Origin of the sequence: Streptomyces sp. NRRL S-244, from assembly GCF_000717915.1 — a bacterium.
GTDB lineage: Bacteria > Actinomycetota > Actinomycetes > Streptomycetales > Streptomycetaceae > Streptomyces.
The window spans coordinates 115344-171505 of sequence record NZ_JOCX01000006.1 but is presented as its reverse complement, the minus strand read 5'-3'; the positions used below and the strand labels follow the sequence as shown (position 1 = coordinate 171505).

Genomic DNA, 56162 nt, shown 5'->3' with positions numbered 1-56162 from the left:
GCCTGGCCGCCTGACCGCCTGACCCGCAGGAGAACTCGATGCCTCGTATGACAGCCGCCGCCGCTGCAGTGGAGATCCTCAAGCTCGAGGGTGTCGAACAAGCGTTCGGCGTCCCCGGTGCTGCGATCAACCCGTTCTACCGCGAGCTCAAGAACGTGGGCGGCATCAGCCACACGCTGGCCCGCCACGTCGAGGGCGCCTCGCACATGGCCGAGGGGTACACCCGTGCCAAGGCGGGCAACATCGGCGTCTGCATCGGCACCTCGGGTCCGGCCGGCACCGACATGATCACCGGTCTGTACTCGGCCATCGCGGACTCGATCCCGATCCTGTGCATCACCGGTCAGGCGCCGGTCTCGAAGCTCCACAAGGAGGACTTCCAGGCCGTCGACATCGCCTCGATCGCCAAGCCGGTCACCAAGGCCGCGACCACCGTCCTGGAGGCCGCGCAGGTCCCCGGCGTGTTCCAGCAGGCCTTCCACCTGATGCGCTCCGGCCGTCCGGGCCCGGTCCTGATCGACCTCCCGATCGACGTCCAGCTGACCGAGATCGAGTTCGACCCCGAGACCTACCAGCCCCTGCCGGTCTACAAGCCGCAGGCCTCCCGCGCCCAGGCCGTCAAGGCCCTGCAGTTCCTGCTGGAGTCCGAGCGTCCGCTGATCGTCGCCGGTGGCGGCATCATCAACGCCGACGCCACCGACCTGCTGGTCGAGTTCGCCGAGCTGACGGGCGTCCCGGTCATCTCCACCCTCATGGGCTGGGGCACCATCCCGGACGACCACGAGCTGGCCGCCGGCATGGTCGGCGTCCAGACCGCGCACCGCTACGGCAACGCGACGTTCCTGGAGTCGGACTTCGTCTTCGGCATCGGCAACCGCTGGGCCAACCGTCACACCGGTTACAACCTGGACGCCTACACCAAGGGCCGCAAGTTCGTCCACGTCGACATCGAGCCGACCCAGCTCGGCAAGATCTTCGCCCCGGACTTCGGCATCGCCTCGGACGCCAAGGCCGCGCTGGAGCTCTTCATCGAGGTCGCCAAGGAGCTCAAGGCCGAGGGCAAGCTGCCGGACTTCTCCGCCTGGGCCGCCTCCGCGCAGGAGCGCAAGGCCACCCTGCAGCGCCGCACGCACTTCGACAACATCCCCCTGAAGCCGCAGCGCGTCTACGAGGAGATGAACAAGGCCTTCGGCCCGGAGACGCGTTACGTCACCACCATCGGCCTCTCCCAGATCGCGGCCGCGCAGTTCCTGCACGTCTACCGCCCGCGCAACTGGATCAACTGCGGCCAGGCCGGCCCGCTCGGCTGGACCATCCCGGCCGCCATCGGTGCCGCCACCGCGGACCCGCAGACCCCGATCGTCGCGCTCTCGGGCGACTACGACTTCCAGTTCATGATCGAGGAGCTGGCGGTCGCCGCCCAGCACAAGGTCCCCTACGTCCACGTCCTCGTGAACAACGCCTACCTGGGCCTGATCCGCCAGGCGCAGGGCGGCCTGGGCATCAACTTCGAGGTCAACCTCGAGTTCGAGAACATCAACACCCCCGAGCTGGGCGTCTACGGCGTCGACCACGTCAAGGTCGCCGAGGGCCTGGGCGTCAAGGCCATCCGCGTCACCGACCCGGACAAGCTGGGCGATGCCTTCGAGGAGGCCAAGAAGCTGGCCCAGGAGTTCCAGGTCCCGGTCGTCGTCGAGGCCATCCTGGAGCGCGTCACCAACATCGCGATGAGCAAGACGGTCGACATGAGCGACGTCACCGAGTTCGAGGAGCTCGCGACCGAGCCGGGCCACGCCCCGACCGCGATCCGCCCGCTGTCCGTCTGACTGCCTGATCGCATGGTCGCCTGACGACTGCGGTACGAAGCGGCCCCCGTCCCTCCTCGTGGAGGAACGGGGGCCGCTTTGCGTTGTCTTGCGCCGGGGCCGGGGCCGGGGCCGGGCCGGGCCGGGCCTCGGAGCATCGGCATACTGCTCCGATGGACAGATCAACGGCCTCCTGGCGCAACACGACGCACGACTGGGCGCGCTCCGTGGACGCGGACCACCTCGACCGCATCCGTCAGGACCAGGCCGTGTTCGCCCCCGGCGGCCTTCCCCACCTGCTGCTCGAAGTCGTCGCGTACGCCGCCGACGAGGCGGAGTGCACCGGCGGAGGGCGGTGCACCGTCACCCTCCACGCCGACGGATCGGTGTCCGTGGCGGACGAGGGCCGGGGCACCGACACCCGCCTCGACGATCACGGCCGGCCGGTGAAGAAGCCGGTCATGGCGACGAAGGACCTCCGGTTCTTCGACCACCCCGGGGCGCAGATCCTTCCCGACGGCCACCCGCGGCGCGGCATGTCCGTCGTGGCGGCGCTGAGCGAGTGGCTCGTCCACACCAACCGCCGCGCGGGCGGAGCCTGGGTCCAGCGCTACGAACACGGCGTTCCCACCACCGACCTGACACCGATCGCCGACGCCGGTACGAGCGGCGCCACCGGTACGACCGGTACGACGGTCCACTTCCGCCCCGCCGAGTCCCTGCGCGCAGCGGGCGCCGCACCGACCCCCGTAGAGCCGGCCGTTCTCACGCACGCGTGGCCGTACCTCTCCGTGGAGATCGACGACCGCCGCACCACCTGAGCACCCCTGATCGCACACATGACAAAGCGCCGAGTCACGGGACCGTCCGTGACTCGGCGCTTTGAGTGTGACCGCCCGACGGTGCGAGGCTGGCGCGACAGGACTTTCGCGCCGCCGGGCGGAGCATGGCGGCTCCTATGCAGGGGGCTCTGTGCGTGGCCCCCTGTATATAAGGAGTAGGTGGGAGGAGAGTGGCTGGGACCGCGACGGGCGGTGACGAGAGCTCCGGCGTCGTCTCCCTCAGGTCAAGAGACGGGCCTCGGCACCCATTACCACCGCACTGGCTCACTCGCCCGTCGCGGCCCTCGTCCGGCCCTTACCGCGTACCACCCCTCATCCGGGTCCGCGGTTCGGGCTCGGCACCCGGGACCTGACCTCCCGCCAGGTCCCCGGTGCAGCTGTGAGGCTCAGGCGTCGCGCAGGGCGCGGACGGCCTCCTCGACGCGGCGGCCGTAGTCGGCGTCCGCGGCGTGGAAGTGAGCCAGGTTCTTCTCGATGACGTCCTCGAGGGTGACCTGAGACAGGCCGCCGGCGATGTTCGCCACCAGACGCTGCTTCTCGGCCTCCGACATCAGGCGGTAGAGCTCACCGGCCTGGAAGAAGTCGTCGTCCTTGGTGTGGGCCGGGGCCTCGTGGGTGCCCGTGTAGCCGGAGACGGCCTTCGGGGCGCCGAGCGCGAGACCGGTCTCGGCGGGGCCCTGGTACGAGTTGGGCTCGTAGTTCTTGTCGTGGCGCGAGCCGTTGCGCAGCGCCATGACGCCGTCGCGGCCGTAGTTCTCGGCCTTCGTCGCCTTCGGGGCGTTGACCGGCAGCACGGTGTGGTTCACACCGAGGCGGTAGCGCTGGGCGTCGGCGTACGCGAAGAGGCGGCCCTGGAGCATCTTGTCCGGCGAGGCGGTGATGCCCGGGACGAAGTTGTTCGGGGAGAAGGCGGACTGCTCGACCTCGGCGAAGACGTTGTCCGGGTTGCGGTCGAGGACCAGGCGGCCCACGCGCTGGAGCGGGTAGTCGCTGTGCGGCCACACCTTGGTGAGGTCGAACGGGTTGAAGCGGTAGTCCGCGGCCTCGGCGGCCGGCATGATCTGGACGTAGAGGGTCCAGCTCGGGTTCACACCGCGCTCGATCGCCTGGAGCAGGTCGGTCTGGTGCGAGTTGGCGTCCTTGCCGACGAGCTCGGCGGCCTGCTCGCCCGACAGGCAGCGTATGCCCTGGTTCGTCTTGAAGTGGTACTTGACGAAGAAGGCCTCGCCCTGCTCGTTCGTCCACTGGTAGGTGTGCGAGCCGTAGCCGTTCATGTGACGGTACGAGGCCGGGATGCCGCGGTCACCCATCAGCCAGGTGATCTGGTGCGTCGCCTCGGGGGCGTGCGCCCAGAAGTCCCAGACGTTGTCCGGCTCCTGCTTGCCCGTGAAGGGGTCGCGCTTCTGGGAGTGGATGAAGTCGGGGAACTTGATCGGGTCCTTGATGAAGAACACCGGGGTGTTGTTGCCGACGAGGTCGTAGTTGCCCTCTTCGGTGTAGAACTTCAGCGCGAAGCCGCGCGGGTCGCGGACCGCGTCCGCGCCACCAAGGGAGTCGGCGACGGTGGAGAAGCGCAGGAAGGTCTCGGTCTTCTTGCCGACCGTGTTCAGGAACGCGGCGCTGGTGTACGCGGTGACGTCGTCGGTCACCTCGAAGTGGCCGTACGCGGCCGAGCCGCGGGCGTGCACCACGCGCTCCGGGATGCGCTCGCGGTTGAAGCGGGCCAGCTTCTCCAGGAGCTGCTGGTCCTGGATCAGGAGCGGGCCACCGACGCCGGCGGTGGCGGAGTTCTGGTTGTCGGCGACCGGGGCGCCGGACTCGGTCGTCAGCGTGCGCTTCGACATGGTGACCTTCCGTACGGGAAACCTGCTGACGGAAAGCGTCTTCCGTCATGCGGAACAGCCTAATTTCAGGCCGAACGCAGCGTCAACAGTTTGTTGAACAAAGATGGAGAGAGGTGATCCGGACGGTGCCGGCGCCTGGGCGCGACAGGACAGGTGTCAGCGCCGGCACCATCCGAAACTCAGAGCCCCTGCGAGAGGGGAGGCGCTCAGATCTGGGCGCCGGAGAGGCGCTCGACCGCGCGGAGCAGCGCCGAGTGGTCCAGGCCGCCGTCACCCTGGGCGCGCAGCGAGGCGACCAGCTGGGCGACGACCGCGCCGACGGGGAGGGCCGCACCGACGTTGCGGGCGGCGTCGGTGACGATGCCCATGTCCTTGTGGTGCAGGTCGATCCGGAAGCCGGGCTTGAAGTCGCGGTTCAGGAAGTTGTCCTTCTTGCGGGTCAGGACCGTGGAGCCGGCCAGACCGCCGTTGAGGACGTCCAGGGCGGCGTTCAGGTTCACGCCGGACTTCTCCAGGAAGACCACGGCCTCGGCGCACGCCTGGATGTTCACCGCGACGATGAGCTGGTTGGCGGCCTTCACGGTCTGGCCGGAGCCGTGCGGACCGCAGAGCACGATGGTCTTGCCGAGGGCCTCGAGGATCGGCAGGGCCGCGTCGAAGTCGGCCTGCTCGCCACCCACCATGATCGACAGGACGGCCTCGATGGCGCCGGCCTCGCCGCCGGACACCGGGGCGTCGATGACGCGGATGCCCTTCTCGGCGGCGTTCTTGGCGAGGTCGATCGAGGTCTGCGGGGTGATCGACGACATGTCGATGATCAGCGCGCCGGACTTCGCGTTCTCCAGGATGCCGTTCTCGCCGTACGAGATGGCCTCGACCTGCGGGGAGGCGGGCACCATCGTGATGATGACGTCGGCGTCCTTGACGGCCTCGGTGATCGAGCCGGCGGCGGCGCCGCCCGCGGCGGCCAGGCGGTCGAGCTTGTCCTGCTCCAGCGTGAAGCCGGTGACCGAGTAGCCGGCCTTCAGGAGGTTCTCGGCCATGGGGGAGCCCATGATTCCGAGCCCGATCCAGGCGATCTTGGGGAGGTTGCTCATGATGAGGGTCCTTCTCTTAATACTTTGTACGAAAAGTTCGTGAGGTGCCTGGCTGATCGCCCGGACTTGGTCCGCCTACTTGGCGGCGCGGGCCTCGGCCGGCAGCCACGCGAAGGAGGCGGCGGCGTCGGCGGCCTTGTACTCCAGGCCTACGTAGCCCTCGTATCCGGCCTTCTTCAGCTGGTCGAGCAGCTCCGCGAGGGGCAGCTCGCCGGTGCCGGGGGCACCGCGCCCCGGCTTGTCCGCGATCTGGACGTGGCCGGTCTTGGCGGCGTACTTTTCGATGACCTCGGAGAGGTCCTCATCGTTCATCGCCAGGTGGTACAGGTCGAGCAGGAACTTGGCGTTCCCGAGGCCGGTGGCCTCGTTCACCTTGTCCACGACCTCGACGCCGGCCGGGGCGCTCACCAGCGGGTAGAGCGGCGACTCGGGCTTGTTGAGGGTCTCGATCAGCAGGATCGCGCCGACGCGGTCCGCGGCGCGGGCCGCCACGACCAGGTTCTCCAGGGCGAGCTCGTCCTGGACGGCCGGGTCCACACCCTCGACCCGGTTGCCGTAGAGGGCGTTGAGCGCCTTGCAGCCCACCGAGGCGGCGAAGTCCGCGGCCACGTTGATGTTGGCGTTGAAGCGGTCCGACTCCTCACCGGGTACCGAGACCGCACCGCGGTCCGGGCCCGGCAGCCGGCCGGCGTAGAAGTTCAGGCCCACCAGCTGAGTGCCGGCGTCCTCAAGGGCTTTCTTGAGGGCGTCGAGCTCCTCCTGAGCGGGGGTGGGGGTCTCGATCCAGGGCCACCACAGCTCGACCGCGGTGAAGCCCGCCGCGGCGGCGGCCGCGGGACGCTCCAGGAGCGGGAGTTCCGTGAAGAGGATCGAAAGGTTCACATCGAAGCGCTGGTCCGTGTATCCCATGAGGGGTGTGCGCTCCTTCCGTATTGCGGAAGTTAGTTTCTGCTTGATGGAAGACTGCATCGGGCTTGTCGTGGATGTCAAGCCCGGGCTGCCGAAAAAACGTGACCGGGAGGTAGCTTGACCACGTGCGATTGAGAGTGGAGTTCACGACCGAGCCCTTCGATCTCGAAGAGGCCCCCGCCCACGCCGTGGCCGCTCGCGAGGTCATCCAGAAGGCCCAGCTGGACGCCGTCGACGTGGGCCCGTTCGGCAATACCGCCGAGGGCGACGCCGACGCGGTGCTGACCGCGGTGGCCGCGCTGCTGCGCGACTCGCTGGAGTCCGGGGCCACCCGCGTCTCGCTCCAGGTCAACGTGATCGGGGAGGACACCCCATGACCGAGCCCCGCGACCACCCGTTCGTCACCGCGGTCAAGCCGCTGGTGGACGCGATGGGCGGCGAGCTGATGGATCCGGCCCTGGCGCAGCCCGACGACGTCGTGCTCAGCTGGGAGGGTCAGGACCTGCTGGCCGTACGGCTGCCCCAGCTGTCCGACTCGCTGGACCACATCCTGGCGGCGCTGGAGCGCCGGCACGGCGTACCGTTGTCACAGCTCGACCGGAAGACCAAGCAGGACGTCGTACGGATACTGGAGGCGCGCGGCGCCTTCTCCGTGCGGCACGGCGTGGAGACGGTCGCGGGCGCCCTGGGCGTAAGCCGTTTCACGGTCTACAACTACCTGAACAGGGAAAACGCCAACAAAGGCAACCAAACGTGAGACCAGCCTGACGCATGGTGACGAGCCGCCGCCCAATTCATCCGGGCGGCGGCTTTTGTGTACGGGAAGTTTCAACAAAGTGTTGACGCCGTGTTGTCGAGGGCGTTAGCTATGCGCAGCCCGTCAAAGCAACAACAGGCCACGGAGGCCTACCGTGACTTCGAGTCCGACCCCGGGTCTCACCCGGTTCAACGCCTTGGACGACAGTGCGGCCACGGCCGAGCTGCACGAGGTGTGCGCCAGTTCGGCATGGGGGAGCAAGCTGCTCGCCCAGCGCCCCTTCGCCGGCGCCGACTCCCTGTTCTCCGCGAACGAGGCCGCCATGGCGGAGCTCACCGCCGAGGACCTGGCCGAAGCGATGGCAGGCCACGCGCCGATCGGCCGGCCGAAGCCGGGAGACCCGACCTCCGCCCGCGAGCAGCGCGGGATGGCCGGTGCCTCGGAGGAGCTCAAGAACGAGCTCCTCGAACTGAACCTGGCGTACCAGGAGAAGTTCGGCCACGTCTTCCTCATCTGCGCCACCGGTGCGACCGGTGAGTTCATGCGGGACGCGGTCAAGGTCCGGATCGACCATTCGCCGGAGCAGGAGCGGGAGATCGCCCGCGGCGAGCTGGTGAAGATCAACCGGATCCGTCTGACCCGCCTCGTCGAACTCGCAGAAGAAGGAGCGTGAGCATGAGTACCGCCACCACCGCGTCGGTGTCCACGCACATCCTGGACACCAGCATCGGACGCCCCGCCGAGGGCGTCGCCATCTCCCTGTCGGCCCGTACGGGTCTGGACGGCGAGTGGGCGGCCCTGGGCGGCTCCGCCACCGATGCGGACGGGCGATGCAAGGACCTGCCGGCGCTGCCGGAGGGCACCACCCACGTACGTCTCGATTTCGAGACCGAGACGTACTTCTTGAAGAAGCAAGCCGAGGCGCAGCAGGACGCCCCCCGCGTAAGGGACAGCGGTGCGTTCTTCCCCGAGGTCACCATCACGTTTGCGGTGAACCCGGGCGAGCATTACCACGTACCGCTGCTGCTCAACCCGTTCGGCTACTCCGTTTACCGAGGGAGCTAGCATGGCCACGATTCTGGGCCAGAACCAGTACGGCAAAGCAGAGAACCGCGTCGTCAAGATCACGCGGGACGGCGACACCCACCACATCAAGGACCTGAACGTCTCGGTCGCCCTCTCCGGCGACATGGACGACGTCCACTACTCCGGCTCGAACGCCAACGTCCTGCCGACGGACACCACCAAGAACACGGTGTACGCGTTCGCCAAGGAGTACGGCATCGAGTCCGCCGAGCAGTTCGGCATCCACCTGGCCCGCTGGTTCGTGAACAGCCAGGAGCCGATCCAGCGTGCGCGCATCCGGATCGAGGAGTACGCCTGGGACCGGATCGCCACCTCGGACGCCAACTCCAAGTTCATCGGCTCCGACGAGGTCAACCACTCCTTCGTCCGCAAGGGCATGGAGACCCGCGTCACCCAGATCACGTACGACGGCCAGAACTGGGAGGTCATCTCCGGCCTCAAGGACCTGATCGTCATGAACTCCACGAACTCCGAGTTCTGGGGTTACGTGAAGGACAAGTACACGACCCTGCAGGAGGCGTACGACCGCATCCTGGCCACCCAGGTGTCGGGTCGCTGGCGCTTCAACTGGACCGACGACGAGCAGCGGATGCCCAACTGGGAGAAGTCCTACGCCGAGACCAAGAAGCACATGCTCCAGGCCTTCGCCGAGACCTACTCCCTCTCGCTGCAGCAGACCCTGTACCAGATGGGCTCGCGCATCATCAACCACCGTTCGGAGATCGACGAGGTCCGCTTCTCGCTCCCGAACAAGCACCACTTCCTCGTCGACCTGGAGCCCTTCGGCCTCAAGAACGACAACGAGGTCTACTTCGCCGCGGACCGTCCGTACGGTCTGATCGAGGCCACGGTCCTGCGGGACGGCGTTGACGCCCGCATCCCCGTGGACATGACCAACCTCTGAGCGCGGCACGCGCGTCCCGGGGCCCCGCAGTGGCCCCGGGACCGCACGACACGCCCCCCACTTCCTGAATCGGCACCCGGACGCAACTCACGGGGCGACAGTACTGTCAGCTGTCAGGCCCCCGGCTCCGGCACTCAAATCCCCTGGGTTTTGCCGTGCCCGCACCGCCACTGAAAGCACGAGGAAGTCCCATGGCAGCATCGGCAGCCCAGGACGGCGCAGTAGAGCGCATCGTCATCGAGAACTGCGCGATCGCAACCGTCGACGCGAACGACACCGAGTACGCCTCGGGCCACATCGTCATCGCCGGCAACAAGATCGAGTCCATCGGCGCGGGCAGGGCCCCCGAGAACCTCGACAACGTCGTCCGCCGCATCGACGGCACCGGGCACCTCGTGACCCCCGGTCTGGTCAACACGCACCACCACTTCTACCAGTGGATCACGCGCGGCCTGGCCACCGACCACAACCTCTTCAACTGGCTCGTCGCGCTGTACCCGACGTGGGCGCGCATCGACGAGCAGATGGCCTACACGGCCGCCCAGGGCTCCCTCGCCGCGATGGCCCGCGGCGGTGTCACCACCGCCATGGACCACCACTACGTGTACCCGAAGGGCGCCGGCGACCTCTCCGGCTCGATCATCCGCGCCGCGTCCGAGATGGGCGTCCGCTTCACCCTCGCCCGCGGTTCGATGGACCGCAGCGAGAAGGACGGCGGCCTGCCGCCGGACCACGCCGTCGAGACCCTCGAGGGTGCGCTCGCCGACACCGAGGCGACGGTGAAGAAGTACCACGACGCCTCCTTCGACGCGATGACCCAGGTCGCCGTCGCACCCTGCTCCCCCTTCTCGGTCTCCACCGAGCTGCTGAAGCAGGGCGCCGAGCTGGCCCGCCGCCTCGGTGTGCGCATGCACACGCACGGCAGCGAGACCGTCGAGGAAGAGAAGTTCTGCCACGAGCTCTTCGGCATGGGCCCGACCGACTACTTCGAGTCGACCGGCTGGCTCGGCGAGGACGTGTGGATGGCGCACAGCGTCCACATGAACGACTCCGACATCGCCGCGTTCGCCCGCACCAAGACCGGTGTCGCGCACTGCCCGTCCTCCAACGCCCGTCTGGCCGCCGGCATCGCCCGCGTCCCGGACATGCTGGCCGCGGGCGTCCCGGTCGGCCTCGGCGTGGACGGCACCGCCTCCAACGAGTCCGGTGAGCTGCACACCGAGCTGCGCAACGCGCTGCTGATCAACCGGCTGAACCCGGTCCACCGCGAGCGTGCCCTGAACGCGCGCCAGGCCCTGCGCCTCGGTACGTACGGCGGCGCGCAGGTCCTCGGCCGGGCCGACAACATCGGATCGCTGGAGGCCGGCAAGTGCGCCGACCTGGTGCTCTGGAACATCAGCACCTTCCTGCACTCCTCGATCGCCGATCCGGTCACCGCGCTGGTCTTCGGTGCGGCCGCCCCGGTGACCGCGTCGTTCGTCAACGGCAAGCAGATCGTCGAGAACAACCGACTCCTCTTCGCCGACGAGGACGCCATCGCGGTGTCCACCCGCGAAGAGGCCCAGCGCCTCGCGCGCATCACCGCGCAGGGCTGATCCCCTCGGAGTCCGGCCGGGGGGGACGGCCCCCGGCCGGCCGTCGCGGACCCGAGCGGGGTCCGCGGCAGCCGTTCCCGGGAAGCGCCCGAGGTTTTCCGAGGGCGTTCCCGGGGGCGGTGACTCGTGCCACTGCTTGGCTGGAACGGTTTGGGCGAATCGTTTCTGCACCTCTTGGGACAAGAACGAGCACCACCCGCATCACCCGCATCACCAACCCCCACCACCACCCCCACCACCCACAACTCCATACCGGCTCGACTTGCACAGCTTTCGCACCACCTCCAAGACACCCACGTCCCAGCCGACGTGTTACCCGACCGGAGGAAGCCGTGGCACACACGCCCAGGTTTCGCAAAGATGCAGTCGCAGTACCGGAGGAGAAGCACCCGGTCGACGAGACCCTGCCTCCTCTGAAGATGTTCACGAGCGGCCTCCAGCACGTGGCCGCCATGTACGCGGGTGTCGTCGCCCCGCCCATGATCGTCGGCCCTGCCGTCGGACTCTCCGCCACCGAGACCGCGTTCCTGATGGGCGCCTCGCTCTTCACCGCCGGCCTCGCCACCCTCCTCCAGACCCTCGGCTTCTGGAAGATCGGCGCCAAACTCCCCTTCGTCAACGGCGTTTCGTTCGCCGGTGTGACCCCGATGATCGCCATAGGCAAGGGCGAGGGCGCGGACGCCATCCCCGTCATCTTCGGCGCGATCATCGTCGCCGGGGTCGTCGGCTTCTTCGCCGCCCCGTACTTCGGGAAGCTCGTCCGCTTCTTCCCGCCGGTCGTCACCGGTACGGTCATCACCCTGATCGGCGTGTCCCTGCTGCCGGTCGCCTTCAACTGGTCGCAGGGCGGCAACCGCACCGCCACAGGCTACGGCTCGATGCAGAACATCGGCATGGCCGCCGTCACCCTCGTCATCGTGCTGCTGATGCGCAAGTTCCTGCGCGGCTTCCTCCAGCAGATCTCGATCCTGCTCGGCCTGGTGGCGGGCACGCTGATCGCGCTCCCGCTGGGGATGACCAGCTTCGACGCCGTCAAGAACGCCTCGCTGGTGGGCTTCCCGACCCCGTTCCACTTCGGCGCCCCGCAGTTCCAGGTCGCCGCCATCGTCTCCATGTGCATCGTGATGCTGGTGTGCATGACCGAGTCCACCGCCGACATCCTGGCGCTGGGCAAGATCGTCGGCCGCCCGGCGGACGAGAAGACCATCGAGGGCGGACTGCGCGCGGACACCCTCGGCAGCGCGCTCAGCCCGCTGTTCAACGGCTTCATGTGCAGTGCCTTCGCGCAGAACATCGGGCTCGTGGCGATGACCAAGGTGCGCAGCCGGTTCGTCGTCGCCGCGGGCGGCGGCATCCTGATCCTGCTGGGCCTGTGCCCGATGGCGGCCTCCGTCATCGGTGTGGTCCCGCTGCCGGTGCTCGGCGGCGCCGGCATCGTCCTGTTCGGCTCGGTCGCGGCCAGCGGGATCCAGACCCTGGCGGGCGCGGCCATGGAGAAGGGCGAGAACGCCCTGATCGTCGCCGCCTCGGTCGGCATCGGTCTGATCCCGATCGCGGCGCCGGAGTTCTACCACGCGTTCCCGAAGGACCTGCTGGTCGTCCTGGACTCCGGCATCAGCACCGGCTGCGTGGTGGCCATCGTGCTCAACCTGGCCTTCAACCACTTCGGCGCCCAGCGGGCCTCGGCGGCCGCCCCGGAACCGGTCCCCGTGCACTGACCCCGCTGCACCGGCCCGGCCCGTCCGGGCCGCCCACGGCGGTGCGTACGCCACCCACTGCGGGCGTGGCGTACGCACCGCCGTGCCGTTCCCGCCCGGGCGGGGGAGTCAGCCGGCGGTATCGGCGGCCGGGGGCGTCCAGAGCATGAGGTTGCTCATCAGCTCCGCCTGCTCGATGGCGTCGTCCAGTGCGTGGTGGGTGTGCGGGCGGGCGGAGAGCAGTGCGCGCGGCATCCGGCCCTTGACCGCCGCGCGCAGGGGGACCCGCGCCTTCGTCGCGTACAGGGTCTTCATGTCGAGGCAGCCGGAGTGCCCGAAGGGGCTCTCGCCGCCGAAGCTCATCAAGTACCAGTACAGGAAGGTCCAGTCGAAGGAGGCCGGGTAGCCGCACATCACGGGCTGCGCCCCGGCCTCGGCGGAGACCTCCCGTACCCACGTGCGGAACTCGGCCATCGCCGCCGCCGGTTCGGCGCCCTCGCGGAGCAGCCGGTCCCGGTCGAGCCCGCTGACGGCGAGCGCCTCGGGGACGTACTGGTCGCTGATCGGGCGCAGTTCGCGGTAGAAGGTGTGCCGCTCGGGGTCCGCGGCCGTATACGAAGCGCCGTCCTGCCGCCCCGCGACGGCGGCCCCGAAGCTGATCATCGAGTACGGGCCGGGGATCGGGCCGTCGGCCTCGATGTCGACGGAGATGTAGAGACTGGGGCGTGCGCTGCGGGCCGGCATGAGCGGGATCATGCCAGCCCGCTCCGCTGCGATCATCCGAATTCCCGGCGCCGAGAAGGCCCGGATGGGGCCGATACGTTTATGCGGGGGTCCGGGGGGAGGACATCCGGTCCACCATCCGTACGACCATGCGGCGGCTCGCGAGCCGTCCGCTGAAGGCCAGGACGCGGTTCATGGACCCCGAGATCACGCTCGGCGGCGGGTTCTTGCGGTCCAGTGCCTTCAGCGCGGTGCGCACGACCTCCTCGGAGGTCTGCATCTTGGTGCCGCCGGTGGGGTTCTCCGTGCCGACCACGTCGAAGAACTCCGTCTTCGTCGCGCCGGGCGACAGCGCCATGACGCGCAGCCCGGTGCCCTGGGACTCCTGCCAGAGGGCCTCGGTGAAACTGAGGACGAAGGCCTTGCTGGCGCCGTAGACGGCCATGTTCGGGACGGGCTGGTAGCCGGCCATGCTGGCGACGTTGACCAGGACGCCCTCGCCGCGGCCGCGCAGCGGGCCGATGAAGGCGCGGCTGATGTCGACGACGGCCATCACGTCGAGGCCCACTTCCTGGCGGAGCCGCTGCGGATCCTCGTCGTGGAAGTGCCCGTACGTGCCGAAGCCGGCGTTGTTGACGACGCTGGACACCGTGATCCCGCGCCGCTCGATCTCGGCGGCCAGCAGTTCACCGCACCCCTCGACGGCCAGGTCCATGGCGACCGGCTCGACGTTGACGCCGTGCGCCGCCGACAGCTGCCCGGCGAGCGCCTTCAGGCGGTCCTCCCGGCGCGCGACGAGCACGAGGTCGGATCCTCGCGCGGCGAGCTGGCGGGCGAACTCGGCGCCCAGGCCGGAGCTCGCGCCGGTGATCAGGGTGGTCCGGCCCCGGTAGTCGACCGCGTTCACAGTGGCTCTCCTGCCATGGGATGACATCGTCGGGCTCACTGTATGCCCGGTTGGCAGTGACTGCCAATCGGGCAGTTAAGGCAAGGTTGGCGGCCCGCCTATATGCTGGCCGGATGGGGACAACCGCAACGCAGCCGAGCCTGTGGGACCGCTCCCGGCAGGCCGTGGTCGCGAGCATCTTCGACACCGCCATGCGGCTCTTCGCCGAGCAGGGGTACGAGGCGACGACCATCGCGCAGATCGCCAAGGAGGCGGGCATCTCCCAGCGGTCGCTGTTCCGGTACTTCGGTACCAAGGAGGACATCGTCTGCGGTGAGCAGGAAGAGCTCGGCGAGCTGATGCGCGCGACGGTGGAGGCCCAGCCCGCCGCCGCCACCCCGTGGGAGGCCCTGCGCGCCGGTTTCGAGGTGCTCATGGAGGCGCACGGCGACCCCGGGCAGCTGCTGGAGATCACGGCGCTGATATTCGACACCCCGCCGCTGCGCGCCCGCTACACCCAGAAGCGGCTGCGCTGGCAGGAGATGGTCCTGCCCGCCGTCACGGCCCGCATGGCCGACGGGAAGGGCGCGGGCCCGGGCCTTGAGCTGCGCGCCGCCGCGGTCACCGCCACCGTCTTCGCCTGCGTGGACGCCGCGACCGAGGCCTGGGTGCGCAGCGGCGGCAGCGCCGACCTGGCGGCCCTCTACGACGAGGCGCTGGCCGCCATACGCGGCTGATCCGAAAGGGGCGCCAGCGGAAGGGCGCTTACGGAAGGGAGCCTGCGGAAGGGCGCCCGCGGAAGTCTCCGCAGGCGCCCCGGACCCGGAGCGTACGCATCAGGGGGCGGACGTCAGGAACATGCCCGTGTGGTCGGCTCCGGCGGTGTTCTTGCAGCTGGACGCGGAGTTCGCGGGCTGGGCGACGGCGAGGTTCAGGCAGCGCCCGGCCGCCAGCTGGCCGAAGTAGTTCGGGTGCATGGACTCCTGGACCGGCCCCTGCGTCTCGCTGCTGTCGATCCAGCGTGCCCACTCGCTCGTCTTCGCCGACGCGGGCGCCGAGCTGCTCACCAGCTTGCTGGCCTTCGCGCACACCTCACGGCCCTGCATCATGTCCCGCAGGTCCAGGAACTGCACGCCCTTGGCGGCGGCAACCCCCTTGAGGCGACCCGCGATCTGCGGCACGAGCGAGTCGCGCGCCCAGTCCGAGTCCCGGTTCCAGAACGGGCAGCCGCCGGTGTTGAGGCGGCTCCAGTCGCTCTGCGTATACCGGTTCTCGGCGCCGCGCGGGATCGGCGACGGGTAGGACTGGAGCACGATCCGGTACGAGGAGTCGGTGTATCCGGCGGCCCGCATCACGGCGCGGATCTCGTCCACCGACTTGCCCACGTTCGCCATGACCCCGTCCATCTTCTGGTCGACCCCGTACTGCTGGTCGTCGTAGCAGTACGAGCCCCACAGGACGAAGTCGAGGGCGCAGTCCTTGATGATGTCGGCGAAGCCGAGGTCGTTGCCGCCGATGGACAGGGCTATGACCTTGACGTTGTTGGCGGCGGCCACGGCGGCGAGCTGATCGGCCTGCGGGGCCTCGCCCTTGAAGGCCACGCCGCCGTTGGAGGCGCGGAAGACGTTCTCGGAAACGGCCCCGGAGCAGGCCAGGTTCACGGCCACGTCGGCGATCGCCCCGGCGCTCTTGACCTCGGCGGAGTCGGAGCGGTGGCACCCCCCGGCGGTGCTCCCGTACACCTTGGCGGGGTCGTAGGTGCTCCCGGAGACCCAGGCGCGGTCGGTCCCGGTGCGATTCCCGCTGTTGGTCAGGCTGTTGCCCTTCCAGCGGCCGGCCTCGCCGGAGATGTAGCTGTCGCCCATGGACACCACGGCGGTGGGCCCGGTCCCGGGGCTGGCCACGGAGGTCCCGGCGGAGCCGGCGACCAGAGCGCCGGCGGCGAGCGGCAGAACCATCCCGACCCCGGCGAGTCGTCGCACTCGACTACGGGCCCGGTCCTTGCTGGCGTTGCGGAATCCGATCACGGCGGAACTCCTGCGGTCGGCCATGCCCAATCCGAAGAGAACTCCGGTGCATGGCTGGGAAAGTGGGGGTACCGCCGGCCGGTGGCATCGGAAAGGTGACACGGCGCGCGTTGTTACCGCTAGGTACAGGAAAGTTACGATGGAGTAACAACCGACCGGTCGTTCGGGCCGTCAACGTTCCGTTTCCGCGGCCGAGTTCCGCAAAAACTCCTCCGCCCCCGAGGCCTGGGGCCTTGGGGGCGGAGGTGGGTTCGGCTGCTGTGCGGGTCAGCCGACCAGTTGGTCGTAGGCGGGGAGGGTGAGGAAGTCCGCGTAGTCCGCGTCCAGGGAGACCTGGAGGAGGAGGTCGTGGGCCTGCTGCCACTTTCCGGCCGCGAAGGCGTCCTTGCCGATCTCGGCGCGGATCGCGGCCAGTTCCCCGGCGGCGATCTCGCGGGTGAGGTCGGCGGTGGCCGTCACGGGCTCGCCGTCGTGCTCGAAGACGACACCGGCGTTGATCCACTGCCAGATCTGCGAGCGGGAGATCTCCGCGGTGGCCGCGTCCTCCATCAGGCCGAAGATGCCGACCGCGCCCAGGCCGCGCAGCCAGGCCTCGATGTAGCGGATGCCGACCTGGACGGCGTTGCGCAGGCCCTCGTACGTCGGCTTCGCGTCCAGCGAGTCGATCGCGATGAGCTCGCCCGGGGCCACCGAGACGTCCTCGCGCAGCCGGTCCTTCTGGTTCGGCTTGTCACCGAGGACCGCGTCGAAGGAGGCCATCGCGATCGGCACCAGGTCGGGGTGGGCGACCCACGAGCCGTCGAAGCCGTCGCCCGCCTCGCGGTCCTTGTCGGCCTTGACCTTCTCGAACGCGATCCGGTTGGCCTCGGCGTCCTTGCGGGACGGGATGAAGGCCGCCATGCCGCCGATGGCGTGCGCGCCGCGCTTGTGGCAGGTGCGGACCAGGAGTTCGGTGTACGCCCGCATGAACGGGGCGGTCATCGTCACCGCGTTGCGGTCCGGCAGGACGAACTTCTCGCCGCCGTCGCGGAAGTTCTTCACGATCGAGAACAGGTAGTCCCAGCGGCCCGCGTTCAGGCCCGCCGCGTGGTCGCGCAGCTCGTAGAGGATCTCCTCCATCTCGTACGCGGCCGTGATGGTCTCGATCAGGACGGTCGCGCGGACCGTGCCCTGCGGGATGCCGACGTAGTCCTGCGAGAAGACGAAGATCTCGTTCCAGAGGCGCGCCTCCAGGTGCGACTCCGTCTTCGGCAGGTAGAAGTACGGGCCCTTGCCGAGCTCGATGAGGCGCTTGGCGTTGTGGAAGAAGTACAGGCCGAAGTCGACCAGCGCGCCGGGGACCGGGCGGCCCTCGACCTGGAGGTGGCGCTCCTCCAGGTGCCAGCCGCGCGGGCGCATCACGACGGTCGCCAGCTGCCCGGCCGGCTTCAGGGCGTACGACTTGCCCGTGCGCGGGTCCGTGAAGTCGATGCGGCGCTCGTAGGCGTCGATGAGGTTGAGCTGGCCGAGGACGACGTTCTCCCAGGTGGGGGCGGAGGCGTCCTCGAAGTCGGCGAGCCAGACCTTGGCGCCCGAGTTCAGGGCGTTGACGGTCATCTTGCGGTCGGTCGGACCGGTGATCTCCACACGGCGGTCGTTCAGCGCGGCCGGCGCCGGCGCGACCTTCCACTCGCCCTCGCGGACCTGTGCGGTGTCCGGGAGGAAGTCGAGGTGGGAGGTGCGGGCGATTTCGGCGCGGCGCTCACCGCGGCGGGCGAGGAGCTCGTCGCGGCGGGGCGTGAACCGCCGGTGGAGCTCGGCCACGAACGCGAGGGCCGCCTCGGTCAGGACTTCGTCCTGCCGGGGCAGGGGCTCGGCGTCGACGATGGCCAGCGATGACGGCGCTGGTGCGGACATATCTGTCACTCCTTCAGCGGCGGTGCCTGGCGGCCGCGGGGAATGCTCGCGCAGGACGGCACGCAGTGCCGTCGGGTGTGGAGAGTTCCGGGATACGGTCGCGGGCGCCGTCTGGGGGTTCAGGGCGCTTCTGACCAGTGGATAGTAATTTCCTTATGGTGGAAGTTCAATGGTTTGTTGATGTCGAGATTCTCTGAGTCGACAGACTCCTGCGCCCGGTGGCCCTCAGTGCCACCTTCGTCACTGCCCGCTCAACTGCGCCTGGGCCGCCGCTCAAGCGAGTCGTGCCAGGTCGGGCGGGGTGTCGATGTCGAAGGCCTCGGCGACGTCCCCGCACTCCACCAGCGTGAGCTCGTCCGCGTGATCTGTCAGATGCACCCGTGCGCCCTTGTCCCCCGTCGCCGTCGCCGCGATGTCCGCCCAGCGGTCCGCGCCGAAGAGCACCGGATGCCCGCGCTCCCCGCCGTACGCCGCCGCCACCAGGCTCGCGGGGGAGCGGTACGCCTCCCGGACCCGGGCCACGGCCGCCGGTCCGATACCCGGCTGGTCCACCAGCGAGACGAGGGCCGCGCGGGCGCCCGTACCGGCGAGCGAGGCGAGGCCGACGCGCAGGGACGAGCCCATGCCCTCGGCCCAGTCGGGGTTGTCCACGACCACGCAGCCGGTCAGGTCCGCCCGCTCGCGGACCTCGGCAGCGGAGGCGCCGAGCACCACGTGGAGCGGACCGCAGCCCGCCTCGCGCAGTACCCGTACCGCGTTCTCGACCAGCGGGCGGCCGCGGTACGGGAGCAGGGCCTTGGGGCGGCCGCCCAGACGGCGGCCGCCGCCGGCGGCGAGGAGCAGGCCCGCGATCACCGGGCTTGCGGTTGAGTGTGTGGTGGGTGGCATGTCAGTGATTCTCGCCCCTGGGGTGCGGTGCGCGGGCGGCGCGCCAGGAGGCGTCGTACGGCGGCCAGGGCGGGCCCGAGCCGCAGCGGCTCGCAGATCCGGTTCTCGGTGGCCGCCACCAGGGCGCGTTCGTCGCGGTCGGTCAGCTGGGTCGGCGCAGTCAGCGCGGTCAGCGCGGTCAGCGCGGTCAGCGGGGTCGCCATGGAGGGCTCCTTGCCAATCGGGGGCCAATACCGCGAGTCTGGACCTCGATTGGTCTGGTCGGCAGAGCCAATCAGGGGAGGTTGGCATGGCAAACGGGCGAGTCGTCCAGACGGCGGACAGGACCCTCGGCAGCCGCCAGCTCGCGGCGCTGCTGCCCTCCGAGGTGCTGGCCCGCCCCGGCTACCGGTCCCTCGCCGACGCCGTGCGCACGCTGATCCTCGACGGCCGGATCGCCCTGCACGTACGGCTGCCCGCCGAACGCGAGCTCGCCGAGGCGCTCGGCGCCAGCCGGGCCACCGTCACCGGGGCCTACGACCTGCTGCGCGAGAGCGGCTACGTCCGCAGCCGGCGCGGCTCCGGCACCTGGACCGAGCTCCCCGAGGGCCACGGCCCGGTCGGCGCGCACCTGCTGGCCGGCTCCGGCGGGTACCTGTCCGACGGCGAACCCGGGATCGACCTGGCCATCGCCGCCCTCGGCGCCCCGGAAGACAGCCTCACCGAGGCCCTCGCCTGGGCCGCGCCCCGGCTGCCGGGCCTCGCCCGGACCCCCGGCTACCACCCCTTCGGCCTGCCCGACCTGCGCGCTGCCGTAGCCGAGCGGTTCACCCGGCGCGGGCTGGCGACCCGCCCCGAGCAGATCCTGGTCACGGCCGGCGCCCAGCAGGCGTTCTCGCTCGTCGTGAGCCTGCTGTGCGGGCCCGGGGACCGGGTGGTGACCGAGAACCCCACGTACGCGAACGCCCTCGACGCGCTGCGGCAGGCGCGGCTGCGCACCGGGTCGATCGCCGTCTCCGACGCCGGTTGGGACATGGAGATCGCCGAGTCCACGCTGCGGCAGACCGTGCCGAGGCTGGCGTACGTGATCCCGGACTTCCACAATCCGACGGGGCTGCTGATGCCGCAGGAGCAGCGGCTGCGGCTGCTGGCCGCGACGCGGCGGACCGGGACGTGGCTGGTGGTCGACGAGACCATCGCCGACATCGCCCTGGACGTGCCCGCGCCCGCGCCGCTGGCCTCGCTGGCGCCGAGGGGCGGGGCGGAGCACGTGGTGACGATCGGCTCACTCAGCAAGACGCACTGGGGCGGGCTGCGGGTGGGGTGGGTCCGGGCCACCGCGAAGATGATCACGGAGCTGGCGGCGGTGAAGGTGGCCGCGGACATGACGGGGTCGGTACTGGACCAGCTGGTGGCGCTGCCGCTGCTGGAGGGGCTGGAGCGGACGCTGCCGGCGCGGCTCGCGCAGTTGCGGGGGCAGCGGGAGGCGTTGGAGCGGGCGCTGGAGCGCCACACCCCGGAGTGGTCGTGGGAGCGGGGGCCGGGCGGGCTCTCGCTGTGGGTGGACCTGGGGGAGCCGGTGAGCTCGGCGCTGGCGGAGCGGGCCGGTGCCTGCGGCGTGCACATCGGGCGCGGAGCGCGGTTCGGGGTGGATCCGGGGACGTTCGAGCACCGGCTGCGGATTCCGTACACGCTGGCCGCCGATCGCCTGGACGAGGCGGTACGGCGCCTTGCGGCGGCCTTCCACGACGGGGTTCCGCTGGCTCCGGCGGTGGAGCGGCCGCACTGGGTGGCGTGAACCCGGCCGGCGGCGCGGGTGGGCCGCCCGCCGGGTCGGTCACGGGGTGCGGATGAGGCGGCGGGTGGCGGCCGTGGCCACCGCCGAGGTGCGGGAGTCGACGCCGAGCTTGGCGTAGATGTGGACCAGGTGGGATTTGACCGTGGCCTGGCTCAGGAAGAGCTTCTTCGAGATCTGCTGGTTCGACAGGCCGTCCGCGACCAGCTGGAGCACCTCCAGCTCCCGCTTCGTCAGCGCCTCCGCCGGCATCCGCATGCGGTCCATCAGGCGCAGGGCCACCGCCGGGGCCAGTGCCGACTGGCCCGCCGCCGCCGTGCGCACGGCCGCCGCCAGTTCCTCCGGCGGGGCGTCCTTGAGCAGGTAGCCCGACGCGCCCGCCTCCACCGCCGCCAGGATGTCCGCGTCCGTGTCGTACGTGGTCAGTACGAGGACCCGGGGCGCCCCGGGCCGGGCCGTGATCGCCGCCGTCGCCGCCGAGCCGTGCATGCCCGTACCGAACTGGAGGTCCATCAGGACCACGTCCACCGGCTCGGAGGCGGCCAGTTCCACCGCCCGCTCGGCGGTGGCGGCCTCGGCGACCACCGCGAAGTCCGGCTCGGTGTCCAGCACCGCGCGCAGCCCGGCCCGGACCACCGGGTGGTCGTCGGCCAGCAGCAGGCGGATCGTCATCGGGATGCCTCCAGGGGCAGCGGCAGGGTGACGGCCACGGCGGTGCCCTGGCCCGGCGCGGACTCCACGGTGAACAGCCCGCCCAGCGTCTCGGCCCGCGAGCGCATCGCGGGCAGCCCGAACCCGCCCTCGCCGGAGGGGGCCGAGGACGGGTCGAAGCCGGTCCCGTCGTCGACGACGTCCAGCGTCACCGAGGCGTCCATGAAGGTCAGGGTGATCTCGGCGCGGGCCGCCCGGGCGTGCCGGACGACGTTGGCCAGCGCCGACTGGGCGATGCGGAGCAGGGCGACCTCGTACGGGGTGGGCAGGACCCGGGGCGCGCCGCTCAGGCAGAACCGGACGCGCGGCCCCGGCGCGGCCGTGCACAGCCGCTCCAGCGCCGCGGCGAGGGACCCGTGCTCCAGGTCGGGCGGGGTGAGCGCCCGTACGAACCGCCGCGCCTCGGCGAGGTTCTCCTGGGCGGCCCCCCGGGCCTGCGCGATGTGCGCGAGGGCTGCCGCCCGGGGACCGGCGGGGTCGGCGGGGCCGCCCGGGTCGGGGCTCGGTCCGCCCGGACCCGCCTCGGCGAGGGAACGTTCCGCCGCGCGGAGCAGGAGCTGGATCGAGGACAGGCCCTGGGCCAGGGTGTCGTGGATCTCGCGGGCCAGGCGTTCCCGCTCCGCGAGGATCCCGGCGTTGCGCTCGGCCGCGGCCAGCTCGGCCCGGGTGGCGATGAGCTCCTCGATCAGCTCGCGGCGGCGCTCGCTCTCGCGGTACAGCGCCTGGTAGCCCAGTACGGTCGCGACCGCCACGGCCCCGCCCAGCAGCGGTCCGAGGAAGGCCCCCGGCGAGACCGCACCGCTCTGCGCGTGCGCCAGGAAGCCGCCGATCGCCGCGCACGCCGTCACCGCGACGGCCGCGACGCCCCAGCGCAGCCGCAGCAGGTGCAGCTCCAGGAAGTACAGCGGGAACGCGATCCACAGTCCGTCGGGGGATACCACCAGCAGCGCCGCCCAGGCCGCGCCCAGCCCGGCCAGCCACACCGCCCCGGCGCGCGGCGAGCGGCGCACCGAGGGCGCCAGTACGCCCCCCGCGTACACGGCGGCCAGCACCGCGCAGGCGGCCACGACCCGGCCGGCCTGCGGCGCGGAGTCGGTGACGGCACGCCCGGCGGCCAGCGCGAGCAGCCCGAACAGCAGCGCGTGCAGGCACGCGCGCAGCACGCGCGAGACGGGGGTGAGGGGGCGCGGAGCGGGGGATTCAAGAGCAGTGGCCATGGCCCGGCCAGCCTAAGCGCGGATGGGCGGGGCCCGGTCAATCGAAAGTTTGATGTCCGGATGCGTCGTTCGATACCAGGATCGCTACCGTGGCGCGATGCCTTGTGTCCACGCCGGAGACCAGGGTGGGGATCATGTTCGTCGCATGGAGAGATCTACGGTTCGCGAAGGGCCGCTTCGCCCTCATGGGCTCGGTCGTACTGCTGATCACGCTGCTGGTCGGCCTGCTGTCCGGGCTCACCGCCGGCCTGGCCCGGGAGAACGTCTCGGCCGTCACCGGACTGCCCGCCGGCCACCTCGCCTTCGCCGCGCCCGCCGGGGACCAGAAGGTGTCCTTCACCAACTCCCAGGTGTCGGAGAAGGCCTGGCGGGCCTGGCGGGCGCAGCCCGGAGTGAGGTCGGCCGAGCCGCTCGGCATCCGCACCACCAACGCGTCGGCGGGCGCCCGCACCGGCGCGGTCTCCGTCTTCGGCGTCGATCCGGCCGGCCCCCTCCCGCCGCGCGGCAGCGGCCTCGCCCAGGGGCAGGTGGTCCTCACCGAGAAGGCCGCCAAGGAGCTCGGCGGGCTGACCGCGGGCGGCAAGCTGAAGATCGGCCCGCTGGAACTGACCGTGGCCGCCGTCTCCGGCACCGCCGCCTACAGCCACACCCCGGTCGTCTGGATGGACCTCAACGACTGGCAGCGCATCGGCAACCCCGGCACCTCCATCGACACGCTCGCCACCGTGATCGCGCTCGACACCGCCGGGTCGGCGGACCTCTCCGCCGGCGACGAGGTGGCGGGCACGAAGGCCCAGACCATCGACGAGGCACTCGGCGCCATAGGGTCCTACCAGGCCGAGAACGGCTCGCTCCAGCTCATGCGAGGGTTCCTCTTCGCCATCTCGGCCCTGGTCATAGGGGCCTTCTTCACCGTGTGGACGATCCAGCGCAGCGGTGACATCGCCGTGCTGAAGGCACTGGGCGCCTCCACCCCGTACCTGCTCAAGGACGCCCTCGGCCAGGCCGTCGTCATGCTCGCCGTCGGCACCGGGTCCGGTACGGCGCTCGCCGCCGGGTTCGGCGCGCTCATCAGCGGGGGCGACGTGCCCTTCGTCCTCGGCACCGCGACCGTGCTGGCGCCCGCCGCGATCATGATCGTGCTCGGTGCGCTGGGCGCGGCCCTGTCCATCCGGCGGATCACCGCCGTCGACCCCCTGACCGCCCTCGGGAGCGTCCGATGACCCTGCTCGTGCACGACGTCACGCTCACCTACCCGGACGGCGAGAGCCGGCTCACCGCCCTCGACCGGGTCCGACTGGAGGTGCCCGCGGGCACGCTGACCGCGGTGATCGGGCCCTCCGGCTCCGGCAAGTCCAGCCTGCTGGCCGTCGCCGCCACCCTGGTCACCCCGGACTCCGGACAGGTGGTGGTGGCCGGCCAGGACACGGCTCGGCTGAGCGCGGCCGAGAAGTCGGCCCTGCGCCGCGAGAAGATCGGCATCGTCTTCCAGCAGCCGAACCTGCTGGCCTCGCTCACCGCCGCCGAGCAGCTCCAGGTGATGGCCCACCTGTCGGGCCGCCCCTCGCGGGCGCTGCGCCGCCGGGCGCTGGAGCTGCTGGACGCGGTGGGGCTGGCCGACAAGGCCGACAAGCGGCCCCACCAGCTCTCCGGCGGCCAGCGCCAGCGGGTCAACATCGCCCGCGCCCTGATGAACGAGCCGGCCGTGCTCCTGGTCGACGAGCCGACGAGCGCCCTGGACCACGAGCGCGGGGCGGCCGTCCTCGACCTGCTGGTCACCCTGACCCGCGAGCGCTCCACCGCGACCGTGCTGGTCACCCACGACCACGCCCACCTGGAGCGGATGGACCGGACGGCGACGATGGCGGACGGCCGCCTGACGGACTCCGAGTCCGAGACGGTCCCGGCCGCCTGAGCGCCCGTACCTGCGACAAGGCCCCGGCCCCCCTCGCACCGGAGGGGGCCGGGGCCTTCACGTACGGACGGGACCTACGCGGGGCTCTGGCTCTGCAGCGCCACCGACAGCTCGGCCGCGACGTTCTGCAGGATCGGCACGAAGGACTCGGCCACGGCCTCGGTCACCCGGCCCGCCGGACCCGAGATGGAGATCGCGGCGGCGGTCGGCGAGTTCGGCACCGACACGGCCAGGCAGCGGACCCCTATCTCCTGCTCGTTGTCGTCGACCGCGTAGCCCGCCTTGCGGACCTGCTCCAGGGCCTCCAGGAAGCCCTCGGGGGTGGTGATGGTCTTCTCGGTCGCGGCCGGCATCCCGGTGCGCGCCAGCAGCGCCCGTACCTCGTCGGCGGGCGTGTACGCGAGCAGCGCCTTGCCCACGCCGGTGGAGTGCGGCAGCACCCGGCGGCCGACCTCGGTGAACATGCGCATGGAGTGCTTGGACGGCACCTGGGCGACGTAGACGATCTCGTCCCCGTCGAGCAGGGCCATGTTGGCCGTCTCGCCGGTCTCCTCGACCAGGCGGGCGAGGTACGGCCGCGCCCAGGTCCCCAGCAGCCGCGACGCGGACTCGCCGAGGCGGATCAGCCGGGGGCCGAGGGAGTACCGTCGATTGGGCTGCTGCCGGACGTAGCCGCACGCCACCAGGGTGCGCATGAGGCGGTGGATGGTGGGCAGCGGCAGACCGCTGGCGGTGGAGAGCTCGCTGAGGCCGACCTCGCCCCCGGCATCGGCCATGCGTTCAAGCAGATCGAAGGCGCGCTCAAGGGACTGAACGCCACCGCTGGCGGCGGTGGGCTTCGCGGAAGCGTCGGTGGTGCTGGCGCTGGACGTCGGCACGGCGCGGTCCTTTCGGTGCTGGCAGGCAAGGAAGCAGCCTACCGGTCGGTCGGCGTCGGCCCTAGGGCCGGGTAGAAGCCGTCCCCGCCGGTCAGAGGGGGTTTGTCCGGGTCGCGGACCTCCTCGGGAAGTTACCCGTCCGCCCCCGGTGGTGGTAGCTACATTCTGGATAGTGAAATCTTAATTCCATCTTGTGGAAACATCCAATTGCGGCGCCGGTGTGTCGGTGCTCTGTCCGGCCGCTCTTGACGGGCCCCGGATCGACGGCGAGACTCCGTCAACAGAACGTTGAATTTCGCTCTGTGGAAGTAGATGGGGAGGTTCCGGCGTGTCCGACGACGTGGAACTGGTACTGCGCTCGACTCGCGTCATCACCCCCGAGGGGACGCGCGCCGCTTCGGTCGCCGTCGCCGCCGGGAAGATCGTCGCCGTACTGCCGCACGACGCCGAGGTACCGGCCGGCGCCCGGTTCGAGGACTTCGGCGACGACGTCCTGCTCCCCGGCCTGGTCGACACCCACGTGCACGTGAACGACCCGGGCCGCACCGAGTGGGAGGGCTTCTGGACCGCCACCCGCGCCGCCGCGGCCGGGGGCGTCACCACGATCCTCGACATGCCCCTCAACTCCCTGCCGCCGACCACCACGGTCGACCACCTCCGCGTCAAGCAGGAGGTCGCCCGGACCAAGGCGCACGTGGACGTCGGCTTCTGGGGCGGCGCGCTGCCGGACAACGTCAAGGACCTGCGCCCGCTGCACGACGCCGGCGTCTACGGCTTCAAGTGCTTCCTGTCGCCCTCCGGCGTCGACGAGTTCCCCGAGCTCGACCAGGAGCAACTGGCCACCTCCCTCGCCGAGATCACCGGCTTCGGCGGCCTGATGATCGTGCACGCCGAGGACCCGCACCACCTGGACTCCGCCCCGGTCGTCCCCGGGCCCAAGTACGCCGACTTCCTGGCCTCCCGTCCGCGCGACGCCGAGAACACCGCGATCGGCAACCTGATCGCCCAGGCGAAGCGGCTGAACGCGCGCGTCCACGTACTGCACCTGTCCTCCTCCGACGCGCTGCCGCTGATCGCCGCCGCCAAGGCCGAGGGCGTCCGCATCACCGTCGAGTCCTGCCCGCACTACCTCACCCTCACCGCCGAGGAAGTGCCGGACGGCGCGAGCGAGTTCAAGTGCTGCCCGCCCATCCGCGAGGCCGCCAACCAGGACCTGCTGTGGGACGCGCTCGCCGACGGCACCATCGACTGCATCGTCTCCGACCACTCGCCGTCCACGGCGGACCTGAAGACGGACGACTTCGCCACCGCGTGGGGCGGCATCTCCTCCCTCCAGCTCGGGCTGCCGGCCATCTGGACCGAGGCCCGCCGCCGCGGCCGCACCCTCGAGGACGTCGTGCGCTGGATGTCGGCCGCCCCGGCCGCGCTCGCGGGCCTCGCCGACAAGGGCGCGATCGAGGCCGGCCGCGACGCCGACTTCGCCGTGCTGGCCCCCGAAGAGACCTTCACCGTGGATCCCGCGGAGCTGCACCACCGCAACCGGGTCACGGCGTACGCGGGCAAGACCCTGCACGGCGTCGTGAAGTCCACCTGGCTGCGCGGTACGCAGATCGCCGACCACGGCACCCCGACCGAGCCCACGGGCCGACTCCTCGAAAGGCAGAACTGACCAGTGGCGATTGAATCCTTCACCGGTAACGCGAACCCGTACGGAGGCGGAGACCCGTACGCCGACTACCGCACCGCGGACTTCCCGTTCACCCAGCACGCGAACCTCGCCGCGCGTCAGCTCGGCGCGGGCGTACTCGCCGCCAACGACGAGTTCTTCGCCCAGCGCGAGAACCTGCTCGTCGAGGAGGCCGCGCACTTCGACCCCGAGCACTTCGGCCACAAGGGCAAGGTCATGGACGGCTGGGAGACGCGCCGCCGGCGCGGCGTCTCGGCCGGACAGCCCTGGCCGACGGCCGAGGACCACGACTGGGCGCTGATCCGCCTCGGCGCCCCCGGCGTCATCCGCGGCATCGTCGTCGACACCGCCCACTTCCGCGGCAACATGCCGCAGGCCGTCTCGGTGGAGGCCACCGCCGTCGAGGGCTCCCCGACCGCGCAGGAGCTCCTCTCCGACGACGTGAAGTGGACGACCCTCGTACCGCGCACCCCCGTCGGCGGCCACGCGGCCAACGGCTTCGAGGTCGACGTGGAGCAGCGCTTCACGCACCTGCGCCTGAACCAGCACCCGGACGGCGGCATCGCCCGCCTGCGCGTGTACGGCGAGGTCCGCCCCGACCCGAAGTGGCTCGCCGCGCTCGGCACCTTCGACGTGGTCGCCCTGGAGAACGGCGGCTCCGTCCAGGACGCCTCCAACCGCTTCTACTCCCCGCCGACCAACACCATCAACCCGGGCCGCTCCCGCAAGATGGACGACGGCTGGGAGACCGCCCGCCGCCGCGACAACGGCAACGACTGGATCCGCTACCAGCTGGTGGCCGACTCCGAGATCCGCGCCGTCGAGATCGACACCGCCTACCTCAAGGGCAACTCGGCCGGCTGGGCCTCGCTGTCCGTCAAGTCCGGCGAGGAGGGCGAGTGGACGGAGTTCCTGCCGCGCACCCGCCTGCAGCCCGACACCAACCACCGCTTCGTACTGGACACCCCGGCGGTCGGCACCCACGTGCGGATCGACATCTTCCCGGACGGCGGCTTCTCCCGCCTGCGCCTGTACGGCTCGCTGACGGAGGCCGGCGCCGCCGCGCTGACCGCCCGCCACCAGGAGCTGGGCGGCTGACGCCGCGCCCGTGACCGCCCCGGGGGCCGACACCCCCGGGGCTACGCCGCGTGGCCGCCGTCCACCGCGAACTCGGCGCCCGTCACATAGACGGCGTCCGGGCCCGCGAGGAAGGACACCAGGCCCGCGACCTCCTGCGCGGTGCCGAAGCGCCCGAGGGCCGTCAGCGCGCTCTGCGCCGCGGCGTGGGGGCCGTCCGCCGGGTTCATGTCGGTGTCCACCGGGCCCGGGTGCACGAGGTTCGCGGTGATGCCGCGCCCGCCGAGCTCCCGCGCCAGCGCCTTGTTCAGGCCGGTCAGCGCGGCCTTGCTCATCGCGTACAGGGTGCCGCCGGGGCCGGGGACCCGCGCGGCCATGCAGCTGCCGATGGTGACGATCCGGCCGCCGGAGCCCATTCGCGCGGCCGCGGCCTGGGTGGTCAGGAACACGCCGCGCACGTTGACCGCCAGTACCCGGTCCACATCGGCCGGGGTCAGGGTGTCCAGCGGCCCGAGCACGCCGATGCCGGCGTTGTTGACCAGCGTGTCGATCCGCCCCAGGCCCCGTACGGTCTCCTCCACCGCGGCGACCGCCTGCGCGGGGTCGCCCACGTCGGCCCGGACCGCCCGGGCGCGCCGGCCGAGCGCCTCGATCCTGCCCACGACCCCGGCCGCGGCCCGCGCGCCGTGGACGTACGTGAGGGCGACGTCGGTCCCGTCCTGCGCCAGGCGCAGGGCGGTGGCCGCCCCGATGCCGCGGCTGCCGCCGGTCACCAGTGCCACCGTGCCACTGCTGCTCATGGTCTTCTCCCCGCTCTCGTCCGACAAGTCGTTGCGGGTTCAATGAAACGAGCGGCGAGGGGCGGGCGCTGGCGGGAATCGGACGTCGCGTTCGTGCGCGTCGCGCCGATGAGTTCCGGGGCGCCCGGGAGTCTGAACACGTGCAGCAGACACCGGACGCCAGGAGCGCAGAGCCATGGGCAAGCTGACCCTCACCACCTTCGTGACCCTCGACGGCGTGATGCAGGCCCCCGGCGGGCCGGAGGAGGACCCCAGCGGCGGGTTCGCGTACGGCGGCTGGCTGGTGCCGTTCGACGACGAGGGCATGGGGGTGTTCATGAAGGAGGTGTTCGACCGGGCCGGGGCGTTCCTGCTCGGGCGCCGCACGTACGAGATCTTCGCCGGCTACTGGCCGAAGCGGACCGACCCCACGGACCCGATCGCCAGCCGGCTGAACGGCCTGCCGAAGTACGTGGCCTCGGCGACGCTCGAGGAACCGGCCTGGGCGGGGACCACCGTCATCGACGGGGAGCAGCTCCAGAGCGAGATCATGCGGGTCAAGGACGGGCTGGAGGGAAGCCGGGAACTCCAGGTGCACGGCAGCGGGGCGTTGGCCCAGTGGCTGCTGGCGCGGGACCTCGTGGACGAGCTGAACCTGCTGGTGTTCCCCGTCTTCCTGGGCGCCGGGCGCCGGCTGTTCCCCACGGGCGGGCTGCCCACGGCCTACGAGCTGGCCGCCTCGCGCACGACGCCGAACGGCACGGCCATCCTCACCTACCGTCCCACGGGCCGCGCCACCTTCGGCACCTTCGGCTGATCCCCCCACGACGACCGGGGCCCGGTCGGGCGGGCCCCGGGCGGGTCCCGGGCGGGCCCCGGGTGGGGGGCCCGGTGAAACCGCTCGACCGCCATGATCGCCTCCGGTACGGTGAGCCGCGCCCGAGGGAGCCGCCGGAGTCTCCACCCGCATCACGCCGATGGAGAGTCCCTGGTGAGCTCGCCCGCCCTGCTCGCACGCACCGCCGCCCCCCGCCGCGCCTGGCTCGCCGACCTGCCCGTCCTGGCCGTCGCCGTGGTCTGGGGCGGCAGCTATCTCGCGGCCAAGGGCATCACCACGGCCCACACCGTGATCGCCGTCCTCGTCCTGCGCTTCGCGCTCGTGCTGCCCGTACTCGCCGTCGCGGGGTGGCAGCGGCTGCGGGCGCTCACCGCCCGGCAGCTGTCCGGTGCGGGCCTGCTGGGCCTCGTACTCGGCGGGATCTTCCTGCTGGAGACGTACGGGGTCGTCCACACCTCGGCCACCAACGCCGGGCTGATCATCAGCCTGACCATGATCTTCACCCCGCTCGCCGAGGCGGCCGTACGGCGCGAGGCCCCCTCGGGCGCCTTCCTCGCAGGCGCCGCGGCCTCCGTCGCCGGCGTCGTCCTGCTCACCCAGGGCGCCGGATTCACCGTCCCCGGCGCCGGTGACCTGCTCATCCTCGGCGCGGCCCTCGCCCGTACCCTGCACGTCCTGCTGATGGCGCGGATCAAGGCCGTCCAGGACGCCGACTCGCTGTCGCTGACCACCGTGCAACTGGGCGGCGCCGTCCTCGTCTTCGCCGTACTGGCCGCCGTGCCCGGCACCGGCGACAGCCCCTGGGCGGCGGCCGCCGCCTTCGGGCCCACCGAATGGGCGGGGCTCGCCTTCCTCTCCGTCCTGTGCACGCTCTTCGCCTTCTTCGTGCAGATGTGGGCCGTACGCCGCTCCTCGCCCTCCCGCGTCAGCCTGCTGCTCGGCACCGAACCCCTGTGGGCGGCCGCCGCCGGCATCGCCATCGGCGGCGAACACCTCGGCCCGGCCGGGTTCGCGGGCGCCGCGCTCGTCCTCGGCGGCACCGCCTGGGGTCGCCGAGCCGTGGCCGGATGACTTCGCGGGAGCTCGTAGTACCTCGAATCACCCTGTATGGCCACGCAAGCCGTCCAAGGCCGGACGCGTGACCGGAAATCGATGGTCCCAGCACCGAGCGGTCACATTAATGTGACCGCATGCCACAACCGGACATCAGCGTGAACGACGCCGACTTCCACGCAGACCCCTATGCCTTCTACGCCCGGCTGCGCGCCGCGGGCCCGGTGCACCCGGTCGAGGTCACCGCCCCCGAGTACGCGCCCACCTTCCTGGTCGTCGGGTACGAAGAGTCCCGCCGGGCCCTCAACCACCCGGGTCTGCTGAAGAACTGGACCGGCAACCAGGTCCTGCCGGGCATCGCGACCACCCCCGCCAACAGCAACATGCTGGAGGCGGACCCGCCGCACCACACCCGGCTGCGCCGCCTGGTCGCCCGCGAGTTCACCCTGCGCCGGGTGCAGGCCATGCGCCCCCGCGTCCAGCGGATCACCGACGAACTGCTCGACGCGATGGCCGCCCGCCCGCAGCGCAAGGCCGACCTGATCAAGGCCCTCGCCTTCCCGCTGCCCATGACCGTCATCGGCGAACTCCTCGGCGTCCCCGACCTGGACCGCGAGCGCTTCAGCCACTGGTCCAAGGAAGTCCTCGCGCCCACCTCCCTCACGCCGAGCACCACCGCGCACCAGAGGCTCGGCGACTACCTCGCGGAGCTCGTCGAAGTCAAGGCCAAGACCCCCGGCGAGGACCTGCTCAGCGCCCTCATCCGGACCCGCGACGAGGACGGCGACGTGCTGTCGCCCGACGAGCTGATCGGCATGGCCTTCCTGCTGCTGATCGCCGGCCACGAGACCACCGTCAACCTCATATCCAACGGAACCCGCGCCCTGCTGGCCCACCCGGACCAACTGGCCGCCCTGCGCGCCGACTACGACGGCCTCCTCGACGGCGCCGTCGAGGAGATGCTCCGCTACGACGGCCCGGTGCAGAACACCACCTACCGCTACGCCCGCGAGGACATGGAGCTCGGCGGCACCGCCATCCCGGCCGGGGCCACCGTCCTCGTCTCGCTGGCCGGAGCGGACCGCGACCCCGGGCGGTACGAGGCCCCCGACGCGTTCGACATCCGGCGCGCCCCGCAGGGCCACCTCGCCTTCGGGCACGGGCTGCACTTCTGCATCGGCGCCCCGCTCGCCCGCATGGAGGGCCGCATCGCGCTGCGCGGCCTGCTGGAGCGCTTCCCGGACCTGGCCGAGGACCCGGCCGAGGAGGCGCCGACGTACATCGGGGGCAGCCTGATCCGCGGTGTGACCCGGCTCCCGGTGCGCTGGTAGCCGGCGCCCGTGGCCGATTCCGTACCGTCCCCGCCCGCGCCCCCGGCGCCCCTACAGGTCCGGGAGCTCCGCCATCCGGACCTGGCGCCGCTCCCGCCGCGACAGCTCGCACGCCTCCGCGATCCGCAGCGCGGCCAGCGCCTCCCGGCCGTCGCACGGGTTGGGGCCCTCGCCGCGCACCAGCCGGACGAAGGCCGCCAGCTCCGCCTCGTACGCGGGGGCGAACCGCTCCAGGAAGCCCGCCCAGGGCTTGCTCGCCGGGGGCGGGCCGTGCGGTTCGGTCGAGGCGATCGGCGTACGGTCGTCCAGCCCCGAGGAGACCTGGTCGAGCTCCCCGGCCAGCTCCATCCGCACGTCGTACCCGGCGCCGTTGCAGCGGGTGCCCGTACAGGTGGCCAGGGTCCCGTCGTCCAGGGTGAGGACGGCGACGGCGGTGTCCACGTCGCCGAGCTCGCGGAAGACCGCCGGACCCGCGTCGGAGCCGGTCGCGTACACCTCGGTCACCTCGTGCCCGGTCACCCAGCGGACCATGTCGAAGTCGTGCACCAGGCAGTCCCGGTACAGACCCCCCGACGTCGCCAGGTACGCGGCGGGCGGCGGCGCCGGATCGGCGGTCATCGTCCGTACGGTGTGCAGCCGGCCCAGGGCTCCGGAGCGCACCAGCTCCCGCGCGGTGCGGCAGCCCGCGTCGAAGCGGCGCATGAAGCCCAGCTGGAGCACCCCGTCAGCGGCGCCCACCTCGCGCAGCACGGCCAGCGTCCGGGCGAGATCGGTGGCCAGGGGCTTCTCGCAGAACACCGGGAGCCCGCCGCGGACCGCCCGCAGGACCAGCTCGGCGTGCCCGTCGGTGGAACAGGCCACGACCACGGCGTCCACGCCCCAGGTGAAGACCTGCTCCACGGACGGGGCGGCGGTCGCCCCCAGCCGGTCGGCGAGGCGCGCCGCCCGCGCGGGATCGGCGTCGGCGAGCAGCAGCGAGCCGGCGTCCGGGTGGCGGGCCAGTGCCGCCGCGTGGAAGGAGCCGATCCGGCCCGTTCCGATCACCCCGATGCGCATGCAATCAACCTGACCCCGTCACGGGGGGCTGTCAATCCGCCCGACAGTACCCGTATGGCCCAGATGGGCTCGAAGGACCCGATGACCGCACATGGTCCACTGTGGCGGATACTGAGCGGCTGGAACCGTAATGACCGCTTTGGCGGCAGCGGCCCGCAGCAGGCGGCGGCAGACACAGGACGAGGGAAGGGCACGCAGAGTGGCTAGGGTTCGGACAGGGGTACGCGTCGTGGGCGCGGTGCTCGCGGCGGTACTGGGAGCCTCCCTCGTGGGCTGCAGCAGCACGGGCGGCAAGCGCGCCGAGGAGCGGGCGAAGGCCGCCCAGGCGGGCCGGCCCGCGGTGTCCACCCCGCGCTGGACCTTCGCGATGGTCACGCACGCGGGAGACGGCGACACCTTCTGGGACATCGTCCAGAAGGGTGCCAAGGAGGCCGCGGCGAAGGACAACATCAACTTCGTCTACGCCCACGACGACCAGGCTCAGCAGCAGGCCCAGTTCGTCCAGAACGCCATCGACCAGAAGGTCGACGGGATCGTGGTGAGCCTGGCCAAGCCCGAGGCGCTCAAGGACGTCATCGGCAAGGCGGTCAAGGCCGGAATCCCGGTGATCACGGTCAACTCCGGATCCGCGCAGTCCGCCGAGTACGGCGCCCTCACCCACATCGGCCAGGACGAGCAGATCGCCGGCGAGGCGGTCGGCAGCGAGCTGACCAAGCGCGGCAAGAAGAAGGCCGTCTGCGTCCTGCACGAGCAGGGCAACGTCGGCCACGAGCAGCGCTGCGCAGGGGCGAAGAAGACCTTCGGCGGCACGATGGAGAACCTGTACGTCGAGGGCACCAACATGCCCTCCGTCCAGGCGGCCATCCAGGCGAAGCTCCAGGCCGACCCCTCCGTCGACGCGATCGTCACCCTCGGCGCCCCCTTCGCCCCGACGGCGGTCAAGGCGAAGGACGCGGCGGGCAGCAAGGCCGAGGTCGACACCTTCGACCTCAACGCCTCCGTCGCCCGCGACCTCAAGTCCGGCGCCCTCGGTTTCGCCGTCGACCAGCAGCCCTACCTCCAGGGCTACGAGGCCATCGACCTGCTCTGGCTGTACCGCTACAACGCGAACGTGCTCGGCGGCGGCCGCCCGGTGCTCACCGGACCGCAGATCGTGACCGCCGACGAGGCCGGCAAGCTGGAGGCGTTCATCAAGCGGGGCAGCCGATGAGCACGGCAACGGCCGTCGACGAACGGCTCGCCCCCACCTCGCTGGTCCGCAAGCTGCTCGGCCGCCCCGAGCTCGGCGCGGTCGTCGGCGCGGCCGCCGTCTTCGTCTTCTTCTCCATCGCCGCGCCCAGCTTCCTCCAGGCCTCCAGCCTGAGCACGATCCTGTACTCGGCCTCCACCATCGGGATCATGGCCTGCCCGGTGGCCCTGCTGATGATCGGCGGCGAGTTCGACCTCTCCGCGGGCGTCATGGTCACCACCTCGGCACTGGTCAGCTCGATGTTCAGCTACCAGATGACCGCCAACGTGTGGGTGGGCGTCGGGGTGTCCCTGCTGGTCACCCTCGCCATCGGCTTCTTCAACGGGTTCATGCTGACCCGTACCAAGCTGCCGAGCTTCATCATCACGCTCGGCACCTTCCTGATGCTGACCGGCCTGAACCTCGGCTTCACCAAGCTGATCAGCGGCTCCGTCTCGACGAAGACCATCGCCGACATGGAGGGCTTCGACTCCGCCCGGGCGCTCTTCGCCTCGCAGTGGAACGTCGGCTCGGTCACCCTCAAGGTCACCATCCTGTGGTGGCTGGCCCTGGTCGCCGTCGCCACCTGGATCCTGCTGCGCACCCGCGCCGGCAACTGGATCTTCGCGGTCGGCGGCGGGGCGGACGCGGCCCGCGCGACCGGCGTCCCCGTCGTCAAGACCCGGATCGGCCTGTACATGGGCGTCGCCCTGTGCGCCTGGATCTCCGGGCAGCACATCCTCTTCTCGTTCGACGTGGTCCAGTCGGGCGAGGGCGTCGGCAACGAGTTCCTGTACATCATCGCGGCCGTCATCGGCGGCTGCCTGATGACCGGCGGCTACGGCTCCGCCATCGGCTCGGCCGTCGGCGCCTTCATCTTCGGCATGACCAGCAACGGCATCGTGTACGCCCAGTGGAACCCGGACTGGTTCAAGTTCTTCCTCGGCGCGATGCTCCTGCTGGCGACGCTGCTCAACGCATGGGTCCGCAAGCGGGCGGAGGCGAAGTGATGACCGAGACCGTGTCCGCGACCCCGTACGAGAAGTCCTCGGCGCCGGCGCTCGTGAAGATGACCGACGTCAGCAAGTTCTACGGCAACATCCGGGCCCTCCAGGGGGTCTCCCTGGAGGTGCACGCCGGCGAGATCACCTGTGTCCTGGGCGACAACGGCGCCGGCAAGTCCACCCTGATCAAGATCATCGCGGGGCTGCACCGGCACGACGCCGGCCGCTTCGAGATCGAGGGCGAGGAGACCGCGCTCGCCAACCCGCGCGCCGCCCTCGACCACGGCATCGCCACCGTCTACCAGGACCTGGCCGTCGTCCCGCTCATGCCCGTCTGGCGGAACTTCTTCCTCGGCTCCGAGCCCACCAAGGGCCGCGGCCCCTTCCGCCGCCTCGACGTGGAGTTCATGCGCGAGACCACCCGCGCCGAGCTGCTGCGGATGGGCATCGACCTGCGCGACGTGGACCAGCCGATCGGCACCCTGTCCGGCGGCGAGCGGCAGTGCGTGGCCATCGCCCGCGCCGTCTACTTCGGGGCGAAGGTCCTCGTCCTCGACGAGCCGACCGCCGCCCTCGGCGTCAAGCAGTCCGGCGTGGTCCTCAAGTACGTCGCCGCGGCCCGCGACGCGGGCCTCGGTGTGGTCCTGATCACCCACAACCCGCACCACGCCTACCTGGTCGGCGACCGGTTCGTGCTGCTCAAGCGCGGCACGATGGCGGGCAGCCACACCCGTGACTCGATCACCCTGGACGAGCTCACCCGGCAGATGGCGGGCGGCTCCGAGCTGGACGAGCTGAGCCACGAACTGGAGCGGGTGGCAGAATCAGGACCGGACCACCCGTCCGGAGCAGCCGATCCGGCGTCCGGCACCACCGCACCCTGAGGGACGACACGACTCGATGAGCACGTACCGGGACTTTGCGCTCACCCACCGGGGGTCGGCGCGAGGCACCGTCCTGCGGACCATCGGGACCCGTGAGCGCCGGTCGCACCTGACCGCCCCGCGCGTCCCGACCGTCGGCATCGACATCGGCGGCACCAAGGTGATGGCCGGCGTCGTCGACGCCGACGGGGTCATCCTGGAGAAGATCCGCACCGAGACCCCCGACAAGTCCAAGAGCCCCAAGGTCGTCGAGGACACCATCGTCGAGCTGGTGCTCGACCTGTCCGACCGGCACGACGTCCACGCCGTGGGCATCGGCGCGGCCGGCTGGGTCGACGCCGACCGCTCCCGGGTGCTCTTCGCACCCCACCTGGCCTGGCGCGACGAGCCGCTGCGCGACGCGCTCCAGTCCCGGCTCGCGGTCCCGGTCATGGTGGACAACGACGCCAACACCGCCGCCTGGGCCGAATGGCGCTTCGGCGCCGGACGCGGCGAGGACCACCTCGTCATGATCACGCTCGGCACCGGCATCGGCGGCGCGATCCTCGAAGGCGGCCAGGTCAAGCGCGGCCGCTTCGGGGTCGCCGGCGAGTTCGGCCACATGCAGGTGGTCCCCGGCGGCCACCGCTGCCCGTGCGGCAACCGCGGCTGCTGGGAGCAGTACAGCTCCGGCAACGCCCTGGTCCGCGAGGCCCGCGAGCTGGCCGCCGCCGACTCCCCGGTCGCGCACGAGATCATCGCCCGGGTCGGCGGCAACGTCGCGGAGATCACCGGGCCGCTCATCACCGAGCTGGCCCGCGAGGGCGACGCCATGTGCGTCGAGCTCCTGGAGGACATCGGCCAGTGGCTCGGCGTCGGCATCGCCAACCTCGCCGCCGCCCTCGACCCCTCCTGCTTCGTCATCGGCGGCGGCGTCAGCGCCGCCGACGACCTGCTGATCGGCCCGGCCCGGGACGCCTTCCGGCGCCACCTCACCGGCCGCGGCTACCGCCCCGAGGCCCGTATCGCCAAGGCCCAGCTCGGCCCCGAGGCCGGCATGGTCGGGGCCGCCGACCTGGCCCGGCTGGTCGCCCGCCGCTTCCGCCGCGCCACGCGCCGGCGCGTCGAGCGGTACGAGCGCTACGCGCAGTGGGGCCTGATCGATTCCCCGGCCACCGCGGAGCGCAAGGCCGCGGACCTCAAGGCCGCCGAGGCCGAGGCCAAGGCCGCCGGGGCCGGGGCCGCGGACACGAAACCCGCGGACCTCGAGGACGGGGGCGCGCGGTGACACCGCCCTCCCTGCCCCGCCAGGCGCCCGCCCCCGACGAGGGCGGCACTCCGCTCCCGGCGGAGGACCGCAAGCACGTGGTCCGGCGCCGCTGGATCACCGCGATCATCATCCTGCTGCTGGTCGGCGTACCCGCGGGCTACCTCGCCGTATCCGCCCAGCAGAGCCGCGAGAGCGGCCGCGACAAGGCCGCCAAGGTCGGCGCGACCAAGGTGCGGCCCGGCTGGCCCTCCAAGGTGCAGCGCAGCATCTACGAGGTGCCGATCCCGCCGAAGGCCTGGCGGGTCGGGTTCCTGGAGACCAACAACTGGCGCACCAGCCGGCTGTACGTGCAGTTCGCCGTCACCCCCGCCGACCTGGACGCCTTCCTGGCCGACGTCGGCACCAGCCGCTCCGAGCTGACCCGCGAGGTCTCCGTGGGGGCCCACGACGCCGCGGTCGCGGGCTGGAGCTGGGGCCCGCAGAACGCCTGGTACGGCACCACCCTGGAACAGCCGAACCCGCGCCCCACCAGGGACGTCACGGTCGACCTCACGGACCCGGCCAAGCCGAGGGTCTACGTGGTCTCCACGGCGACCCCGTAGCCGGGCCGTGTCCTAGCCTTCTGCCATGAAGCTCACCAAGCGGCTGCACTCCTGTGTCCAACTGGAGAAGGACGGGCGCGTGCTCGTCATCGACCCGGGCGTCTTCAGCGAGCCCGACGCGGGGCTCGGGGCGGACGCCCTGCTCGTCACCCACGAGCACCCCGACCACTTCGACGAGGGCCGGCTGCGCGCCGCCCTCGACGCCAGCCCGGCGGCCGCGCTCTGGACGCTGCGCAGCGTCGCGGAGCGGCTGGCCCCTGCCTATCCGGGCCGGGTGCACACCGTCGGGCACGGGGACGCCTTCAGCGCCGCCGGCTTCGAGGTCCAGGTCCACGGCGAGCTGCACGCCGTGATCCACCCGGACATCCCGCGGGTCACCAATGTCGGCTACCTCGTGGAGGGTTCGCTCTTCCACCCCGGTGACGCGCTGACCGTCCCCGAGGTGCCCGTGGACACCCTGATGCTCCCGGTGCACGCACCCTGGAACAAGGTCGCCGAGGTGATCGACTACCTGCGCGAGGTCAAGCCGCGCCGGGCCATCGACATCCACGACGCGTACCTCTCGGACATCGCCCGCCCCATCTACGACGGCGTCCTCGCGGCCCTGGGCGGCACCGACCACGGGCGGCTCGCCGCCGGGGACGCCGCGCAACTGTGACTGTCGGTGCCGGGCGGTAGGTTGGACGGCATGCGTATCGCCACGTTCAACGTCAACTCGATCACCGCCCGGCTGCCCCGTCTGCTGGCCTGGCTGGAGAGCTCCGGCACCGATGTCGTGTGCATCCAGGAGACCAAGTGCTCCGAGGAGCAGTTCCCGCGCGAGCAGCTGCGCGAGCTGGGCTACGAGTCGGCCGTCAATGCCACCGGCAGGTGGAACGGGGTGGCCCTGATCTCCAAGGTCGGCCTGGAGGACGTGGTCAAGGGCCTGCCCGGCGGCCCCGACTACGAGGGCGTCGAGGAGCCCCGGGCGATCTCCGCCACCTGCGGCGGGGTGCGCCTGTGGTCGGTGTACGTGCCGAACGGGCGCGAGGTCGAGCACGACCACTACGGGTACAAGCTGGACTGGTTCCGCGCGCTGACCACCGCCGTCGCCGAAGACGCGGCCGGCCCGCGCCCGTTCGCGGTGCTCGGCGACTACAACGTGGCCCCGACCGACGAGGACGTGTACGACCCGGCAGTCTTCGCGGGCCTGACCCACGTGACCCCCGCCGAGCGCGCCGCCCTGGAGGCACTGCGTGCCGCGGGGCTCTCCGACGTGCTGCCGCGCCCTCTCAAGTACGACCGGCCGTACACGTACTGGGACTACCGCCAGCTCGCCTTCCCCAAGAACCGGGGCATGCGCATCGACCTGGTCTACGGGAACGAGCCCTTCACCAAGGCGGTCACCGACGCCTACGTCGACCGCGAGGAGCGCAAGGGCAAGGGCGCCTCGGACCACGCGCCGGTGGTCGTGGACCTGGCGCTGGACACCCCCTAGCCGGGCACGGCGGACGGATCCCGCGCGCCCTGTGGCCAGCGCGGGATCCTGGTGCCAGGCTGGGCGGTATGAACATCCCCTTCCTGGACAACTGGCTGAACCGGCACGAAACGGAACGGGGTGCGGGACTGGCCGCCGCCCTCGCGGACGACCCCGAGGGCGTCAACGAGTTGTTCTCGGAATGCGAGATGCTGCGCGTCCAGGCGCGCGCGGCCGGGCTGGAACTCGACGAGAGCCCGGCCTCGTTGGAGGCGCTCGACCAGCTGATGCCCCGCTGGCGCCGGGACCCCGAGGTCGTGCCCTGGCTCGGCAACGACGCGGGCTTCTACCTCGGCACGGTGATCATCAGGACCAAGCTGGGCGCCGCCTGGCAGGTCTGGCCCAACGGCCAGCCGGTGATCCGCCTGGCCTCGGGCCGCGAGCTGAACGTGGTGGAGTCGGGGGTGTCCTGGGCGATGACGGGCTCCCCGGAACTCTCCCAGGCGTACGCCGAAGCCTCCGAAGGCTGACCCGATTGAGCTTTATGTCGCCTTTAGGCGTGTCGAGCGGAAGTGCCCTTCCGTCGCTGGATAGTTTGCGCTGACCTCGACACTCCGACAGGTGGGCAGGGCAGCGCATGGCCGTCGATCCGTTGATCGAGCTGCGGGACGTCAACAAGTACTACGGGGCGTTGCACGTCCTCCAGGACATCAACCTCACCGTCGGCCGCGGGGAGGTGGTGGTGGTCATCGGCCCGTCCGGTTCCGGGAAGTCGACCCTGTGCCGGACCATCAACCGCCTGGAGACCATCGAGTCGGGCACGATCCTGCTCGACGGCAAGCCGCTGCCCGACGAGGGCAAGGAGCTGGCGGCCCTGCGCGCCGACGTGGGCATGGTCTTCCAGTCCTTCAACCTCTTCGCGCACAAGACGGTCCTCGCCAACGTCTCGCTCGCGCAGGTCAAGGTCAGGAAGCGCAAGAAGGACGAGGCCGACAAGCGCTCGCGCGAGCTGCTCGGCCGCGTGGGCCTCGCCGACCAGGCGCCGAAGTACCCCGCCCAGCTCTCCGGCGGCCAGCAGCAGCGCGTCGCGATCGCCCGGGCCCTCGCCATGAACCCCAAGGCCCTGCTCTTCGACGAGCCCACCTCGGCCCTCGACCCGGAGATGATCAACGAGGTGCTGGAGGTCATGCGCCAGCTCGCCGCCGACGGCATGACCATGGTCGTGGTCACGCACGAGATGGGCTTCGCCCGGTCCGCCGCCAACCGCGTCGTGTTCATGGCCGACGGCAGGATCGTCGAGGACCGCACACCGGAGGAGTTCTTCACCGCCCCGGAGAGCGAGCGGGCCAGGGACTTCCTCTCCAAGATCCTCAAGCACTGAGGGGCGGGCCGATGAAGCGCACCCACGGTGCCCGCCCGCGCGCCCGCCTCCTTCTCCTCGCCGCCGCCCTGCTGGCCCTCCTCGCCGGCTGCGGCAAGGAGGGCAGCCCCCCGGTCAAGGGCCCGCAGCCCGAGGACCTGCCGGTGTACAAGGTCGCGACCGGCTTCGAGCTGCCGCAGTCCCGTACCTGGGAGCGCGCCAAGCGGCGCGGCCGCCTCGTGGTCGGTGTCAAGGAGGACCAGCCGTACCTGGGCGAGAAGGACCCCGCGAGCGGCCGCTACTCCGGCTTCGACGTCGAGATCGCCAAGATGATGGCGGCCTCGCTCGGCTTCGACCCCAAGACGACCGAGTTCAAGACGATCGCCTCCGCCAACCGCGAGACGGCCCTCCAGAACGGCCAGATCGACTACTACGTCGGCACCTACACGATCAACGACAACCGCAAGAAGCAGGTCGGCTTCGCCGGCCCGTACTTCATGGCCGGCCAGTCCCTGCTCGTGCGCAAGAACGAGAAGGACATCAAGGGGCCCGGCGACCTCGCCGGCAAGAAGGTCTGCTCCGCCGCCGGATCCACCCCCTACCAGCGGCTCCAGCGGGAGTACCCGCAGGCGGTCCTGGTCGCCTACGACACCTACTCGGTCTGCGTGGACAACCTCCTGACCTACCAGGTCGACGCCGTCTCCACCGACGACTCCATCCTCCTCGGCTACGCGGCCAAGGTCCCCGACGAGCTCAAGGTCGTCGGCGCGCCCTTCTCCAAGGAGCCCTACGGCATCGGCGTACCGCGCAGCGACGACGCCCTGCGCTTCGCCCTCGACGACGCCCTGGAGGAGCAGGAGAAGAACGGGAACTGGAAGAAGGCGTACGAGGCCACGCTCGGCCTGTCCGGCGTACCCGCCCCGAAGCCGCCCGCCATCGACCGCTACCCGGCGAGCTGAGGGGAGAGCCCACCACCATGGACGTACTCACACAGAACTTCCCGCTCTACTGGAACGGCTTCCTCGGGACCGTCCGGCTCACGGTCTACGCCTCGCTCCTCGCCCTGGTCCTCGGCTTCGTCATGGCCTCCTTCCGCGTCGCGCCCGTCGGCTCCTTCCGGGTCTTCGGCACGGTCTGGGTCACCGTGCTGCGCAACACCCCGCTCACCCTGCTCTTCTTCGCCGTGCTGCTGGGCCTGCCGCGCTTCGGGCTGGTCCTGCCCTTCCAGGTGTTCGCGGTCCTCGCGCTGGGCTGCTACACCTCCGCCTTCATCTGCGAGGTGTTGCGCTCGGGCATCAACACCGTGCCCAAGGGCCAGGGCGAGGCCTCCCGGAGCCTCGGCATGAGCTTCACCCAGACCCTGGGCTCGGTGGTGCTCCCGCAGGCCTTCCGCAGCGTCATCCCGCCCATCGGCTCCACGCTGATCGCCCTCGCCAAGAACTCGGCGATCGCCGGCGCCTTCAGCGTCACCGAGCTGCTGGGCACGTACAAGACCCTCAACGAGCTGGGCTACAACATCGTCTGGACCTTCGTCTGGATCGCCGTCGGCTACCTGATCATCACCTTGTCCATCAGCGCGCTCTTCAACGTGCTGGAGAAGCGCTGGGGGATCGCCCGATGACCGCGCACGCGCTCCACGGGGACCCGGAGTCCACCGCCCTCTACGACCTGCCCGGCCCGCGGACCCGGCGCAGGCACTTCCTCTACGGGATCGCCTCCACGGTGGTGATCCTCGGACTGCTCGCCTGGATCCTCTACCTCCTCTTCGACACCGACCAGTTCACCTCCGCCAAGTGGAGCCCCTTCACGTACAAGGGCATCCAGGAACTGCTGCTCAAGGGGCTGGGGAACACCCTCAAGGCCTTCCTGTACGCCTCGGTGTTCTCGTTCGTCCTCGGCGCGGTGCTCGCGGCCGGGCGGCTCTCCGTGCACCGGCCGGTGCACTGGGCGGCCACCATGTGCGTGGAGTTCTTCCGGGCCATGCCGGTGCTGGTGATGATCTTCTTCATCTTCGTCGCGCTGAAGGTCCAGCCGCTGCCGGCGCTGGTGGCGGGGCTGACCCTGTACAACGGCTCGGTGCTCGCCGAGGTCTTCCGTACGGGCATCAACTCCGTCGACCGGGGCCAGCGCGAGGCGGCGTACGCACTCGGCATGCGCAAGACCCAGGTGATGACCTTCGTGCTCGCCCCGCAGGCGCTCCGGGCGATGCTGCCCGCCATCATCAGCCAGCTGGTGGTGGCCCTGAAGGACACCTCGCTCGGCTACCTGATCACGTACGAGGAGTTCCTGCATGCGGGCAAGCTGATCGCCTCGAACCTCGACTACGACCTGCCGTTCATCCCCGTCGTGATGATCATCTCCCCGATCTACATCGGGATGTGCATGCTGCTCTCCTGGTTCGCCGGCTGGGTGGCGCGGTTCGAGCGGCGCAGTCTGAAGACCGAGGCGGTCGAGGTCGTCGTGCCCGATCCCGGAACGGTGCTGCCGGGCACTCCACGGTAGCTCCGAAGAGCCGCCCCGCCCGGCAGCAGCCGCAGATCACTGCTCGCGCAGCGGCACCGAGACGTACGAGGGATCGGTGCGCGGCGAGGAGAAGGTCAGCTGTGCGCCGGTGGGGTTGTGCTCGATGTAGAGGGGGTCGACGGTGTCGATCACGAGGGCGAGCCGGTGGCCCTCGGGCACGTCGTAGGCGGTGGAGAACAGCTCCAGGTCCACGCCGAAGGACCGGCCCCGGGGCTTGTCGTGGAAGGTGTACGGGGCGTGGCTCACCAGCTTGCCGATGCCGAGCGGGCCGACGTCGTAGAGGTACGCGACGAACGTGCCGTCCGAGGCGGTGGGGGTGACGGTGGTGTGCAGCTTCACCGTGCCGCGGATGCGGCGCTCCGCGTCCTCGCGCGGGGACTGCCAGACGGCGGCGAAGGCGCGGGGGAGGAGCGGGACGGAGGCGGTCGGGGGCGCCTTGACGAACTGGTCCAGGATGCTGGAGAGGAAGATGACGCCGCCGTCGGCGCCCGAGTCGACGCCCGCGAAGAGGTGCTCGCCGTCGGAGAGCGGGAGCCTCTCGGTGCCCGCGGAGCCGACCGACTTCCAGTTGGCGTAGCCCTCGTAGCCGTCGTTGCTGCGGGACTTGATCTGCACCGGGGCCTCGGTGTCCACGCCGTTGCGCTCGCCCTTGAGGTAGCGGTCGAACCAGCGGTGGGCGTTGGTCCAGGTGTCGTTGGGCAGCCCGAGCAGGCCGGTGCCCTCGGCGGTGGCGTGGTCGCCGGGCCGGAACTCCAGGCGCTTGGGGCCGGTCAGCTTCTCGAAGAAGGCCGCGTACTGGTTGGGCGGGAAGATGCTGTCGCCCCAGGCGTTGCCGAGCATGATCGCGGCGCCGTTGGCGTTGATCTCGTCGACCCGTTCCGCGGCCGAGCGCTGCTTTCCCCACTCGATCATCTGCGGCTCCCGGTCCAGCCGGGAGCCGAGGAAGTCGCCGAGGATCTGCTCGAGTTCGGGGCCGGGGCGGCCGGTGAGGTAGCCGGCGCCGCCGAGCAGCGCGGCGGCCTGGAGGTGCTGGGTGCGGCCCGAGTAGATCGACTCGATGATGTCGGCCCAGCCGCTGAGCGCGACGACGGCTCTGATCCGGGGGTCGTGCGCCGAGGCCAGCAGGCTGATGCCCGCGCCGTACGAGACCCCGCCCAGGCCGATGTGGCCGGCGTCGGCGGGGGTGTTGGCCAGCGCCCAGTCGATGACGGCGGAGACGTCGGCGGTGTCGGGCGGGCCGGCCACCTCGATCCGGCCGCCGGAGAGCCAGAAGCCGCGGGAGGTGTAGCTGACCACGACGTAGCCGTCGTCGGCGAGCTTCTTGGCCTGCGCGATGTATTCGATCTGCGGCATGCCCCAGCTGGTGGGCAGCACGATGAGCGGGTACCTCCGGCCGGTCTGCGCGTCGGCCGGGGTGAAGACGTTGCCCTTGAGGGTGATGCCGCCGGAGCCGGGGATGTCGTGGAAGCGGAGGTCGGACGTGGCCGACGGAGCCGCCGCGGCGGCGGGGGCGGTTGCCGCCCGGGCCTGGTGGGGGGCCAGGCCCAGGGCGGTTGCCGCCAGTACGGCCGCCACGGCGGCCGCGGTGCTGGTGGTGCGGGCGGTGCGGACCATCGATCGCTCCTCGCGTGCGCCGGTGTCAAAGTGACCCGACGGTAATGCGAGGGGCTTACCGGAGGTAACCCGCCGGTAAGTTACGCGGTGGTAACGATTGAACGAGTGTCAAGTGCGCGGATCAGCCGTTCTGGGGCGTGGCACCCGCGCCGCCCGCGGCGCCGGTCAGGGCGCTCTTGGCCTTCCACTCGTCCCAGGACAGGTTCCACTCGCCGTAGCCGTTGCCGATGTCGGCCTTGCCCTTGGAGCCGTCGCCGGTGACCTCGACCAGGTCGCCCACCTGGGCCTCGGCGAACAGCGCCTTCGCGTCGGAGTCGCTCATGCCCACGCAGCCGGAACTGGTGTTGGCCCGGCCGAAGTTGCCCGTGTTCCACGGCGCGGCGTGGATGTACATGCCCGACCAGGTCACCCGCATCGAGTAGTCGACCATCTTGTCGTAGGAGTCGCCCAGGCCCACCGTCTGGGAGTCCATCCGGATGGTGCCCTCCTTCGACATCAGCACCATCTTCCCGGACCAGGAGGCCTTCTGGCCGCCGGGCGTGCCCGCCGAGACCGGGATCGTCTTCACGCTCTGGCCGTCCTCGGTCACCGTCATCTTGCGCGTGTCGAGGTTCACCTGGAGCCGGCGGTCCTTGCCGATCTTGAACTCGGTGTTGTAGTCCTTGACGAACATCCCGCCGCCCTGGCCCGAGTCCACCCCGTTGAGGGTCATCTCGACCTTCACGTCGGTGCCGGACTTCCAGTACTCCTTCGGCCGCCAGTCCACCCGGTCGTTGCCGGTGTAGTCCTTGAACCAGCCCCAGGACCCCTCGGTGTTGTTCGAGGTGGTGACCTTCAGGTGCTTCTCGACCTCGGCCTTGTTCTTCACCGGGTTGTCGAAGACGATCGAGACCGGCTGGGCGATGCCCACCACCGGGTTGGCCTTGCCCGGGTTGATGGTGACCTTGTTCACCTTGTCCGCGGCGGCCGTCTTGAACTGGGCGTTCGCGCTCTGGCTGTCGGTGTTCTGCGCCTCGATCTTGTAGTCCGTGCCCGGCGAGGCGTTGCGCTCGGAGGTCCACGTCTTGCCGTCGTCGGCTATCTTCCCGGGCAGCTCGCCGCCCTTGCCGTCGGACACCTTGACCAGGGCCAGCTTCCCCTCGGCGAGGGTCACCTTCACCGGCTCACCGGGCTTGGCCTGATCGCCCGTGAGGTTCACGGATATCGCCATGTCCGGCTTCTTCTTCGCGTCCGCAGTGCCGGAAGCGCCCGCGCTCCCGCTTCCGCCCGAGCCGCCGCAGGCGGTCAGCGCGGCGGCCATGAGTGCGGTCCCGGCCAGCATGGCGTGGCGACTGCGTGCGGTACGGCGTGTGCGGCTCAACGAAAACCCCTCCAAGTAATGATCGTTCGCAAATGGAGATGCGGACGGCACGACTTTAGGTTGCGCAATCCGCCAAAAAGATCGGACTTTCGGTTGTGACGTGGACCGCAGCGAAACGGTCATCGTCCGGTCACAATCGCCGCGCACCGCGGTCACGGACTCCTGTGAGAGTGCTGTGCGTCCCGCATCCCCGGACGTACAGGAAGGCCGATCCGCCGTGTGCGCACTGCTCGTGACCCCCGCCCAGCGACACCAGTCCCCGGAGCGGGAGCTGAGTGTGCGTCCGATGTCCGTACCGGAATACCAGGGCTTCCTTTCGGGTAACCGGAACGCGAGCTTTCTCCAGTACCCCTCCTGGGCCGAGGTAAAGGACCTTTGGCGCTCGGAAAGGGTCGGATGGCACTACCCCGACGGGCGAATAGCCGGTGCCGGGCTGGTCCTCTACCGCCAATTCCCCGGCACCCGCAAATACTTCGCGTACCTCCCCGAAGGCCCGGTCGCCGACTGGTCCGACCCGCACATCGACCGGTGGCTGGACCCCCTCAAGCGGCATCTGCGCGCGGCCGGCGCCTTCGCCGTCCGGATGGGGCCCACGCCCGCCTACCGCCGCTGGGACGCCGCCGCCGTCAAGTCCGCCACCGGAGCGGGCCGGCAGATCTCCGACGTGCTCGCCACCGAGGTCGACCCGGTCGGCGCCGCCCTCGCCGACCGGCTGCGCACCCGCGGCTGGAAGCGCTGCGGCGGGGAGGACGACGGCGACGCCCAGCCCCGCCACGTCTTCCGCGTACCGCTCGCCGGGCGCTCCCGCGAGGAGCTGTGGTCCGGCCTCAACCAGGAGTGGCGGCGCAACGTCCGCAAGGCCGGGAAGGCAGGCGTGCAGACCGTCCTCGGCACCGCCGCCGACCTGCCCGAGTTCTACCGGCTGCTGCGCATCACCGAGGAGCGCGACGGCTTCCGGCTCGGCCGCTCGCTCGCGTACTACGAGCAGCAGTACGAGGTCCTCAACGCCGAGGCGCCCGGCCGGATGCGCCTCTACCTGGGCATCCACCAGGGCGAGATCCTCGCGGCCCACACCATGATCGTGGCCGGGAACCGGGTCTGGTACCAGACCGGCGCCTCCGCCGACCACCGCCGCGAGGTCCGCCCCAGCAACGCGCTCCAGTGGCGGATGATGTGCGACGCCCACGACCTCGGAGCCGACGAGTACGACATGCGCGGGGTACCCTCCACCCTTGACCCCGACGAACGTTCTTTCGGGCTGCTGCGCTGGAAGCTCGGCACCGGCGGGCAGGTAGTCGAAACGCTCGGCGAGTGGGAGACCCCCATGGACGGATACGCCAACACGGCGCTCCACAAGGCATTCCAGGCCTACCTGGCCCGCCGGTGACCACCACCGACACCAGACCGGCCACCGGCCCCTCCGCCGGAGGCGCCACCGGCGCGGATCCGGGGAAGAGCTCGGTGCTGCGCAGCGGCGCCCTCATGGCGGCCGGCTCGATCGTCTCCCGCGCCACCGGATTCGTCCGCTCCGCCGTCGTCGTCGCCGCCCTCGGCACCGGGCTGCTCGGCGACGGCTACGCCGTCTCCAACACCGTCCCGAACATCCTGTACATGCTGCTCATCGGCGGCGCGCTCAACGCGGTCTTCGTCCCCGAGCTGGTCCGGGCCGCGAAGGAGCACCAGGACGGTGGAGCCGCCTACACCGACCGGCTGCTCACCGCCTGCACCGCGGCGCTCGTCGCACTGACGGCCGTCGCCGTGCTCGCCGCGCCGCTGATCGTCTCCGCGTACACCCCGTACACCGGCGGCCAGGCGAGCACCACCGTGGCCCTGGCCCGGTACTGTCTGCCGCAGATCCTCTTCTACGGGCTGTTCACCCTGCTCGGCCAGGTGCTGAACGCACGCGGCCGGTTCGGCGCGATGATGTGGACCCCCGTCCTCAACAACATCGTGATCATCGGCGTCTTCGGGCTCTTCCTGTACGTCTCCCACGACGCGGCGGACGGCCTGACGGCCGGCGAGACCCGCCTCCTCGGCCTCGGCACCACCGCCGGCATCGTCATCCAGGCCCTCGCGCTCATCCCCTCGCTGCGCGCCGCCCGCTTCCGCTGGCGCCCCCGCTTCGACTGGCGCGGCCAGGGCCTCGCCCGCCCGCTGCGCAACGCGGGCTGGCTGGTCATGCTCGTCTTCACCAACCAGATCGGCTACTGGGTCGTCACCCGGCTCTCCACCGCCACCGGGCACCAGGCCGTGGAAGCCGGGCTCGCGGGCGGCGCCGGGTACACCGCCTACAGCAACGCCTACCAGCTGTGGATCGTCCCCCAGGGCATCATCACCGTCTCCCTCGTGACCGCCCTGATGCCCCGGATGAGCGCGGCCGCCGCCGACGGCGACCTCGGCTCGCTCCGCCGCGACGTGTCGTACGCGCTGCGCTCCAGCGCCGCCCTCGTCGTCCCCGCCGCCGCGCTCTTCGCCGCGCTCGCCCCCTGGGTGATGGGCAGCGTCTTCGGGTACGGGCGCACCGGCGCCGCCGACACCGCGGTCATGGCCGGCATGCTCACGGCCTTCGCGCCCGGCCTGATCGCCTTCTCCGGCCAGTACGTCCTCTCGCGCGCCTTCTACGCCCTGTCCGACACCCGGACCCCGTTCTTCCTGAACCTGGTCATCGCCGCCCTGAACGCCGGGCTGTCGGCCGCCGCCTACCTGCTGCTGCCCCCGCGCTGGGCGGTCACCGGCATGGCCGGCGCCTACTCCGTCGCCCTGTTCGCGGGCCTCGCGGTGACCGCGTACACCCTCGCGCGGCGGCTCGGCCCGCGCACCGGGACCCGTACGCAGCGCCGCGCCACCGCGGTCCGCACCCACCTGCGGCTGCTGACCGCCTGCCTGCCCGGGGCCGCCGCCGCTTACGCGGCCGCCCGGGCCGCCGACGGCCTCGGCGACTTCGCCGCCGCCGGAGCGGGAACCGCGGCGCTCGCGCTCGTCGTCGTCCTCCTCGCCAGGCCGCTCGGCCTCACGGAGATCACCGACCTGCTGGACTCCCTGCGGCGCAAAGCCGGCCGTTAGCAGGAGACGAAGCCCCGAACCACCTTGGACAATGACCCGATGCCACGCGTACTGCTGATCGAGGACGACCCTTCCATCCGCGAAGGAGTGGGCCTCGGCCTGCGCCGACGCGGCCACGAGGTGAGCGCCGCCGAAACCGGCGAGGCGGGCCTCGCGCTGATGGGGACCTTCCTCCCCGAGCTGGTCCTGCTCGACCTCATGCTGCCCGGGATGAACGGCGTACAGGTCTGCCGCCGCATCCGCGAGACCAGCCAGCTCCCGATCATCATGCTGACCGCCCGCGGCGACGACTTCGACATAGTCGTCGGCCTCGAAGCCGGCGCCGACGACTACATCGTCAAACCCGCCCGCACCGAGGTCATCGAGGCCCGCATCAAGGCCGTGCTGCGCCGCCTCGGCGCCCCGGCGGGCAGCCGCCCCGAGGTCGAGTTCCACGGCGAGCTCGCCGTCGACCGGGCCGGACTGACCGTCGCCAAGAACGGCGAGCGCGTCCCCCTCGCCCCCAGCGAGATCAAACTCCTGCTGCACCTGTCCGCCTCGCCCGAGCAGGTCTTCTCCCGCCAGCAGCTCCTGGAGTACGTCTGGGACCACAGCTACCACGCCGACGCCCGGCTCGTGGACGCCTGCGTACGCCGCCTGCGCACCAAGGTCGAGGACCCCGACGGCAGCCCCCGCTACATCCAGACCGTGCGCGGCTTCGGCTACCGCTTCGGCCCGCTGTGAGGCGCATCGCGCCGCTCGGGCTGCGCACCCGGCTGATCGCGGCCTTCCTGCTGGTCGCCGCGATCAGCGCGGTGACCACGGCCACGCTGACCTACCAGCAGGCCCGCACGGCCGTCCTCAAGCAGAGCCAGGACACCGCGGTCAGCACCCTGCGCGACCAGATCGAGACCCAGCCCCTCGATCTGCCGCTGGACCAGGCACAGCTCCAGCGGATCGTCACCGAGCTGGGAAAGAGGGGCAAGCCGAACCCCTGGAACGTCTTCGGGGAGTACGGCACCCTGCGGGCCTCCAGCACCAGCGCGCCCACCTCCACCGTGGTCACCGAGGAGCTCCGCCGCCAGGTGACGGCCCATCCGCACGGCGCCTTCCAACGGGTGACCGATCCCGCGGGCAGACCGTACCTCGCCGTCGGCATGCCGGCCGTCTGGCTCCACCACGACGTCCGGGAACCCACCGGCCTGGTCCTCTTCGCGACGATGCCCCTGACCACCGAGGGCAAGACGGTCGAGGCCATGGTCGAAGCCGCCAAGCGCGGCGCCGTCCCCGGCCTCGCCATCGCCGTCATCCCCGCCCTGCTCGCCGCGCGCAGCGTGCTGCGCCCCGTACGGGACATGCGCCGCGCCGCCCAGCGGCTCGGCAGCGGCCGCCTCGACACGCGGATCGAGGTCCGCGGCTCCGACGAGCTCGCCGGACTCGCCCGCACCTTCAACGAGACGGCCGTCGCCCTCGAACAGTCGGTGAACGAGCTGCGGGAGGCCGAGGTCCGCGCCCGCCGCTTCGCCTCCGACGTCTCCCACGAACTGCGCACCCCGCTGGCCGGGATGCTCGCCGTCACCGAGGTCCTGGACGAGGAGGCCGAGCGCCTCGACCCCGACACGGCCGCCGCCCTGCGGCTGGTCAGCGCCGAGACCGGAAAGCTCGCCGTCCTCGTCGAGGACCTCATGGAGATCTCCCGCTTCGACGCCCGCGCGGCCGAGCTCAACCTCGACGACGTGGACGTGGCCGAGGCCGTGCGCAAGACCGTCGAGCGCCGCCACTGGGACGACGAGCGGGTGCTCACCGACCTGCCGTCCCAGGTCCGCGCCCGGCTCGACCCGCGCCGCTTCGACGTGGTCCTCGCCAACCTCGTCGGCAACGCCCTCAAGCACGGCGGCGCCCCGGTCCGCGTCGGCGTGCGCACGCAGGAGCGGCCCGAAGGCCCCCGGCTGCTGATCGAAGTCGCCGACAGCGGGCCCGGCATCGCCCCCGAGGTGCTGCCGCACATCTTCGACCGGTTCTTCAAGGCCGACGCCGCCCGCACCCGCTCCGCGGGCAGCGGCCTCGGCCTCGCCATCACCCTGGAGAACGTCCGGCTGCACGGCGGCACCCTGCGCGCCGCGAACGGCGCCGCCGGGGGAGCGGTGTTCACCCTCGACATGCCCCTGGAGGCCGACGCATGACCCGGACACGGGCGGCCGCGGCCGCCGTCGCCCTGCTGCTGGGAGGACTGCTGCTCACCGGCTGCGGGATCAAGCCCACCGGAGTCATCGAGAGCGGAGCCGCCGCGAAGGTCGTCGTGCCCGGGCCCGGGACCAAGGGGACGGTGTACCTCGTTGCGTCCGACGGGCGGCTCTTCCCCGTACCCGACAGGGAGCAGCCCTCGGTGTCGGAGGCTTCGCTCCTCATCCGCCTGCTCGTCGGCCCCACCGAAGCGCAGAGGGCCGCGGGCCTGGAGACCCGGCTGCCCGTGCTGGACATCAAGAAACAGGGCGCCAGCGCCGGGACGACCATGATCTCGGCCGACACCATCGGGGTCGGCGTGCCGTTCAAGGTCGCCACCCTGTCCGAGACGGCCCGCCAGCAGCTGGTGTGCACGGTGGCCTCCACCGATCCGCGGTACCAGGTGGTCCTGCTCGGCCCGGACGCCGACATCGGCCCCGCCCGCTGCGAACTCGGCGACTAGGCCCTCCAGACCGTCCCCTTGCGGTGGAGCGGGGGCCCCGCCACCGTGGCCCCATGGACCCCGCCGCGTACGTGCCCGACGTGTTCGACCCCCGGATCTACGGGGCCGGGATCCCGTACGCGAGCTACCGGCTGCTGCGCGAGCACCATCCGGTGGCCTGGCAGGAGGAGCCGGAGATCGCCGGCTGGCCCGCCGGCCCCGGATTCCGGGCGGTCACCCGGCACGCCGACGTGGTCCGGGTGCTGCGCGACCACGCCACGTACTCCTCCTGGCTGGGCGCCACCCAGATCCGCGATCCCGACCCGGCCGACCTGCCGTTCCTGCGGCGCACCATGCTCAACCAGGATCCGCGCCGCGCCGCGGGCGACCACGGGCGGCTGCGCCGGCTGGTGTCCCGCGCCTTCACCCCCGCCCGGGTGGACGACTTCGCCGGCCGGGTCCGCGAGCGGGCCCGTACGCTGCTGGCCGCCGCCCGGGACGGCGCCGAGGACGGCGCCGCCGACCTGGTCCGTACGGTCACCGACGAGTACGCGCTGCTCAACCTGGCCGACCTGCTGGGCGTTCCGGCCGCCGACCGGGGCCTGCTGCTGGAGTGGACCGTACGGGTCATCGGCTACCAGGACCCCGAGGACGCGCCCGCGCCCCGGCTCGGCCCCGACGGCAAGCCCCTGAACCCGCGCTCCCCGGCCCTGCTCGGCGAGATGTTCTCGTACGCCCGGGAACTGGCCGCGCACAAGCGAGCGCACCCCGGCGACGACGTGATGACGGCGCTCGCCGGGGCCGGACTGGACCCGGCCGAGCTGGAGATGTTCTTCTTCCTGCTCACCGTCGCGGGCAACGACACCGTACGCAGCGCGGCCCCCGGCGGTCTGCTGGCCCTGGCCGGCGACCCGGACGCGTACCGGCGGCTCGCGGACGGCCGGGTCCCGATGCACACCGCGGTGGACGAACTGCTGCGCGTCCACCCGCCGGTGCTCAGCTTCCGGCGCACCGCCGCCGTCGACACCGAGCTCGCCGGGCAGCCGATCCGCGCCGGGGACAAGGTGGTGGTCTTCCACGCCTCCGCCAACCACGACGAGCGCGTCTTCACCGACCCCGGGCGCCTCGACCTCGGCCGGACGCCCAACCCGCACGTCTCCTTCGGCGACGGACCGCACGTCTGCCTCGGCGCCCACTTCGCCCGGCTCCAGCTGCGCGTGCTCTACGAAGAGTGGCGCGCGGCCATGCCGGCCCCCGAACTCGCGGGCCCGCCACGCCGGTTGGTGTCGAACTTCATCAACGGGATCACACGGCTGCCGCTGCGGGTGTCCGGGCCTGCCGGGTGACGTCGGCCAGCAGTTCGACCACGTCCGGGCCGTAGGCGTCGGAGTTGTTGACCTTCAGCACCACGCAGAAGGATTCCCCGCGGTAGCGGCGGGCCAGGTCCTTGTGGTGGCGCGCCAGGAAGCGGGCACCCGCCTGGTTGCTGATCGCGGTCTGCCCGGAGACCAGGAACACCGGGCGGCTGCCCGGCCCGGCCGTCAGCCGGGCCAGCAGCACGTGGTCGATCTGGCCCTTCTGCCAGCGGTACGCCTCCCCGCCGACGTGGATCGCCCCGCGGTCCGGCCCCGGCTCGCGGGAGAGGTCGACCCGCACCCCCGGCAGCATGGAGGCCAGGTGCGCCGCCGTCCGCGCGTTGGACACCGGCCCGCCCACGCAGAACTCGGCGCGCTCGCCGAAGCCCTGGCGGACGGAGTCGTGGGAGACGATCTGGAGATTGGCCCCGCAGTCCTTGATCAGGGCGGATATCTCCAGCAGCGCGAAGGCGTCGTTGCGGTGCACCGACCCCTCCGTGCCGCCCATCTGCCGGTTGACCACGAACAGGCAGTCGGAGCCGGTGGGCAGGCCGAAGAAGGCCTGCTTGCGGCGCAGCGTACGGCGCCACAGGTAGGTCCGGGAGAACCAGCCGAAGCCGCCGCTGATCGCGGTGGCCACCACCCCGAGCACGATGTTGCGCACGTCGTCGTTCATGCGCCGGATGCTAGCCCGCACGGCGTCTTCCTGACGCGGGGGGTGCGGTGAAGTTACAGTGCCGAGTCAGGGTTCAGGCCTGTCCGGTGGGGTGTGACGGGCCGTCGACTGGAGGTTCGGATGCGTCGTTCCGCCACACGTCAGTTAGCGCTCGTCGCCCTCGCCGGAGCGCTGGTGTCCACCGGCGCGGCGCCGCCGCCCCCGGAAGCCGCGGGCGGTGCTCCCGCGAAGGTCCCCGTCGCCGCGGGGTACGGCGGGGCCGTCGCCAGTGTCGACGCCGACGCCTCGGCCGCCGGCATCGCGGTCCTGCGCTCCGGCGGCAACGCCGTGGACGCCGCCGTCGCCACGGCCGCCGCGCTCGGGGTGACCGAGCCGTACTCGGCCGGCATCGGCGGAGGCGGCTACTTCGTCTACTACGACGCCGAGTCCCGCCGGGTGCAGACCATCGACGGCCGCGAGACCGCGCCCGCGACGGCGACGGAAGGCCTGTTCCAGGAGAACGGCGTCCCCATCCCCTTCGAGCAGGGCCAGACCAGCGGCCGCAGCGTCGGCGTCCCCGGCACCCCGGCCACCTGGAAGAGCGCCCTGGACGCCTGGGGCACCCGGCCGCTCGGACAACTCCTGAAGCCGGCCGAGAAACTGGCGCGCGACGGGTTCACCGTCGACACGACGTTCCGGGCCCAGACCGAGCTCAACCGGGACCGCTTCAAGGACTTCCCGGACACCGCGAAGCTGTTCCTGCCGGGCGGGGCCCTCCCGGTGGTCGGCTCCACCTTCAAGAACCCCGACCTGGCGGCCACGTACGCCGAGTTGGGCCGCAAGGGCACCGGTGCGCTCTACCGGGGCCCGATCGGCGAGGACATCGTCCGGGCCGTCCGCAACCCCCCCGTGGACCCGGCCGCCACCCGGATCGTCCGCTCCGGCGACCTGACCACCGGCGACCTGCGCGCGTACGGGACCAAGCGGCAGGCCCCGACGCAGGTGGGCTACCGGGGCCTCGACGTGTACAGCATGGCGCCCTCCTCCTCGGGCGGCACCACCGTCGGCGAGGCGCTCAACATCCTGGAGCGCACCGACCTGTCGAAGCTGTCCGAGACCCAGTACCTGCACCGGTTCATCGAGGCCTCGCGGATCTCCTTCGCCGACCGCGGCCGCTGGGTCGGCGACCCGGCCGCCGTGAACGTGCCGACGCGGGAGCTGCTCTCGCAGCGGTTCGCCGACTCGCGCGGCTGCCTGATCGCCCCGGACCGTACGCTGACCAGCCCGCTCGCCCCCGGCGATCCGCGCCACCCGGCGGCCTGCGGCGGCTCCGGCCAGGCCGCACCGACCACGTACGAGGGGGAGAACACCACGCACCTGACGGTCGCCGACCGCTGGGGCAACGTCGTCTCGTACACCCTGACCATCGAGTCCACCGGCGGCAGCGCGATCACCGTCCCGGGCCGCGGGTTCCTCCTCAACAACGAGCTGACCGACTTCTCCTTCGCCCCGGCGGCTCCCGGGGTCCCGGACCCGAACCTGCCCGGCCCCGGCAAGCGGCCGCGCTCGTCCATGTCCCCGACCATCGTGCTGGAGCACGGGCGCCCGGTGCTCGCGGTGGGCTCCCCGGGCGGCGCCACCATCATCACCACGGTCCTGCAGACCCTGATCGGGCACCTGGACCGGGGCCTGCCGCTGGTCGACGCCATCGCGGCGCCACGGGCCAGCCAGCGCAACCAGACCACCACCGAGCTGGAGCCGGGCCTGTGGAACAGCCCGCTGCGTTCCGGGCTCGAGGCGCTGGGCCAGGGCTTCCGGCAGAACCCGGAGATCGGCGCGGCGACCGGGGTCCAGCGGCTCCCGGACGGGCGCTGGCTCGCCGCGGCCGAGACG

Annotated in this window: 53 protein-coding genes and 1 pseudogene (1 of these 54 only partly in view); 37 read left to right on the top strand and 17 right to left on the bottom strand. The window is 71.3% G+C overall.

Going from position 1 to position 56162, the window contains the following annotated elements; all coding sequences use genetic code 11:
• Positions 1 to 38 precede the first annotated feature (38 nt).
• Together gcl and IF02_RS0109620 are read left to right on the top strand one after the other, a co-directional pair.
• Positions 39 to 1826, top strand: a complete 1788-nt coding sequence (gene gcl / locus IF02_RS0109625) for a glyoxylate carboligase (RefSeq protein WP_030155317.1) — start codon at positions 39 to 41, stop codon at positions 1824 to 1826.
• 152 nt (positions 1827 to 1978) lie between these two features.
• Positions 1979 to 2626, top strand: coding sequence for a DNA gyrase (locus IF02_RS0109620; RefSeq protein WP_037835889.1), 648 nt, complete (start codon positions 1979 to 1981; stop codon positions 2624 to 2626).
• A gap of 407 nt (positions 2627 to 3033) precedes the next feature.
• Here IF02_RS0109620 and IF02_RS0109615 read toward each other — a convergent pair whose 3' ends face one another.
• The 3 genes from IF02_RS0109615 to IF02_RS0109605 all read right to left on the bottom strand — a co-directional run bounded on the left by IF02_RS0109615 (position 3034) and on the right by IF02_RS0109605 (position 6497).
• Positions 3034 to 4491, bottom strand: coding sequence for a catalase (locus tag IF02_RS0109615; protein WP_030155314.1), 1458 nt, complete (start codon positions 4489 to 4491; stop codon positions 3034 to 3036).
• Between the two features lie 206 nt (positions 4492 to 4697).
• On the bottom strand, positions 4698 to 5588 hold the full coding sequence (locus tag IF02_RS0109610; protein ID WP_030155312.1) for a 2-hydroxy-3-oxopropionate reductase: 891 nt from the start codon (positions 5586 to 5588) through the stop codon (positions 4698 to 4700).
• Positions 5589 to 5663: 75 nt separating this feature from the next.
• Positions 5664 to 6497 carry a TIM barrel protein gene (locus IF02_RS0109605; protein WP_030155310.1) on the bottom strand — a complete coding sequence of 278 codons (834 nt, stop codon included), beginning with the start codon at positions 6495 to 6497 and terminating at the stop codon, positions 5664 to 5666.
• A 125-nt stretch (positions 6498 to 6622) separates the two neighbouring features.
• Between IF02_RS0109605 and IF02_RS0109600 the strand changes: the two genes are divergently transcribed.
• The 7 genes from IF02_RS0109600 (at position 6623) to IF02_RS0109570 (ending at position 12557) form a co-directional block, all read left to right on the top strand.
• A complete protein-coding gene (locus IF02_RS0109600) occupies positions 6623 to 6874 on the top strand; it encodes a thiamine-binding protein (protein ID WP_078621981.1) in 252 nt (83 codons plus the stop codon).
• A complete protein-coding gene (locus IF02_RS0109595) occupies positions 6871 to 7254 on the top strand; it encodes a helix-turn-helix domain-containing protein (protein WP_030155307.1) in 384 nt (127 codons plus the stop codon). The genes IF02_RS0109600 and IF02_RS0109595 overlap by 4 nt, the downstream gene beginning before the upstream one ends.
• 154 nt (positions 7255 to 7408) lie before the next feature.
• The gene (uraD, locus tag IF02_RS0109590; protein WP_030155306.1) at positions 7409 to 7927 is read left to right on the top strand and encodes a 2-oxo-4-hydroxy-4-carboxy-5-ureidoimidazoline decarboxylase; all 519 of its coding nucleotides are present in this window, start codon (positions 7409 to 7411) and stop codon (positions 7925 to 7927) included.
• A gap of 2 nt (positions 7928 to 7929) precedes the next feature.
• Entirely contained in the window at positions 7930 to 8319 is a 390-nt protein-coding gene (gene uraH, locus IF02_RS0109585; protein WP_030155304.1) for a hydroxyisourate hydrolase, read from the top strand.
• A gap of 1 nt (position 8320) precedes the next feature.
• Positions 8321 to 9244 (top strand): factor-independent urate hydroxylase, encoded by a 924-nt coding sequence (gene pucL, locus IF02_RS0109580; protein WP_030155302.1) that lies wholly within the window; start codon positions 8321 to 8323, stop codon positions 9242 to 9244.
• 191 nt (positions 9245 to 9435) lie between these two features.
• Positions 9436 to 10839, top strand: a complete 1404-nt coding sequence (locus IF02_RS0109575; protein WP_030155301.1) for an 8-oxoguanine deaminase — start codon at positions 9436 to 9438, stop codon at positions 10837 to 10839.
• Between the two features lie 332 nt (positions 10840 to 11171).
• Positions 11172 to 12557 carry a nucleobase:cation symporter-2 family protein gene (locus IF02_RS0109570; protein WP_078621980.1) on the top strand — a complete coding sequence of 462 codons (1386 nt, stop codon included), beginning with the start codon at positions 11172 to 11174 and terminating at the stop codon, positions 12555 to 12557.
• A gap of 108 nt (positions 12558 to 12665) precedes the next feature.
• Here IF02_RS0109570 and IF02_RS0109565 read toward each other — a convergent pair whose 3' ends face one another.
• A complete protein-coding gene (locus IF02_RS0109565; protein ID WP_234318143.1) occupies positions 12666 to 13292 on the bottom strand; it encodes a 3'-5' exoribonuclease domain-containing protein in 627 nt (208 codons plus the stop codon).
• Between the two features lie 67 nt (positions 13293 to 13359).
• Positions 13360 to 14166, bottom strand: a complete 807-nt coding sequence (locus IF02_RS0109560) for an SDR family NAD(P)-dependent oxidoreductase (protein WP_037835888.1) — start codon at positions 14164 to 14166, stop codon at positions 13360 to 13362.
• A 113-nt stretch (positions 14167 to 14279) separates the two neighbouring features.
• Here IF02_RS0109560 and IF02_RS0109555 point away from each other — a divergent pair, with 113 nt between their 5' ends.
• Positions 14280 to 14882: a TetR/AcrR family transcriptional regulator gene (locus IF02_RS0109555; protein ID WP_030155294.1), complete on the top strand. Its 603-nt coding sequence runs from the start codon at positions 14280 to 14282 to the stop codon at positions 14880 to 14882.
• A gap of 99 nt (positions 14883 to 14981) precedes the next feature.
• Here the strand turns inward: IF02_RS0109555 and IF02_RS0109550 are convergent, their stop codons facing one another.
• The 4 genes from IF02_RS0109550 to IF02_RS34735 form a co-directional block, all read right to left on the bottom strand.
• Positions 14982 to 16172 (bottom strand): GDSL-type esterase/lipase family protein, encoded by a 1191-nt coding sequence (locus IF02_RS0109550; protein WP_234318142.1) that lies wholly within the window; start codon positions 16170 to 16172, stop codon positions 14982 to 14984.
• Positions 16173 to 16439: 267 nt separating this feature from the next.
• Complete coding sequence (aceB, locus tag IF02_RS0109545; protein ID WP_030155290.1) at positions 16440 to 18068, bottom strand: malate synthase A; 1629 nt, start codon at positions 18066 to 18068, stop codon at positions 16440 to 16442.
• 273 nt (positions 18069 to 18341) lie between these two features.
• A complete protein-coding gene (locus tag IF02_RS0109540) occupies positions 18342 to 18956 on the bottom strand; it encodes a nucleotidyltransferase family protein (protein WP_030155288.1) in 615 nt (204 codons plus the stop codon).
• A complete protein-coding gene (locus tag IF02_RS34735; protein WP_037835883.1) occupies positions 18920 to 19159 on the bottom strand; it encodes a hypothetical protein in 240 nt (79 codons plus the stop codon). Before IF02_RS34735 ends, IF02_RS0109540 begins: the two co-directional genes overlap by 37 nt.
• Positions 19160 to 19245: 86 nt before the next feature.
• Between IF02_RS34735 and IF02_RS0109535 the strand changes: the two genes are divergently transcribed.
• Positions 19246 to 20733: a PLP-dependent aminotransferase family protein gene (locus tag IF02_RS0109535; protein ID WP_030155286.1), complete on the top strand. Its 1488-nt coding sequence runs from the start codon at positions 19246 to 19248 to the stop codon at positions 20731 to 20733.
• Between the two features lie 39 nt (positions 20734 to 20772).
• Here IF02_RS0109535 and IF02_RS0109530 read toward each other — a convergent pair whose 3' ends face one another.
• Both IF02_RS0109530 and IF02_RS0109525 read right to left on the bottom strand, forming a co-directional pair.
• Positions 20773 to 21402 carry a response regulator gene (locus IF02_RS0109530; RefSeq protein ID WP_030155284.1) on the bottom strand — a complete coding sequence of 210 codons (630 nt, stop codon included), beginning with the start codon at positions 21400 to 21402 and terminating at the stop codon, positions 20773 to 20775.
• The gene (locus IF02_RS0109525) at positions 21399 to 22658 is read right to left on the bottom strand and encodes a sensor histidine kinase (RefSeq protein WP_051696056.1); all 1260 of its coding nucleotides are present in this window, start codon (positions 22656 to 22658) and stop codon (positions 21399 to 21401) included. Before IF02_RS0109525 ends, IF02_RS0109530 begins: the two co-directional genes overlap by 4 nt.
• Before the next feature lie 134 nt (positions 22659 to 22792).
• Here IF02_RS0109525 and IF02_RS0109520 point away from each other — a divergent pair, with 134 nt between their 5' ends.
• Positions 22793 to 23881: an ABC transporter permease gene (locus IF02_RS0109520; protein WP_030155281.1), complete on the top strand. Its 1089-nt coding sequence runs from the start codon at positions 22793 to 22795 to the stop codon at positions 23879 to 23881.
• A complete protein-coding gene (locus IF02_RS0109515; RefSeq protein WP_030155280.1) occupies positions 23878 to 24573 on the top strand; it encodes an ABC transporter ATP-binding protein in 696 nt (231 codons plus the stop codon). Before IF02_RS0109520 ends, IF02_RS0109515 begins: the two co-directional genes overlap by 4 nt.
• Positions 24574 to 24647: 74 nt before the next feature.
• On the opposite strand, the gene IF02_RS0109510 is transcribed toward IF02_RS0109515, so the two are convergent.
• A complete protein-coding gene (locus IF02_RS0109510) occupies positions 24648 to 25451 on the bottom strand; it encodes an IclR family transcriptional regulator (RefSeq protein ID WP_030155279.1) in 804 nt (267 codons plus the stop codon).
• Between the two features lie 328 nt (positions 25452 to 25779).
• Between IF02_RS0109510 and allB the strand changes: the two genes are divergently transcribed.
• Positions 25780 to 27120: an allantoinase AllB gene (gene allB, locus IF02_RS0109505; RefSeq protein WP_030155278.1), complete on the top strand. Its 1341-nt coding sequence runs from the start codon at positions 25780 to 25782 to the stop codon at positions 27118 to 27120.
• 3 nt (positions 27121 to 27123) lie between these two features.
• The gene (gene alc / locus IF02_RS0109500; RefSeq protein ID WP_030155277.1) at positions 27124 to 28236 is read left to right on the top strand and encodes an allantoicase; all 1113 of its coding nucleotides are present in this window, start codon (positions 27124 to 27126) and stop codon (positions 28234 to 28236) included.
• A gap of 41 nt (positions 28237 to 28277) precedes the next feature.
• Here alc and IF02_RS0109495 read toward each other — a convergent pair whose 3' ends face one another.
• Entirely contained in the window at positions 28278 to 29015 is a 738-nt protein-coding gene (locus IF02_RS0109495) for a 3-oxoacyl-ACP reductase family protein (RefSeq protein ID WP_030155276.1), read from the bottom strand.
• Between the two features lie 175 nt (positions 29016 to 29190).
• Here IF02_RS0109495 and IF02_RS0109490 point away from each other — a divergent pair, with 175 nt between their 5' ends.
• The 3 genes from IF02_RS0109490 (at position 29191) to IF02_RS0109480 (ending at position 32216) form a co-directional block, all read left to right on the top strand.
• Entirely contained in the window at positions 29191 to 29811 is a 621-nt protein-coding gene (locus tag IF02_RS0109490) for a dihydrofolate reductase family protein (protein WP_030155274.1), read from the top strand.
• 174 nt (positions 29812 to 29985) lie between these two features.
• Complete coding sequence (locus tag IF02_RS0109485; RefSeq protein WP_030155272.1) at positions 29986 to 30903, top strand: DMT family transporter; 918 nt, start codon at positions 29986 to 29988, stop codon at positions 30901 to 30903.
• A 119-nt stretch (positions 30904 to 31022) separates the two neighbouring features.
• Positions 31023 to 32216, top strand: coding sequence for a cytochrome P450 family protein (locus tag IF02_RS0109480; RefSeq protein WP_030155270.1), 1194 nt, complete (start codon positions 31023 to 31025; stop codon positions 32214 to 32216).
• Positions 32217 to 32267: 51 nt separating this feature from the next.
• Here the strand turns inward: IF02_RS0109480 and IF02_RS0109475 are convergent, their stop codons facing one another.
• A complete protein-coding gene (locus IF02_RS0109475; protein ID WP_030155268.1) occupies positions 32268 to 33272 on the bottom strand; it encodes a Gfo/Idh/MocA family oxidoreductase in 1005 nt (334 codons plus the stop codon).
• A gap of 229 nt (positions 33273 to 33501) precedes the next feature.
• Between IF02_RS0109475 and IF02_RS0109470 the strand changes: the two genes are divergently transcribed.
• From IF02_RS0109470 to IF02_RS0109415, 12 genes and pseudogenes are all read left to right on the top strand, one after another.
• The gene (locus IF02_RS0109470; protein ID WP_030155266.1) at positions 33502 to 34482 is read left to right on the top strand and encodes a sugar ABC transporter substrate-binding protein; all 981 of its coding nucleotides are present in this window, start codon (positions 33502 to 33504) and stop codon (positions 34480 to 34482) included.
• Positions 34479 to 35510 carry an ABC transporter permease gene (locus IF02_RS0109465; protein ID WP_030155264.1) on the top strand — a complete coding sequence of 344 codons (1032 nt, stop codon included), beginning with the start codon at positions 34479 to 34481 and terminating at the stop codon, positions 35508 to 35510. Before IF02_RS0109470 ends, IF02_RS0109465 begins: the two co-directional genes overlap by 4 nt.
• Positions 35510 to 36388, top strand: a complete 879-nt coding sequence (locus IF02_RS0109460) for an ATP-binding cassette domain-containing protein (protein ID WP_051696053.1) — start codon at positions 35510 to 35512, stop codon at positions 36386 to 36388. Before IF02_RS0109465 ends, IF02_RS0109460 begins: the two co-directional genes overlap by 1 nt.
• 16 nt (positions 36389 to 36404) lie before the next feature.
• A pseudogene (locus IF02_RS0109455) lies at positions 36405 to 37580 on the top strand (ROK family glucokinase); the annotation flags it as partial.
• Positions 37581 to 37651: 71 nt separating this feature from the next.
• Positions 37652 to 38239 (top strand): hypothetical protein, encoded by a 588-nt coding sequence (locus IF02_RS0109450; protein WP_030155259.1) that lies wholly within the window; start codon positions 37652 to 37654, stop codon positions 38237 to 38239.
• Positions 38240 to 38264: 25 nt separating this feature from the next.
• Positions 38265 to 38897 (top strand): MBL fold metallo-hydrolase, encoded by a 633-nt coding sequence (locus IF02_RS0109445; protein ID WP_030155258.1) that lies wholly within the window; start codon positions 38265 to 38267, stop codon positions 38895 to 38897.
• Positions 38898 to 38927: 30 nt separating this feature from the next.
• Entirely contained in the window at positions 38928 to 39716 is a 789-nt protein-coding gene (locus IF02_RS0109440) for an exodeoxyribonuclease III (RefSeq protein ID WP_030155257.1), read from the top strand.
• Between the two features lie 68 nt (positions 39717 to 39784).
• On the top strand, positions 39785 to 40225 hold the full coding sequence (locus IF02_RS0109435) for a DUF6278 family protein (protein WP_030155256.1): 441 nt from the start codon (positions 39785 to 39787) through the stop codon (positions 40223 to 40225).
• Between the two features lie 107 nt (positions 40226 to 40332).
• Entirely contained in the window at positions 40333 to 41076 is a 744-nt protein-coding gene (locus IF02_RS0109430) for an amino acid ABC transporter ATP-binding protein (protein WP_030155255.1), read from the top strand.
• An 11-nt stretch (positions 41077 to 41087) separates the two neighbouring features.
• The gene (locus IF02_RS0109425; protein ID WP_030155253.1) at positions 41088 to 42014 is read left to right on the top strand and encodes a glutamate ABC transporter substrate-binding protein; all 927 of its coding nucleotides are present in this window, start codon (positions 41088 to 41090) and stop codon (positions 42012 to 42014) included.
• Between the two features lie 17 nt (positions 42015 to 42031).
• Positions 42032 to 42676, top strand: a complete 645-nt coding sequence (locus IF02_RS0109420; RefSeq protein WP_030155251.1) for an amino acid ABC transporter permease — start codon at positions 42032 to 42034, stop codon at positions 42674 to 42676.
• Complete coding sequence (locus IF02_RS0109415; RefSeq protein ID WP_030155249.1) at positions 42673 to 43557, top strand: amino acid ABC transporter permease; 885 nt, start codon at positions 42673 to 42675, stop codon at positions 43555 to 43557. The genes IF02_RS0109420 and IF02_RS0109415 overlap by 4 nt, the downstream gene beginning before the upstream one ends.
• Before the next feature lie 36 nt (positions 43558 to 43593).
• Here IF02_RS0109415 and IF02_RS0109410 read toward each other — a convergent pair whose 3' ends face one another.
• Both IF02_RS0109410 and IF02_RS0109405 read right to left on the bottom strand, forming a co-directional pair.
• Positions 43594 to 45192 (bottom strand): CocE/NonD family hydrolase, encoded by a 1599-nt coding sequence (locus IF02_RS0109410; protein ID WP_030155247.1) that lies wholly within the window; start codon positions 45190 to 45192, stop codon positions 43594 to 43596.
• Positions 45193 to 45313: 121 nt separating this feature from the next.
• Positions 45314 to 46552: an Ig-like domain-containing protein gene (locus IF02_RS0109405; protein ID WP_037835881.1), complete on the bottom strand. Its 1239-nt coding sequence runs from the start codon at positions 46550 to 46552 to the stop codon at positions 45314 to 45316.
• A 286-nt stretch (positions 46553 to 46838) separates the two neighbouring features.
• Between IF02_RS0109405 and IF02_RS0109400 the strand changes: the two genes are divergently transcribed.
• The 6 genes from IF02_RS0109400 to IF02_RS0109375 are packed head-to-tail and all read left to right on the top strand — an operon-like array spanning position 46839 to position 53605.
• Entirely contained in the window at positions 46839 to 47939 is a 1101-nt protein-coding gene (locus IF02_RS0109400; RefSeq protein WP_106977257.1) for a lipid II:glycine glycyltransferase FemX, read from the top strand.
• The gene (gene murJ, locus IF02_RS0109395; RefSeq protein WP_051696049.1) at positions 47936 to 49615 is read left to right on the top strand and encodes a murein biosynthesis integral membrane protein MurJ; all 1680 of its coding nucleotides are present in this window, start codon (positions 47936 to 47938) and stop codon (positions 49613 to 49615) included. Before IF02_RS0109400 ends, murJ begins: the two co-directional genes overlap by 4 nt.
• A 39-nt stretch (positions 49616 to 49654) precedes the next feature.
• A complete protein-coding gene (locus IF02_RS0109390; protein WP_030155239.1) occupies positions 49655 to 50338 on the top strand; it encodes a response regulator transcription factor in 684 nt (227 codons plus the stop codon).
• Positions 50335 to 51777 (top strand): sensor histidine kinase, encoded by a 1443-nt coding sequence (locus tag IF02_RS0109385; RefSeq protein WP_030155237.1) that lies wholly within the window; start codon positions 50335 to 50337, stop codon positions 51775 to 51777. Before IF02_RS0109390 ends, IF02_RS0109385 begins: the two co-directional genes overlap by 4 nt.
• The gene (locus tag IF02_RS0109380) at positions 51774 to 52280 is read left to right on the top strand and encodes a hypothetical protein (protein WP_051696047.1); all 507 of its coding nucleotides are present in this window, start codon (positions 51774 to 51776) and stop codon (positions 52278 to 52280) included. Before IF02_RS0109385 ends, IF02_RS0109380 begins: the two co-directional genes overlap by 4 nt.
• A gap of 53 nt (positions 52281 to 52333) precedes the next feature.
• A complete protein-coding gene (locus IF02_RS0109375) occupies positions 52334 to 53605 on the top strand; it encodes a cytochrome P450 (RefSeq protein WP_030155233.1) in 1272 nt (423 codons plus the stop codon).
• Here the strand turns inward: IF02_RS0109375 and IF02_RS0109370 are convergent.
• On the bottom strand, positions 53565 to 54290 hold the full coding sequence (locus IF02_RS0109370; RefSeq protein WP_030155231.1) for a hypothetical protein: 726 nt from the start codon (positions 54288 to 54290) through the stop codon (positions 53565 to 53567). The two genes, IF02_RS0109375 and IF02_RS0109370, sit on opposite strands and share 41 nt — an antisense overlap.
• 120 nt (positions 54291 to 54410) lie before the next feature.
• On the opposite strand from IF02_RS0109370, the gene ggt reads away from it, so the two are divergent.
• Positions 54411 to 56162, top strand: partial view of a gamma-glutamyltransferase gene (gene ggt / locus IF02_RS0109365; protein ID WP_030155229.1) — the 5' portion only. The gene runs 54 nt beyond the window's last position; 1752 of the gene's 1806 nt are visible here — the first part of the coding sequence; the start codon lies at positions 54411 to 54413; the stop codon falls past the right edge of the window.

Bases quoted from the DNA above. Each gene is read 5' to 3' on its own strand.
- gcl (WP_030155317.1), top strand. From the start codon at position 39: ATGCCTCGTATGACAGCCGCCGCCGCTGCAGTGGAGATCCTCAAGCTC.
- IF02_RS0109620 (WP_037835889.1), top strand. From the start codon at position 1,979: ATGGACAGATCAACGGCCTCCTGGCGCAACACGACGCACGACTGGGCG.
- IF02_RS0109615 (WP_030155314.1), bottom strand. From the start codon at position 4,491: ATGTCGAAGCGCACGCTGACGACCGAGTCCGGCGCCCCGGTCGCCGAC.
- IF02_RS0109610 (WP_030155312.1), bottom strand. From the start codon at position 5,588: ATGAGCAACCTCCCCAAGATCGCCTGGATCGGGCTCGGAATCATGGGC.
- IF02_RS0109605 (WP_030155310.1), bottom strand. From the start codon at position 6,497: ATGGGATACACGGACCAGCGCTTCGATGTGAACCTTTCGATCCTCTTC.
- IF02_RS0109595 (WP_030155307.1), top strand. From the start codon at position 6,871: ATGACCGAGCCCCGCGACCACCCGTTCGTCACCGCGGTCAAGCCGCTG.
- uraH (WP_030155304.1), top strand. From the start codon at position 7,930: ATGAGTACCGCCACCACCGCGTCGGTGTCCACGCACATCCTGGACACC.
- pucL (WP_030155302.1), top strand. From the start codon at position 8,321: ATGGCCACGATTCTGGGCCAGAACCAGTACGGCAAAGCAGAGAACCGC.
- IF02_RS0109575 (WP_030155301.1), top strand. From the start codon at position 9,436: ATGGCAGCATCGGCAGCCCAGGACGGCGCAGTAGAGCGCATCGTCATC.
- IF02_RS0109565 (WP_234318143.1), bottom strand. From the start codon at position 13,292: ATGATCCCGCTCATGCCGGCCCGCAGCGCACGCCCCAGTCTCTACATC.
- IF02_RS0109555 (WP_030155294.1), top strand. From the start codon at position 14,280: ATGGGGACAACCGCAACGCAGCCGAGCCTGTGGGACCGCTCCCGGCAG.
- aceB (WP_030155290.1), bottom strand. From the start codon at position 18,068: ATGTCCGCACCAGCGCCGTCATCGCTGGCCATCGTCGACGCCGAGCCC.
- IF02_RS0109540 (WP_030155288.1), bottom strand. From the start codon at position 18,956: ATGCCACCCACCACACACTCAACCGCAAGCCCGGTGATCGCGGGCCTG.
- IF02_RS34735 (WP_037835883.1), bottom strand. From the start codon at position 19,159: ATGGCGACCCCGCTGACCGCGCTGACCGCGCTGACCGCGCTGACTGCG.
- IF02_RS0109535 (WP_030155286.1), top strand. From the start codon at position 19,246: ATGGCAAACGGGCGAGTCGTCCAGACGGCGGACAGGACCCTCGGCAGC.
- IF02_RS0109530 (WP_030155284.1), bottom strand. From the start codon at position 21,402: ATGACGATCCGCCTGCTGCTGGCCGACGACCACCCGGTGGTCCGGGCC.
- IF02_RS0109525 (WP_051696056.1), bottom strand. From the start codon at position 22,658: ATGGCCACTGCTCTTGAATCCCCCGCTCCGCGCCCCCTCACCCCCGTC.
- IF02_RS0109520 (WP_030155281.1), top strand. From the start codon at position 22,793: ATGTTCGTCGCATGGAGAGATCTACGGTTCGCGAAGGGCCGCTTCGCC.
- IF02_RS0109515 (WP_030155280.1), top strand. From the start codon at position 23,878: ATGACCCTGCTCGTGCACGACGTCACGCTCACCTACCCGGACGGCGAG.
- IF02_RS0109495 (WP_030155276.1), bottom strand. From the start codon at position 29,015: ATGAGCAGCAGTGGCACGGTGGCACTGGTGACCGGCGGCAGCCGCGGC.
- IF02_RS0109490 (WP_030155274.1), top strand. From the start codon at position 29,191: ATGGGCAAGCTGACCCTCACCACCTTCGTGACCCTCGACGGCGTGATG.
- IF02_RS0109480 (WP_030155270.1), top strand. From the start codon at position 31,023: ATGCCACAACCGGACATCAGCGTGAACGACGCCGACTTCCACGCAGAC.
- IF02_RS0109475 (WP_030155268.1), bottom strand. From the start codon at position 33,272: ATGCGCATCGGGGTGATCGGAACGGGCCGGATCGGCTCCTTCCACGCG.
- IF02_RS0109465 (WP_030155264.1), top strand. From the start codon at position 34,479: ATGAGCACGGCAACGGCCGTCGACGAACGGCTCGCCCCCACCTCGCTG.
- IF02_RS0109460 (WP_051696053.1), top strand. From the start codon at position 35,510: ATGACCGAGACCGTGTCCGCGACCCCGTACGAGAAGTCCTCGGCGCCG.
- IF02_RS0109445 (WP_030155258.1), top strand. From the start codon at position 38,265: ATGAAGCTCACCAAGCGGCTGCACTCCTGTGTCCAACTGGAGAAGGAC.
- IF02_RS0109440 (WP_030155257.1), top strand. From the start codon at position 38,928: ATGCGTATCGCCACGTTCAACGTCAACTCGATCACCGCCCGGCTGCCC.
- IF02_RS0109435 (WP_030155256.1), top strand. From the start codon at position 39,785: ATGAACATCCCCTTCCTGGACAACTGGCTGAACCGGCACGAAACGGAA.
- IF02_RS0109430 (WP_030155255.1), top strand. From the start codon at position 40,333: ATGGCCGTCGATCCGTTGATCGAGCTGCGGGACGTCAACAAGTACTAC.
- IF02_RS0109425 (WP_030155253.1), top strand. From the start codon at position 41,088: ATGAAGCGCACCCACGGTGCCCGCCCGCGCGCCCGCCTCCTTCTCCTC.
- IF02_RS0109420 (WP_030155251.1), top strand. From the start codon at position 42,032: ATGGACGTACTCACACAGAACTTCCCGCTCTACTGGAACGGCTTCCTC.
- IF02_RS0109415 (WP_030155249.1), top strand. From the start codon at position 42,673: ATGACCGCGCACGCGCTCCACGGGGACCCGGAGTCCACCGCCCTCTAC.
- IF02_RS0109410 (WP_030155247.1), bottom strand. From the start codon at position 45,192: ATGGTCCGCACCGCCCGCACCACCAGCACCGCGGCCGCCGTGGCGGCC.
- IF02_RS0109400 (WP_106977257.1), top strand. From the start codon at position 46,839: ATGTCCGTACCGGAATACCAGGGCTTCCTTTCGGGTAACCGGAACGCG.
- IF02_RS0109390 (WP_030155239.1), top strand. From the start codon at position 49,655: ATGCCACGCGTACTGCTGATCGAGGACGACCCTTCCATCCGCGAAGGA.
- IF02_RS0109380 (WP_051696047.1), top strand. From the start codon at position 51,774: ATGACCCGGACACGGGCGGCCGCGGCCGCCGTCGCCCTGCTGCTGGGA.
- IF02_RS0109375 (WP_030155233.1), top strand. From the start codon at position 52,334: ATGGACCCCGCCGCGTACGTGCCCGACGTGTTCGACCCCCGGATCTAC.
- IF02_RS0109370 (WP_030155231.1), bottom strand. From the start codon at position 54,290: ATGAACGACGACGTGCGCAACATCGTGCTCGGGGTGGTGGCCACCGCG.